This window comes from Gracilibacillus sp. JCM 18966 (assembly GCF_055392695.1).
Genome location: NZ_AP043883.1, coordinates 3,748,648 through 3,806,318 on the forward strand (window position 1 = coordinate 3,748,648; position 57,671 = coordinate 3,806,318).

Here is a 57,671-nt window from a genome sequence, read left to right on the forward strand (position 1 = left end):
GGAAGGACTCAATATACGAGGGGTGTGACAAAATGAAAATCGCCATCTTCACAGACACGTTTCTCCCTGATGTAAATGGTGTAGCGAAAACACTAGGTAGATTAACCCGTTATTTGGATAAGACGAATCATTCTTATATTGTTATTTCACCAAAAAGGAGTCGAAAGGAGCAAGGAACGAAACAAATCTATTTGCAATCAAGCTTTCCTTTCCCACTTTATCCAGACTGTCGTATTTCAGTCCCTAACAAAAATGAAATCAAGGAGCTTTTACATTCCTTTAATCCTGATATTATCCACGTTGCAACGGCTTTTTCAATTGGTTTATGCGGAATTCGCTATGCCAAAAAATTCGATATTCCTTTAGTAGGCTCCTATCATACTGACTTTGATCACTATCTTCAATATTATCATCTTCCTCTATTATCCAAACCATTATGGCGTTATATGGAATGGTTCCACCAATCTATGGCCCGCATTTTTGTTCCATCAACCTATACGTTCGAACAATTAAATAAACGAAATTTCTCCAACATTCAAGTATGGGAGCGTGGTGTCGATTCTTCGATATTTCATCCAAACTATTCGAAGGATCAAATCAGACAAAAATATAATATATCGAAAAAATATATACTCAGCTATGTAGGGCGACTTGCACCAGAAAAAAATATGGAGACTTTATGCTATCTTATTAATCATATGTCAGCAGAAATCAATGACCAAATCCATTGGATGATTGTGGGAGATGGTCCAGCCAAAGCAAGCCTTGAGAGTCAAATCGAAAATAATAATGTAACATTCACTGGTTTTCTACCACAAAAAAGAGTAGCGGAAATAGTTGCTTCTAGCGAATGTTTTGTATTTCCTTCTGAAAGTGAGACCTTCGGAAATGTAGTACTTGAAGCACTTGCATGTGGTACAGCAGTTGTAGGAGCTAATGCAGGTGGTGTGAAAACGATTATTAAGGAAAGCTTTACAGGGATTCTTTGTGACAAGGGTGATTATTCTATGTACCTTACTGCTATCGCAAGCATCTTAGGTAACGATAGCTGGCGAAAACAATTAGAGGAAAATGCCGTTCGCTATGCACACAAGCAAAAATGGGAGGATCGCTTTGAAGAGCTATTGGCAGCATATCAAGCCGTTATTTCTCACAAGCAAACGATCACATTAGAAGCATAAAAGGTAAGCATCATCAGCAAGTGGCTTAAGATTGACGCATGGATAAGAAGCATGTTTAGGTACCTAAACATGCTTCAGCTAAAAAGATACCAACCTCTTTATTTTGTTCCCAAATTTGATCAAAATAGGTAATTGGAACTGGCCTAGGTCCAATATATGGGGCGATTTCAATCGTGAAGCTTGGTCTTTCCATTTGCATCAAAAACCAATCAGTAAACCCCCCACCACTTGGTTCACCGTCTGGTTCAACAAGCTGATAACCTGTCAGCTCTGCCAAATCGTTAGCTAATCCTTTTGCCTGATTTAGAAGTTCGCCAGTAATTTTATATTTCCAAAAAATTTCTTCTCCGGAAGAATGATAACAAGCAGCATTACAAAAGTCTTTCTCAAGGACAAATTGATACAATGCTTTTACTTCTGGTTCACTTAAAGGTTGTGCCCCTTTATACATTGCAGGTGCTGGTTTCTTCATTTGATCATCAATTGATTCCCAATCAACTGGATATTGTCTGTTTAGATCAACTCCACGGATATTTGCCTTCCATGCACGAAAATCGTCTGATTCATTGTTTAATGTGCGGAGAAAAGGAAGATTACTTCCTGTTTGTACAAGAGTAACCCCATCTGGGTTGACCATCGGGATAAACCAAATTGAAACATCCTGTAGCAATTTACGGAAATCTGCTTTTAATTGCACTAACTCACAATAATATTCGATCATATTCATCAAAAGTGCTGTCGTTAGCCATTCCCTTGCATGATGTGCACCATTTAATAGGACATTTTTCGAACCTGTACCAAGTTTTATGGCAAACAACTCTCTCTTTTCCACCGAATAACCGATTATTTCCTTTGCTAAGTAAGGATATTTGATACAAAGACAGTCGATGTCCACCTTCATCTGTTCAAAGGTATATATTTTCCTCGGATCAACAATTGCTCCCATTTAGCATCATCCTTAAGCTATTCTTCTATAGCTTATGTATCAAATATAGTCTGGTGTCTATTTACGAAGAAAAAGCGTTCTTTGCTAACATCTGTAATACCATATCATCCATTGGAGGGTTGTGTAGACCTGCACGAACATCACGATAATACTGTTCGAATGGCATTGTTTTCGATAGCCCTCTTCCACCAACGATGCGCATGGCAAGATCGACTACTTCATTTGCAGCATTGGTTGCAACTACTTTTACTGCTGCTAACTCACCCGCGAGGCTTTTTCTTGACTCTGGATGTTGATCCCATTTTTCTGCCACACTATACATAAAATATCGTGCTTGCATTAATTTTAACTCTATCTCTCCCATTTTCTGTTTCACATGCTCTACTTCAGATATCGGATGCTTTAAACTGTTAGGTTGAAAGTTTTTAGCAAATTCGATGACATCGTTCCTTGCAGCCATTGCAATACCTAAATAGCATGCAGGAATATGTAATAGCCATCCTTTTGGCTTTGGCTTTTTCGGTTTATCATTAATTTCTACTAAATACTTACTTGGCACTTGACAGTTTTCTAAAACCAAATCATCACTACCCGTACCTCTCATACCGAGAGTATCCCATGTTTTCTCGACATGAAGACCATTAGTCTCTTTCGGTATGAGAATCGAGCCAATCGCTTTCTTTTCTTCAATATATGCCGTAACGATAAAATAGTCCAACACCTCTGCCATGCTGGTAAAGGACTTTCTACCATTGATAACATACTGATCACCCTTCTTTACCGCCTTCGTCTCAGGAATTCCCCCTCTCGTTGGACTACCAGTTGCCGGTTCCGTTGCTGCACGATTTACAAGCATTTGTTTTTCGCCCACCTCTTTGGCAAGAAAGTCATACATTGCTTCTTCCCAGATATGCTCCTCACTTAATTCCTTGACAACTCCTAAGTGCCATCCTACAGAAAGCGCAGTAGACGCGTCTCCTTCCGCTAGCTTTTCTTGCAATAGTAAGAATTCATATAAGGATAATGCTTCTCCTCCATATTTTTTCGGAAGAGTTAATGATAGATAGTGTGCTTTTCTTAGATCCTCTATCGTTTCGATAGGCAATGAAGCCGCTTGATCAGCTATTTTCCGTCTTTCACGAATTTTGATAGATAATTCTGTTGCCATCCTATACAATCTTTTTTCATGTTCTGTTTGGACAAAATTCATCTTCGATTACCTCCTCATGTCTTTATTGTGATCATAACGAACCAAATGAAAAAAAGCCAATAAATTGTAAACAAATCCTTCATGTATAGGATTATGATTTTGATCTAGACTAAAAAACAATCGTCCATTTTAAAAATGGAGCTAACAGCATAGAGAGGGAATTATTTTATGTTACGTAGATTATGGAAAAAAACAAATCACTCTCCTTCTATTGAGAGCTTTCAAGACCTTATCACTTTCATGAGAGAAAGCGATGATTTCAAGCAATTACGTTTTGGCAATAATTCGGCTATTACTGTCTATTATTATCAATCCCTAATCAATACAGAAAAAATTAAAACGAATCTCTTACCATATTTCCAGGATCTATCTATCCATAATGTTCAAGAAATTAAAAACATACTACCTTTTGATGAAACAGAAGTGACCTCTGATTTAGGGGCAATCGAAGAAAAAATACTATCAGGATTTATTGCGATCACTTTAAAAGACGATGACCAACAAGTACTACTAATGCCTGCTAAGTTTGAAACTGACCGAAATGTGGATATGCCTGAAATAGAATTTAGTGTTATTGGACCTAAGATTGCATTTATAGAAGATCTGCATACGAATGTGAACTTAATTAGAAAACGAATCAAATTACCACATTTGCAAATGAAACTATTAAAGGTAGGTAAAGTCACAAAAACGTCTGTAGCGATCATGTATATTGATGGCATAGCCAATCAAGAAAATATCGATACCATTATTCAGAGAATTAAAGATATTGAATATGATCAGATCATCGACAGTTCTTTCATTGGACAAATGATTGCAGATAATTCTACCTCACCATTTCCACAATTAATGGATACCGAAAGACCAGATCGAGTTACTAGTGCAATTATTGAGGGGAAAATTGCGATTATTTGTGATGGTTCCCCCCATGTGTTAACAGGACCAACAACATTGGTCGAGTTCTTTGCATCCTATGAGGACTATTTTCTTACATGGCCACTTGCAACAGCGTTTCGTATCATTCGAATTTTTGCGGTGATGTTTTCTGTTTTAGTAACACCATTGTATATTGCTGTCTTAACTTATCATTATCACGTTGTACCGATTGATTTACTTGGTACAATCATTTCCTCTCGAAAGGATATTCCATTTCCACCAATTTTGGAAGTGCTTATTCTTGAATTAACGATTGAACTTTTACGTGAGGCTGGAGCGAGACTTCCTACGAAAATTGGCCAAACCATTGGTATCGTTGGGGGTATTGTTATTGGAACGGCAGCTGTTGAGGCTGGTATTACGAGTAATGTCTTATTGATCTTAGTTGCATTAGCAGCACTGGCTTCTTTTACAACACCTATCTATCGCATCGGTAACACAATTCGCCTACTTCGTTTCCCCTTCATTATTCTTGCACAGATGTGGGGAATTATCGGATTGGCGTTAGCGATTATGTTTCTTGTTACACATCTATTAAGGCTTACTTCCCTAGGAAGGCCATTTACAGAGCCATTCTATCCACCTAGATGGCCTGATCTAAAGGATGCCTTTGTACGATTACCCTTCAGTGTACAGGGGAAGCGACCTATTTTTACTTCTTCAATTGATAAAAATCGGATTCAATTAAAAAGAACTTTGGCAAAGGAAGGGAAAAGAAAGTAGGGAACTTATGAGCAGTCAAAAACGAAAGATAGATATTTCTCAAATGGTTTCCCCATTTCTAGTTCTTTACATTCTGCACGGAACTCAGATGGGAGAAGGGGTATTAACTTTTACGCGAAGAATTGCAAAGGTTGCAGGATATGATGCCTGGATAGGGATTCTACTAACATGGCTTCTTACAACCATCATTATTGTTATTGTATGGAAAATAGTGCCGGATGGCCAGGATTTAATCGATATTCATCACTCAATATTCGGCAAACGATTTGGTAATTTACTCTCCCTTCTTTTTGGTGTTCATTTACTCTCTCTCTCTTTTTATGTAATGAGATCCTATATAGAGGTGATCCAAGTCTGGTATTTTCAAGATCTTTCAATTGGTTGGTTTTCTTTATTTCTATATATACTCATTTTATATCTTGTATTAGGAGGATTTCGAACGGTTGTAGGCTTTATTTTTTTTAGCTTTTGGATTCCACTTGTCTTGTCCTTCTCGATTTTGATTGCTTTTCAACATGGACATATGGAAAATTTATTACCAATTATGAATACTAGCTATTGGAATATCGTAAAATCTGTGGAACCAATGGCTACTGGTTATTTAGGAATCGAGTTGATTCTAATGTTTGCACCATTTATTCATAAATTTCACAAAGGGTTAAAATGGGCAGTAAGTGCTAATGGGTTAACCACCCTTATCTACTTACTTGTAGCACTTTCTAATTTCGTTTATTTTAATCAAGAACAAATTCAATTATTAGCATGGCCATCTCTACACGTATGGAAGATTATTAGCTTTCCTCTCATTGAGCGATTTGAATATGTTGGAATTAGTCTTCATTTTATCGTAATCATCGCGACAAGCTGTATTTACTTCTGGGGAAGCGTACAATGCTATTATCGCATCAGTAAAGTTTCGTTTCGAGGCATCTCCATATTTCTCGCAATAATAGGATTCATCTCTATGTTCTTAGTTAAAGATTATTTAATGATTGAACAACTTTCAAACATACTATCTAAAATTGGTTTTTGTTTGTTGTTCATCTACATCCCTTTTCTCTATATTTTGAAGTTAATCAAATCAGGAGTGACAAAATCCCATGAGACTATTTAAAAAAAGTTCTATAATTTTTTGTTCACTTCTATTATTGACAGCTTGTGTAAAAACAAAGGTTATCGATGATGTGGAAATTATTATGCTATATGGGTTTGATTGGGAGGCATCGACCGAGGAATACATCGGCACAGGAGTATCTCCATTATATGGATATAGTGAACAAGCAGATACGAGAGAAAACGCTGCATACACAAGTCAATCTAGCTCTATACAAGGAATTACCTCACAAATTCAACATAAGGCACCTTTTCAAGTGGAAACAGGTAAGCTAACCTCCGTTCTTTTTGGAGAGGAGGTAGCGCAAATAGGAATTTCGGACATTTTACAGGGGATTAACGAAATGCCTGACATTGGGAGAATGCTTCATCCTCTAATCGTTGAAGGAAGGGCAGAGAACCTCTTATCGGAACAATATCAATTAGAGCAAACACTTCCTCGTTATATCAAAAGCTTGATTGACAGCAATATTAAAAGGAATTTACCAAAAATGACTTTACATGATCTCAATTATCGTTATTACGGTGAGGGAATGGATCCATTTATGCCGATAATAGCAGATAGAGAAACCATTGTAGATATCGTCGGATTAGGATTTTTTAATCATGACAAATTAGTATACAAGACTGGAACCGATTCATTTTTTGCTTTTAAAGCTTTATATGAGGATAGTAATGATGCGACTTATCAATTCGAATGGAAGAAAAAAAATAAATCACTTTCCGTCATTTCGATTCAATCCAACCAAAAGAAGAAATGGGTTTCGAAAAATAAGCTTGAGATTACCGTAAAAATTGAAGGATATATTGCAGAAGCAGAATCGTTGGGACTGGACAAGCCTCAAAACAAAAGAAAACTAGAAAAACAAATAGGAGAGAAATTAGAGGAAGAGTGCTCTGAGTTAATTAAAAAATTTCAAGAGCTTGATATCGACCCATTGATGATCGGAGCCTCTGCCAAAAGTACTTTTAGAGATTGGAACAAAAAAGAATGGGAAGAAACCTACCCAACTATAGACATTCAGCCTAAGATATATTTTCATATCAAACAAACCAATCTTACCAAATAGTATCGATAAACATATTAATACTCGCATTCATCATGATGGAATGCGAGTTTTTTCAAAACTTTTGACATTATTCGTCTATAACCTGTTGCACCTCATCTAATTCCTCATAGCTAAGCACATGGTCTAAATCTAAAAGTAGTAACATACCTCGATCCTCAAGCTTTGCTACACCCTTTAAATACCGGTGATCTACATCACTAACTAATTCAGGTGTCTCTTCTACTAAATCATTGGTTATATCGATCACATCTGTCGCCTCATCGACGATCAATCCTACCTGAATATTTCGTACATTTGCAATTAGAATTCTAGTTTGCTCTGTTGCTTCTAGCTCCTCTATGCCTAATCTTGTCCGAAGATCAATAATAGGTGTAACTTTTCCTCGAAGATTAATAATACCTTTAATAAAATCTGATGTTTGTGGTAGTGCAACTATTTCTTGTAATCGTTCGATGGATAGGATCTGTCCAATATTGGCCCCATATTCTTGATCATTTAATTTAAATATTATCGTTTTGGTCATTACTTCTTCCATTACTACCACCTACTTATTATTGATTGATTAACAGTGCCATCGTCATACTTCCAATATTCACAAATTGGATTTGGACTTCTAACACTCTCTTGAATCCAGTTAATTTGGCATCACCACTTATTACAGTGGGATGCGTAATATCCGTTTCGATACCTTGTTCAGCTAAATGTGTCGAAAGACCCCCTGCAATCATATTGCCTAATTCACCTGAGAAGGAATCGAGCATCTCATCTGATAACGGCATTCCATAAAGAGCTTCACCGATCGCACTAAATACCTCTTTGTTGGCGCGTATTAATAAATCACCTTTAAAACTACCACTATAACCAATTAATACACCATAATTCACGAACAATGGATCTGTAGATAATTTAGGTGCTTCAAATTGAGGATCAACAGGTACTACTTTCTTTATCGACTGAACAGATCCATTATAAAGCTCTTTAATTATTTCATTAATATTCACTTCCGCAGACGTTACCATATACTCACTTCTCCTAACCTTAACACAAAATATAGTTATTTTTCATTATGTTCTATAATACATAATACCTAATATATTTGAATAACACAATAAAATTTTATTGATATATAGTCTAAACTTACTAATAAACTACATTTCATTCATGCTAAGGTTAGGCAGAGTATACATTTCCCCATACAAAAGGGCTATTCCCCGTCAGTCTTGCCGAATTGGAATAGCCCTCTATCATCATTATTGACCTAATTCATTTATAATTTCCTCGATCTTAGCAAGCTCGGATTGAAGACCTCCACCGCTTAGGTACCATAGTGCACCATCTAAATAAATGATGTGCTCATTTTTATAGGCTTCTGTTTGTTGGATGATATCATTCTCCATATCTTTTTCGATATTAGATTCCCCATTTATAGCAGCAGTACGGTCGATTACGAATAAAACCTGTGGATCAAATTCTAATATTGCTTCAAACCCAAAATTAGATCCATGTGAAGAGGATTCAATGTCTTCTGTAACTGGCTTAAACCCATATTCATCATATATGTAACCAAAACGCGAATTGGATGCAAAGCCAGAAAGCTTTCCTTCATTATACATCGTAACTAAACTAGTCTCATAGTTTCCTGCTAATGTGTTTATTTCTTCTAGGGCAGAATCAAATTTTGCAAGATGCTCCTCCGCTTCTGCTTCTTTATCAAACATTTTCGCTGCAATGTCTACTGAGTCTAGAAATGTATTCCAATAATCATTCTGATCTGTACCTACAAATACAACATTTGGTGTGATTTCCTTCAATTGATCATAAAATGCAGATTGACGACCAGATATAAAAATGACATCAGGCTCTAATGCCGCTATATCTTCCAGTAAGGGTTCTTTTAATGTACCAATGTTCGTATATTCGTCTGATGCGTACTCTTCCAGATGAGAAGGTAATGTACTACCTTTTGCTACACCAACAATCCCATCAACACCAAGTGCATCTAATGTATCTAACATGCCATAATCAAATACAACGATTTTCTCTGGCATTTTCTCGAATTCCACTTCTTCAAAGCTATAAGCGGTACCATCTCTGCCTTCAGATTTAGTAACGGTTGGAGTTATTGTCATCGGATAAGCACCTGAACTACCCTCTTCAGCTGTTTCATTAGCATTTTCCTCCGATGCAGTAGCTTCATCTGCTCCCTCTGAGTTAGAGTCCTCGTTAGACCCACATGCTACTAGCATAAGGGTTAAAATTAATAATGCAATTGCTAATTTCCAATATTTCATGTTTTTCTCTCCTTTTAAAATAGATCGATGACAGCAATAATGATAATCATTATCACTGATAATAATTATCATTATATATATATTCCACATGACAGTCAATACCATATTTAATATTTAAACTATATTTATCCCCCAGTAAGATCATCACTGAGGGATAGGAGTGGACTTTAAGCATTGTCTAGGAGGTTTGCGAATTAAAATAAACACAAATTCGACAACCATTTTGCTCTTGTATAGGAATATCCATATCGTAAATATCACGGAGTGCATCTGAATTAATAATCTCATTGGTTGCCCCATTTTTAACTAATTTGCCATTTTTCAAGGCAACAATCCGATCCGAATATACAGATGCAAAATTAATATCATGTAATACGATCACGACTGTTCTACCAAGATCATCGACAAGTTTGCGTAATATTTTCATAATTTGAACAGAATGCTTCATATCAAGGTTATTTAAAGGCTCATCCAGTAAAATATAATCTGTATCCTGTGCAATAACCATCGCTATAAATGCTCGTTGCTTTTGACCACCAGACAATTCATCTAAATACATATCCTGCATATCTGTTAAGTTCATGTATTCCATCGCTTGATCGACAAATTTGTTATCTTCACTATTTAAGCGTCCTTTTGAATAGGGATAACGACCAAATGATACAAGCTCACGAACGGTTAAACGCACATTAATATAGTTTGCCTGCCTTAAGATCGAGACACGTTTTGCAAATTCTGTAGATTTCCATTTTTTTACGTTGTTTTGATCAAGCAGAACTTCTCCTGTATCTGCTTCTAAGAGACGACTAACCATTGAAAGAAGTGTAGATTTACCAGCACCATTCGGACCTATAAATGATGTAATTGTTCCCGGCTCAATCGTTACGGATACATCTTCTACGACAGGCTTTTTACCAAACTGCTTTGTTAATCCTTTAATTTCTATCATCCTGATGCCCTACTTTCTTTTATTAATAAATAAATGAAATATATTCCACCGACGAAGTTAATAATGACACTAATGGTTGTGCGTAATTCAAAGATATGCTCTACCAAGAATTGACCACCAACTAATGCAACAATACTGATTAAACTAGCACCTAAAATTAATACAGAATGTTTATAAGTGACTAAATACTGATAAGATAAATTCGCTACAATTAAACCTAAAAAGGTAATCGGACCAACTAATGCTGTTGATGTCGCTATTAGTATGGAAGACAAGATGAGAATATTCATTACCATTCGATCATAGTTAATCCCTAAATTGATAGCATTTTCACGACCTAATGACATAACATCTAATTTCTTCATAATCCGGTAACCATATATAAACGAAAGCAATAAAATACCAATAGCAATATATAGTAGCTCTGCTTTCACATTTGTAAAGCTTGCAAATAATAGTGTTTGTAAACCTAAATATTCTACAGGATCAATCATTACCTGTAAAAAGGTAACAAAGCTTCCTAATAGTGTTCCAAGAATCATACCAATTAATAGCAGTAAGTAAATTGGATGCTTATCAGCCCTAAATAAAAATCGATACAAAAATAGGGCAAATAAAACCATCGCCAATACTGCTGCTCCAAAATTTAAATATTTATTAATAATCCAAACTGACATCGATCCTGCAAAGAAATAAATGAATGTCTGGACCACCTCATACATGGAATCGAGCCCCATTACAGAAGGGGTTAAAATACGATTGTGAGTAATGGTTTGAAACACTACCGTAGAATACGATATAGCGATCCCTGTAATTATCATGGCTGCAACACGAATCATCCTTCTAGGAAATGCATAATCAAATCCACCCTTGATATCATAAAATCCATATAACAGTACACAGATAATGACTAATAGGATTAGAAAGATCAGTTTAGTACTATTTTTTTGCATAGGCTCTCCCCCTAAATAACATAATTAAGAAGATCGCACTACCTATTACCGCTACCGTTATATTGACTGGAATTTCATATGGGTGAATAATAATTCTACCAACAATATCACAGACTAATAGAAAAACAACTCCTAATAACATGGTATGTGGAATGGTTTTGCGTAAATTATCACCAAAATATAATGAAACAATATTAGGTACGATTAAACCTAGAAAAGGGATCATTCCAACCGTAAGTACGACCGTTGTAGAAATGATAGCAACAAGTATTAGTCCAATATTCAAGACTACTTTATAACTTAAGCCTAAGTTTTTCGCAAATTCTTCCCCCATCCCTGCAACGGTAAATTTATTAGCATAAAGATAGGCTAGGATAACTGCTGGTATACTTACATATAACAATTCATACCGACCAGCAATAATTAAGGTAAAGCTGCCCATAAGCCAAGCAGAAATATTTTGAATAATATCTGCCTCATAGGCGAAGAAGGTTGTAATAGATGACAAAATATTACCAAACATAATTCCGATTAACGGAACAAAGATCGCATCTGTAAATTTAATTCGATCTAAAATTTGCATAAAAAGCAATGTTCCCAATAATGCGAAGATAAAGCTAAAAATAATTTGTTCCGTATAGGTTACATTCGTAATAAACAACATAGATATTAAGATTCCTAGTTTTGCTGCATCTAATGTACCTGCTGTTGTTGGAGAAACAAATTTATTTCGACTTAATGCTTGCATGATTAATCCCGCAATACTCATTCCGGCACCTGCTAATATAATAGCGACCAATCGTGGGATACGACTAATTAAGAAAATTTGTGTCTCTTCTGACTTCCAATCTAGTAAGTCACTTAAGCGAATATCAATCGCACCGATAAATAATGATACAATTGACAGAATAATTGTAGCTATTAATAACATCCAAAGTCTCATATGTAATCCTCTTCTAATCGAAATAAATGAAAATGATTATCATTCCAATTGCGATTATATTATATTAAAGCAAATAAGGAAAGTCAACCTAAAAATGCTATGATACTAATAAATGAAATGAAATTTCTCCTTTTCATCCTAGCTCTGGGAATTTATATTAAAAAAACACCTTCCTTCCATTTTGAATCTTGCGTTTTTAAGCTTTAATATCTATCATTAACAATGAATGTTCATTCTATAAAGTAAGAAGCAAAGGAGAATATAGCTTGATTATTATTATCGATAATTATGATTCTTTTACATATAACTTGGCACAATACTACCTTCAACTAACAGGTAATGTCACGATATTTCGCAATGATCAAATAACGATTGAAGAATTAAAAGCATTAAATCCCACATTAATCGTTCTATCACCTGGTCCTGGTTCACCTACTAATAGCGGAATTTGTCGGTCTATATTGCAGCATTTTTTTCAAACCATCCCAATTTTTGGTGTTTGCTTAGGCATGCAAATTATAGTTGATTTTTTTGGCGGAAATATTATTCAGGCTCGTGAACCAATGCATGGGAAAACCTCTCTCATCACACATGATCAAACAGGTATTTTCTCTTCGTTGCCATCACCACTTAAGGTAACTAGGTATCACTCTTTGAAAGTAGAGAATACTAGTTTTCCCACACAGCAATTATCGATTACCGCAACAACCGTTGATGATACCATTATGGGTGTCCGACATAAGTCTTTACCTATTGAAGGAATACAATTTCACCCTGAGGCGATTTTAACGGAACATGGTTTTCAAATGGTACAACAAAGCTATGATCATGCATTAAGAACGGAGGTGCTTGATTGAGACAACATATTGTGCAATTTGACTTTGAGAATCAACCTACTATGGCCTTTACCAAACCAGTTGAGATTTTGACTACGTATAACTTGCATGAGATTGAAATAATATTTAAAAAAATAGAAAAAGCATTAAATAACGGTTATTATGTAGCAGGATATGTATCCTATGAAGCTGCCCCTGCTTTTGACTCAAGCTATCAAGTTCATGATCCATCCTCGATGCCACTAGTTTGGTTTGGTGTTTATCCCGATCCTGAGTCATCGTTGCATTTCGAAAATAATGAGATGTATCAAATAGCAGCCTGGAAAAATACTATCAGTGAAAAACAGTATCATCAAAATATAGCAAAGATCCAACATGCCATTTCTGAAGGTTTTACCTATCAAGTCAACTATACAACAAGATTAACCTCACATTTTTCAGGAGACAGCTATTCTTATTATCATCAATTACGCAAGAACCAGGGGACTTCCTATAGTGCTTTCTTGGATATAGGCGATCATCAAATTATCTCTGTTTCTCCTGAATTATTTTTTAAAGTGCATCAGAACACGATTACTACGAAGCCAATGAAAGGAACGGTACATAGGGGAAAGACTTTAGCAGAGGATATACAATTAAAAAAAGGGCTTTACGAATCAGAAAAAAATCGTGCAGAGAATGTGATGATTGTTGACCTATTGCGCAATGACTTAGGTCGTATTGCTATCCCTGGTTCTGTTAAGGTGAAGCAACTATTTAATATTGAGCCCTATCCTACCGTGCATCAAATGACCTCTACAATTGAAGCAAAATTAGCTGCGAGCAGCAATGTCTGGCAATGGTTTGAAGCATTATTTCCTTGTGGCTCCATCACTGGGGCACCAAAAGTAGAGACAATGAAATATATTAAAAAATTAGAGAATTCACCTCGTGAAGTTTATTGTGGTGCCATTGGCTGGATTTCTCCAGATCGTGAGGCAACATTTAATGTTCCTATAAGAACCGTTTGGTTGGAAAAGGAAACAGGTGTAGCTTATTACGGCACAGGAAGTGGTGTTACATGGGATTCATCCAGTGCAGATGAGTACAAGGAGCTCATCCAAAAAGCTGCCGTACTTCATGAAAATCGATCTGCTTTTTCACTTTTGGAATCGATGTTACTTAAGGACGGGATTTTTCCATTACAATTTTATCATCTAGAAAGACTGCAGCAATCCGCTGAATATTTTCATTTTCCTTATAAAGAAAAAGAATGTAAAGCCTTATTAACTGAAGTAGCAACAAATTATCCGAATGGATGCTTTAAAGTGCGTTTAATGCTTAATTCTAGTGAGCTGAACTATACAATTGAACCTATACAGACCACCACTTCCCCGATCAAGGTACGTTTAGCTGAAGATTCAATAGATAAGAATAATATATTTTTCTACCATAAAACGACCAATCGATCTATCTATCAGTCATTCGATCAAAAGTTATCAGAGGAACATTTTACTACCCTACTCTGGAACAATTATGGTATGGTTACCGAATTCACTACTGGAAATGTCGTATTCGAGAAAAACGGAAATTATTATACTCCTCCAGTAAGTGATGGTTTATTGCCGGGAACGCTCCGTGCAAAGCTTTTAGAAGAAGAAAAAATAACGGAACGTCAAATTCGAGTAGATGACATTGATTTATTTGAACGAATTTGGTTTATTAATAGTGTGCGAGGATGGCTGGAGGTGTGTTTAGAAGTGTAAATTCCTAATAAGGAGTCACATACAATTAGTTTTGTGAAATATTTCTAAACAAATCATTCGTCTGCTTATTGGACATTTGGTACAATGCAATTAAATGGTATGTTTTTAAGGAGGATTATCAATGAATGCATATGAAGAATACATGAGGGAAATGGCTCGCCCTATGCGCGAAGAATTAACAAATGCTGGTTTTGATGAATTAACAACACCTGAATCAGTGGACCAATTTATGGCTGAAAACAAAGAATCAGCACTTGTTGTAATAAATTCTGTGTGTGGTTGTGCAGCTGGACTGGCTCGTCCTGCGGCAATTGCCTCACTTACAGGTGATAAAAAGCCTTCGAAGCTCGTAACCGTTTTTGCTGGACAGGACCGTGAAGCTACATCCCGAATGAGAGAATACTTTGAAGGAACCGAGCCCTCCTCTCCTTCGATGGCGCTTGTAAAAGACGGGAAACTGCAATACTTCATACCTCGGGAGCAAATAGAAGGCTTCGAAGTGGAAGAGATTATGACCCAATTAACAGATGCTTACTCAAAATATTGTTAAGGAGTTAATAAAGAGCAAGTTTTACCTTTATAAAAGGATAAAACTTGCTCTTCATTTGTATTCTCTTAGTTTAAATTAAAATCTGATTATAATGGGGCTATAAAAAAGATTGATCAGAACAACTTACAATAATAGAAATTTGGACAAAGTTACTGTGATATCTATCAGCTTTTTTCCTTTTCTACCGATACCATTAAAAACATAGGTCTTCGAGTCTCATCTTTCATTTCAGGAATACTCTTTAGCATTTCATTGGAAGGCACTGATTCCTTGACTGCTTTTATCATAAAACCAGTGTCAATTAAGTTATTTATATATGTCGAAATCGTCCGATGGTATTTTGTCACATTCTCATCTAAGAATATTGTTTCACGTATTCCTTCTATTTGATAATTGTCAACTGGCCAATGTAGGCGATTTCCTTTTTCATCATATATCCAATCTTGTACATTCCGAGAGGTGAAAATGGGATGTTCAACAGAGAAAACGAACCTTCCCCCAGGCTTTAGACAATCATATACCTTCTTGCAAGTTAATTTAAATGACTTAATATAGTGAAAAGCCAACGAGCTAATAACCACATCAAATTCTGAATTTGAAAAATTGATGTCTTCAATCGGTATCTTTAAATACGAAATTAAAGGATCATTTGTCATTTCACGGGCTTTTTGAAGCATGTTTTCAGAAATATCTACACCTATTACAGAACTTGCTTGCTGCTCACGTGCATAACGGCAATGCCAACCAAAACCACAGCCTAAGTCAAGTACACTTTTACCCTTTAGTTCTGGTATTAACTCTTTTAATATATGCCATTCACCAGCACCTTTAAGACCATTAACTGATCGTGGCATTTGTTCATATGCAGAAAAGAACTTTGGATCATCATACTTATTTTGTTTCATTATTCATTCATCTCCTATTATTTAGCTCCCCGCTTTAAGAGGCTACTCGTCTTCAGTTAACCATCTCTTACCTCATTATTTAACTAAATTTAAAAAAACACAGTTACCTATACTAAATCCTTCTAAGATCAAGGAAATATATTCAGTTACCCTACGCTATTCAGAATAAATCTGTATGTTTTAAGCTCCTACATTTTACTATATCCAATAACAGCAAGGATAATAATAGTGCTGATTACAAACATGGTCTTGATTAAAAATAAACGGTCTTCCTTAAGTTTAAGGAAGAAACTCCGTATGATTTTAATAATCAGAAGTATGATTATTAGGATCGTAATTGGACCTCCGACGTCTTCACCACCTGAACCACCTTTCCCTCTACCATATACTATCCGAGTAGGGAAAATCAAAATGACGGCAATACAAACAAATGCAGTCATTACAATAAAAAAAGCTATAAGTTTATCATCAACGAGGCCAATATTTACAATCCAATCTGCTACTGTATCAATTAACCACGTTGCACCTATAAAAACAGCATAATGAAATCCTTGAATCAACTCCAAGAAGTCTTGCCCGAAACTTTTTAACATTTGATTGTAATTACTATCCTCCATCCTTATAAATCTTTTATTTATTACTTTTAAAAAGAAGCCTTTGAAATAAGTGAAATAGAGCAAAATAATTTAATAAAAATTAACCTTATTCTATGAATTTACCCGTTTGTAAAAATGTCGCAAAACTAGCCGTGAATGTAATTGTATGAAACATAATTTTCAATTATTGAACTTTACTCACACTTTTTTCAACGTCATACCTTCATCCAGTTTATCAGATAATCATGTTTATAGAGATCGTCTGGATAATAAATAATACCTGTATCCCCATCCTCATACAGAAATTGAAGAAATTCATTTAACGCACCCATATACTCTGCATATAAAAATTCAAAACTAATCGTCTCCTTCGGCATAAGGTTCTTCTCACAGACAGCTGGATCGGTATAATTCATATATGTACGACAAGGAATCGGGCGAATTTCATATGCTAAGCACTGATTGGTCTCCGTATTTAACAATGGGCATGGAAGGAGACTTTGACGATATTTCATCTTAAAATCTTCGACCTCTTCAAAACTTATTTGACTAACTTCTTCTATTTTTTTGCTATATTTCTTATAATAAGCGGAGAGATGCCTCTGGATAACAATCTGTCTTTCATTAGAAAACTGATTGATTGCTGCCAACATTAGCTTAGCTTCCATTTCATTTATTATGATAGGAAAGTAACAGCAAAAGGCACAGCCCATACGACAGGTCGATGATAGCTCAACATGGTCTTCCATTCTCGTTATTTCATCACTCACTACCGCTAATAGCTCTGTAAAACTTGCCATAAGCTTTTCATCAATCGTAGCTTCTTTATCCGCCCATTTTTCCACGACATGATAGAATCTATCTCCATCTATTTCATATTCGTTTGTTAGTTGCTCACACTTTTTTTGGATAGTTTCAAAGGATAAATATTGTTCCATATAGTTAAACTCCCTATTTTTGATGTACCGTTCTATTGTTAACCATTTTTGAATAGAAGTAAATACTTATCCTAGTAAAACAAAAAAGCTAACCAGAACGTGGCTGATTAGCTCAAATTTCATTATTGAATTACTCGACGAACATGTCCTGTAAAGGTGCTCTTCCAGTAGCTATTACTCATGCTTTCAACCGCGACACCTGAAGAACTTTGAGACCCAATAAATTTATTGTTACCAAGATATATTCCTACATGGCCATTTGTTTTATAAGTATTGAAGAACACTAAATCTCCTGGCTTCATCTCACTTGTTGATACCCTCTTACCTACAGAAGAAAGAGCTGAAGTACTTGAAGGGATACTTACACCACCTTGTCTAAATGCCCAACTAACAAATCCAGAGCAATCAAATCTTCCATTCGCGATATCATATGCTGTTCTACCGCCACCGAAGACGTAAACAGAATTTCCGATGTATCGATTACCAGCATTTATAATTGTTTGTAGATTTCCACTAACTGTACTATTATCTGAACTACTAGCATATAATTCAATACCTGCACTTCCAGAAGCATCATTAGAAGAAGATTGAGCTTCTAATTCCTTTTGTCGTTGCTGTGCTTCCTTTAATGCTTGTTGTTTATTTGCTAAAACTTCGTCTTCGATTTTTAATTCTTCTAAGACATCTGCATTAGCATCTTGCTTTTGTTGTAATTCTGATTTTAATTGTTCATTTTGATCTTTTTGAGCAACAATTTGCTTTTGCATTGCTTCATATTCGACTTTCATCTCTTCTAACTCTGTAAGTTTATCATCTAAAGTAGATTTCTCTTGTTCTAATTCTAGTTTATCGTTCTCTTGTTCTTCTAAAAGCTTTTGATCAGCATCTGTAATCTTTGTAACAAGTGCGAATCGATCAATAAAGTCCAAGAAATTGTCTGCACCTAAGATTACTTCAAGATAACTAGTAGAACCACCGTTTTGCTGCATTGATGAAATTCTATCCTTTAAGATCTCATTTCTTTTCTCTATCTTTTCTTCTTTTTCCTCAATGGTTTCATTTAAACCTTCTACTTCCTTCTCCGTGGAAGCGATTTCACTTTTCGTTTCTGTGATTTTTTTCTCATTGTCTTCTATCGCTTCATCTAATCGATTGGTTTGTTCTGTTAAAGAGATTAACTCTTGTTTTATCTTTTGTAATTCTGTTTCTTTTTCATTTATGTCTGATTGTAATGAAGATCGTTGTGCTTGAATGTCTTCTACTGTTTCTGCTTGCACTGTAGTATGTACGAAAAACAAACTTGACATAACCGTAGCGGTTACGGCTGAACGTTTCATAATAACTTTCCAATCTCGCACTATTTTCCCCTGCCTTCGATCTTTTTTTCTCTCGCCCTTGTAGTCTAACATAAAAATATGTCAAAAATATTATTGAAATGTTACAATTATATTTCAATAAGACTAATTCTTTTATCCTACTTACAAAAAATTGGTTCTTTTCACCTTTCTAGTATTCTGTCGGTCTCTTTTTTTCTACAAAATTAAAAACAGAAGCAAACAAATTAGCTCCTGTTTTTTAGTAGTAAAACGTTATTCTTCAATTAAATGCTCATGCTTCATAAAATCTTGTTTTTCTTGTATTTTTTTAAAGGCCCGGTGTGCTGGCATCATAAGAGCTATTGCTAGAATACTTAAGCTGAAAAATATCGCTAACCCTTGGAATTGCCATAGAACGAATAGGATCCCGAACATTCCTAGTATCATCACAAAAGTGGATAATGGATTTAAAATCATAATAAAGAAAGCACTTTTCAAAACCTGTAAGATCTTCATATCATAGTAGACATAGACAGGGAAAACGTACATTACTGTTAAAGTAAATAATATACTAATAAACAGAAACGGAATCGTTAATAATAATGTATGGTCATTTTCTGATATTGTTATGAATAAAAAATCTAAATATAATATATACCCAAATACTAGTAATATATACCCTATGATATTAGCACCCTTTAAAGAATCACGAAAGGCTCTCCAAAACGTTTTAAAAATAGCTACATCCGGATACCCGGTAATCCACTTTCTTACTACTGTAAATGTCGCAGCTGTTGCAGGAAATACTCCGATTACTATGCATCCTAGTATAGAAAAGGCAATCCATAACATGTTTAAATAAGCGACCTTTGTTATCCATTCCAATGCCTTATTAATTGCTTGCATCCTTCTCACCTCTCAAAAAATTACAGTAGAGGTAACTACTAATGACTGTAATTACCTCATTGATATTCTTATCCTTTTAAACCACTCGTACTGATCCCTTCTACTACATATCTTTGGAAAATAAAGAAAATAATAAAAACTGGTATCAAGGAAACTACTGACATGGCAAACATTGCCCCCCAATTGGAGACTGTTTCATTACTCAGGAACATGTTTAAAGCCATCGACACGGTGTATTTTGATGGACTGTTTAAGTAAAGAACTGGTCCTAGTAGATTATCCCATGTCCAATAGAATGTAAAAATTGCCGTAGTTGCCAATGCTGGAACAATTAATGGCAGAATGATTCGATAATAGATACCAAAAGTATTACATCCATCTATTGTTGCTGCTTCATCCAATTCTCTTGGGATTGTTCGAATAAATTGAACAAGCAAGAAAATGAAGAACGGATGACCGAAAAAGGCTGGAACAACTAATGGTTTTAAAGAATTTAGCCATCCTAATTCTGCAAAGATAATGTACTGTGGAATCATTACTACTTCATATGGAAGCATTAATGTCACAATCATAATCGCGAACCAGAAGTTTCTTCCTACAAACTTTAGTCGCGCAAATCCAAAAGCGATTAACGAACAGGATACTAAGTGACCGACTAACACAAATGCGACAAATATCGCTGTATTTTTAATAAAGGTTCCAAACCCGTGGTCACCAAAACCTTCCCATCCTTGTGCATAGTTACCTAAAACGAATGGATCAGGAATGAAGGATTCTGCTGTCACAAATATTTGCTCACTCACTTTAAAGGAACTCATTACTAACCAAAATACTGGGTACAATAACAGAATGGCAAAACCACCAACAAGCACATGATAAATGATCTTTTTTAGATGTTTTGGCTTCATCGTTTATCTGCCCCCTTCTGATTCGTAGTGAACCCAAAATTTTGATGTAAGGAAAATGATCGATGTTAAGATCGCAATAATGATTAGCATTATCCATGCCATGGCGGAAGCATAACCCATACTAAAGAACTCAAAACCTTGTTTGAATAAGTATAAAGAGTATAGTAAGGTACCATCTAAAGGCCCACCAGTTCCTTTCGAAATAATAAACGCTGGAACGAATGTCATAAATGCAGCGATCGTTTGCATAATGGCATTAAATAAAATAACAGGACTTAACATTGGAATCGTAATGTGAAAAAACTTTTGAAAAAAACTTGCTCCATCGACACTTGCTGCCTCGTAATAACTTTGCGGTATCGACTTTAACCCTGCTAAGAAGATGAGCATGGAAGAACCGAATTGCCAAACAGAAAGGAATATTAGCATCCAAAGCGCAGCAGTTGGGTCACCAAACCACCGAACAGGATCAATCCCCATTGACAATAATGCTAAGTTAACAATACCTTCGTCACCGAAAATGTTTCGCCACATAATCGCAACTGCAACACTTCCTCCAATTAATGAAGGTAAGTAATACAATGTGCGATATAAACCAACAGCGCGAGAAGCTGTATTTAATAACATGGCTACGATTAATGCAAATGCAAGACGTAAAGGTACACCTGCAAATACATAGATAAAGGTGATTTTTAAGGAATGCAAGTACCTAGGATCATTTGTAAACATTTCTTTAAAGTTATCAAAACCGATCCATTGTGGAGCGGAAAAAAGATCGTAGGATGTAAAGGAAAAATAAAGGGAAGCGATGATTGGAATGATCGTAAAGGCTAAAAAGCCAATGATGAACGGTCCAATGAATAGATATCCCCATAGATTCTGCTTTATATTTGTTTGCATTTTGTGAGCTCCCTTCACTTATTTTTGAAGGATAGCTGATCCAGACAGGATCAGCTATCCTCACCACAAATTACTTTAGTATACTTTCTGCATTCGTTCTAAAGTGTTCGGCAGCATCCTCTGGTGTAATTTCTCCATAAGAAATTTGTTCCGATAAATTGGTTAGTAACTCAATGATTTCACCTGCTGCTGCTGGATCTGCTGGTCCCATAGGTGTACTGTTTTCTTCCACCCATGAAATATATTCGAATACTTCTGCTTGAGAGGAAGATACTTCTTCAGCTAGAGCTTCTTTAACAGCTGAGGAAACTGGTACTCCACGTTCACCAAGAATTAATTTATTTGCTTCGATGTTGTTAACAAAGAAATCGATAAATTTAGCTGCTTCTGCTTTCGCCTCTGAATTCTCTGCTACAGAGAAGAACATACTAGGCTTTAAGAAAAGACCATCTGAAACATTTGGACCAGGCATTGGTGCAATATTAAAGTCTAATCCCGATGTTTGCTCTAATCCTACAAATTGGTTAGACCATTGGAAGATCCCAACTCCTTCACCTTTTACAACTGGGTCATCCTCTGGACCAGCCAGTTGAGCCATAAAATCTGGTGTTGGTGTAGCGCCTTTTTCCACTTCCTTTTGAATCATGGAGAAGAAGTCAACAAATAATTGATCATCTTCATAGCCTAAACCACTACCATCCTCTGCATATAAGCGCTTACCATTTTGTCTTAAATAGTAATTGAAGAATACATCTGCTTGGAATCCGTTATCGAAATAAACACCTGCATCTGCTGCTTTTTGTGACATTTCCATAAAGTCATCCCAAGTCCAATCTTCAGGAATTTCTTCAATACCAATTTCTTTTAATTTTTCCGGGTTATATTGGAAGCCAACTGCATTTACCCCAAGATTAAAGCCATAAAGACCGTCATTCACTTTTCCTGTATTAATATTATCTTCTGAAATATTATCTACATTAATTTCACTACCTATAAAGTCAGATAAGTTAGCTAACTGTCCATTCTCTGCATATTGAGAAAGATAGGATAAATCCATCGCTATAATGTCTGGTAATTCATTTGCCGCTGCTTGCGGAGCCAGCTTTCTCCAATAGTCATCCCAGCTTGCATATTCTGGCTCAATCGTGACACCTGGATTTTGCTCTTCATATAGTTCGATAACTTCTAATGTATAGTCATTTCTACTTTGTTCACCCCACCATGCGATTCGAAGCTTTACATCACCAGATGCTTCATCAGAGCCTTCATCGGAGGAATCTCCACTTGTATTTTCTTCGGATCCTTCCTCGCCACCACATGCTGCTAGAAATAGAACCATGACTAATCCTAACAGTAATAATAAAGATTTTTTCATTTCTTTCCCCTCCCCTTTTTAAATAACGCTTATCTGAAAGCGATTACAGTTACATCATATCATTTCTTTTTCAAATGGTATGATAGAAAAATCAGAGTTAAATGTATAAAAAGTAGAGGCTTTCCTTCTTAGGAATTCGCTCTACTTTTTCCCGATTAATCATACGATTTTATTATTTCAGATGGTGTGTATCCTTTAATGCGTTTAAATAGTTGACTAAAATATTGTGGATTATTACCAAAGCCCATTCTTTCCGCTAATTCAAACACTTTAACATCTTCCTCTGTTTCAATAATTTCTACTGCCCGATTAATTCTCACATTCGTAACATACGACGAAAACCGTTGACCAACCTCTTTTTTAAATAATTTCCCTAAATAATCTGGATTCATGAACATGCAATGATTTCCGATCCATTGTAAGGATAATTCGGGGTTCTCCAATTCCATTTCAATACACTCCAACATTTGCTTTACGACTTTAGAATAACGTTTAGGATTTTGTTGTTGATCAATCAATGTTTCAAATAGTTGATGGAAAAACTGTTGGAATTGTTGAATATGAGAAAAATCCTCCATCCGAGTAATTGCCTCTATTCTATTCTCTTCCATATTCGAATGATATTTGCTCATCATTAATAAATAAATTTGAATAAAATAACCTTTGGCAGCTTTAGGTTCGATGTTATAATCCTTTAATCCTTCACAAAACGTTTGGATGAATTCGTTTGCTGTAGATATGTCTTTTTTCTTTAACAGAACAATTATTTTATCAATATCAACTATTTTTATTTGCTTTTGATTATATCCTTGATAGTTGATCCAATTCTGACTTGTAATGAAATCACAGGAGGAAGCATAAAAGGATTGTGCAATAGCATGCTCTAGCCGAAATTCAAAGAGAAGTAATTCATCAACTGTAAAACTTCTAGAGATAATGGTCGTAATATGCTGACCTGTTTCCCTTATTAATCGCTGGTGGTATTGTTTGAGTATACCCTCTGTTGTAGAAGTGAAAGGCTCCATGATCACAACACTTTCTCCCACAATTGTCCCAATAAGCTCCTTATCCTCATGATCTAACGAATATTTTTCTAATATCGTTTGTAGTGACAAGTATTCTTTTAGATCTTCTAGAAAGAATACAATAAAACAAATTGGCTGCTTAAATTTTTTCCACATTATCTCCTTTATTTGTAGCTCTAATTCCTCTGATAATTGCGGATAAATAAGATATTTTTTTAAAATATCCTCATATTCATAGTGATGGAGCTTTAGTGCTTCTTCTTGAATGGATTGCATATATTCATTTGCTTCATCCTCTTCCTTCTTTTCCCTCACAACTTCAGTGAGAGCTTCCGAGATTTTCTCTTCATTACATGGTTTTAATAAATAGTGACGGACACCATACCGCATAGCTTGCTGGGCATACTCAAATTCACTGTATCCTGATAGAAAAATCCACTTGATTGCAGGAAATCTTTCCCTTGTTTTTGAAACAAGTCCAATTCCATCTAATCCAGGCATCGTAATATCCGTAATGACAATATCAGGTGAATCCTTCTCGATAAATTCTAATGCTTCAATCCCATTCATCGCTTTTCCAGTTAATTGGACACCATAACTCTCCCAGTCAATGATCATCGAGATTCCATCCAAAATCATTCTTTCATCATCCACTAACAACACTTTGTACATAGGCTGTTTCCCCCTCTTTTGGTACCTTGATCATTACATGAGTACCTTGACCCTTTTCACTTTCAATGGTAAGACCATAATTCTCACCAAATAAAATTTTTAGTCTTTCCTCAATATTTTTCAGTCCGATTCCTGTCCCCTTCGGCTGATAGTCTCCTGTCATGATCCTATTTATATAATTTTCTTCCATCCCTGGCCCATTATCCTTAATCGAGATCAATATATCTTCCCCATGTTCTTCTATTTTTACTGTGATCGTACAAACCCCAATCATTTCTTGTAATCCATAACGAATAGAGTTCTCGACAATTGGTTGTATGATCGATTTTGGAACAAGTATATGACGATATTTTTCCGGAATATCTTGTTGAAAAACTAATCTTTCTTCAAAACGATAGCGTTGAATTGTAATATAGTGCTCAACAATCGTCATTTCTTCTATTAGAGGTATAAGTGTACCCTTCATATTTATAGATGCTCGTAATACATAGCCAAGTGATTCTGCCATTTGTGATATTTTCTTTTCTCCAACCATTTTGGCAGACCAATTAATGGATTCAAGTGTGTTATACAAAAAGTGAGGGTTGACCTGTGCTTGTAATGTTTGATATTCTGATTCCTTTATAAGCAGTTGCTTTTTATAATTTTCACTGATTAAATCATTAATTTGTTTCATCATTAGCTTGAAATTCTCATGCATTTGGCCCGCTTCATCTTTTGAAAAACTTGTCCCAAGTTCAGTATCCTTATAATCTAAATCTCCTGTTTGCACTTTTTTCATTTTTCGATTGAGGCTTTCAATGGGATTAACAATACTACCTGTAAATTTTGAACCTAAAAAGATCATGAGTAAGAATAAAACAAAATAAGTAATGAAGACTGCTGTTCTTGTTTTGGTAATGACAGTAAAAAGATTGCTGTACGGAGTTAATATCATATAAGTCCAATCTAGATGATTAGCTTCTGAATAAGTAAGAAAATATCTCTCTCCATTATATTTTACAAGTTGATACCCTTTTTCACTGAGATCATATTGAGATGGGTAAATATTTTCCACCTGACTCTGATTAGAAAATATTTGCTTTCCCGCTTTATCAAAAATAAGAAAGCTCGTCTCCTCCTGCTCCAAGTTATTCGTAAGTTCATGAACGATTTCTTCAATATCTACCCTAACTCCAACAAATCCAATTGTATCGAACGAAAACTCTAAGTATTCTCTTATCTCTCTTGTTGCAATCAAGGTTGGATCCTGTTCAGATGGTGATACCCAGCTTACCCCGCCCTCTTCTGAAGTTGCATTTTGCTTCATCGTCTTTAATCGGTCACTAGGAAGGTTCATGGAAAAATTCCCACTAACGAATTCTTTGTCCGCCACATCATAGACTTGGATAGATTGAACATATTTGTTCAGTGCACCAATATCGACAAGTCTTTTCCTTAACTCCATGCCAATTGTAAATTGATCATAATTAGAGTCTGAATTACTTAACTCTTTTAAATATGATTGGACGTACGTATCTGTTGCAATTTGATAGGAAAGCCGCTCCATTTTTTTTAATTCTGCCTCCACTGAATTGGATGAGACCTGAAGAGCTTGCGCTGATTGACGGTAAATTTCTTTATTATATTGCTGGAATGCATACTGTAAAATGGATAATCCCCCAATACTGAACGCAACTAACACTAATGATGTCAAAATAACCATTTTATATTTTAATCGTAAGTTAAGATAAGCATCCTTGATTTTACCGATCATTTTAACACCTCACCCCATCTGTTAACGCTTTCAGTCATTGCATTCTCATTATATTTCGAATTAAGGGGTTCGTCAATGTAACCCAAACTGTTTTAGGAGAGGGTATAATAAGAGTATAAGAATAAATTTTATCTGAAGGGAGTAGTATGGATGAAACGACATGAGGCTTTAAATCCTTTATCTCACCACCATCATCACGCTCTATTGATGGCAGTTGAAATGAAAAAGGCAGGAACTAAAGATAATAAGAAAAAATACAAAGAATTAATACGAGAGTTAATCGATTTCTGGGAAGGTGATGAAGAGGATCACTTTCGCGATGAGGAAGAAACTTTATATCCATTATATTTAGTTCACGCAGAGAATGCGAATACAGAATTAGTAAAAGAGGTACTTTATCAGCATGCACAAATCAGGGGCCTTGTTCACTCTTTAAGAGAAAATCAACAAACCTCTTATGATAAAATGCAGCAATTAGGTAATTTACTAGAAAAGCATGTACGCTTAGAGGAAAGAGAACTGTTTCCTTTAATTGAACAAGCTGTCCCAGAAAAATACTTATATCAAGCAAATGGAAAGTTTCACCGAGATTCTTATAGTGGATACTAGAAAAAGATTAGCTAGTGGGATTACCAAGTATCGTCAAGCCTAGTAATCCCACTTTTTGTTACATGCTACTTATCAAATTCTCTAATCTGTCAAGGTTTTGCTCATTTGCTTCTTTTACAAATGGCTTTGCTTCGTTATAGTCTTCTATTGTTTCAAAGACCATGCTCCAGCCAATACGTGTGTAACCCTCATCCGCAATCTTCATGGTGATCTCTAATGTAAAGACATGGTCTGGTTCAAGGTGCCGAATGAGCAGACGTTCATTTGGGGTTATTTTTACAAACTTGCTCTGATTTTCAAAGTCCATGCCATTAGGGCCATGCATAGTATATTTCCAAAGCCCACCTTCTGTAAAATTAAATTCATGAAAAGTATTAGTAAACCCTTTCGGTCCCCACCATTTTTTTAATAAATTTTGATCACGGAAAGCCTTAAATACTTTTTCAGGTCTAGCCAATAACATTCTAGAATGATTGATCTCTAAATGAGAAGTCGAGCCCATTATCCTTCTCCTTTCATTAATTTCACTAGCTTGTCCAACATAATCCCCGTCCCATGCTCACGAATTTCAGGTTTATCATGGCCATCTACATAGGTGCCTTGTTCTGTATAGATTAAATGTGTCCCCGTTTCTGTTGCGTTAAATTCAACCGTAACTGTAGAAACAGAAATACGGTTTTCCCCCTGGTCCATAGTATAGGAATAAATAATTCGTTCATTTGGTACAATTTCTTGATAGGTTGCTTCAAAATGAAAGACTGGTCCTTCTGGTGGTCCACCATGATTCGTTTCTTTTCCACCCACTTGAAAATTAAATTGATCTGCCTTGGCAAACCATTGGGCTTTTAATTCAGGAGTCGACCAAGCTTTAAAAACCTGCTCATTCGGTACTTCCAATGTTCTATCGATAATAAAAGTATCATGTGTTACAAATCGTTCTGTCATTTTTCATCTTCCTCCTTTTTTTGTTGATTAGTCAACATTGCCTGTAGTCGATCAAGTGATTGATCTACTTGTGTTTTTTGCTTCAAGAAATACTCTTCGTGACTTTTTCTCATCATCTGTAAAAGCATGGTGAAATGTTCAATGGTTAACTCCTCATCCTTTTGCATGAGCCTTACTACATGCTGCAACTCCTTCAGTAAAATTTGCTGTGAATGAATGTTTTTCTTCATTCGATCCATTTGAATATACAGTATATCTAATGGATTATAATCATCACTAGCCAAGATTGCCTTAATCTCTTCTAGGGAAATATCAAGTTCCTTTAGAGCTAAAATTTGTTGTAGACGCTTTATATCTGATTCATTGTATAACCTGTAACCCGAGCTCGTGTATTCAGAAGGAATAAACAATCCAATCTGATCATAATAACGCAATGTTCTTATGGTGAGTCCTGTTAATTTGGCTAACTCCCCCACTTTCCAATACTTTTTAGTGATCATGATCACCCTCTTTTAGTTGGGATTTTACCGGTAATTCCATTATAAACCATTACGTCACGTTAGACTCAAGAGAATAGGAAAGAAAAAATGGGATTACCAAATAACTGATAATCCCAATACCTGAATCTTATCCTTGGTTATTCAACAAACGTTCTGTATAGTAGCGAAGTGTATCATACGCATATTTGCTTATGAAATGACGTTTGTACTGTTGATCCACTAACTTCTTAAAAATGCTCATCTGACTGGCAACCCTCTCATGCTTCCTTTTTTGTTCAAATTTCTTAGCTATATTTAATTGGGTTGACAAGAGATGTGCTACACGATCATTTATTATGTCATCATTTTCTTGATACTGAGTAACGAGATTAATGATATCCTGTACTACAGGGTCATAGTGAATGGTTAACCATTCCGTTGGGCTCATGGTAACTTTTCCTGCCCCGGCATATTTTGTAACCGTTGAGACAACTTTCTCTAATGGAACAATTTCATAAGTATAAGGGAGTTTCTCTTCATAACGATATTCAAAAGTAAAAGGCTCACTAGGTGGATCTGTTTTACTCATATTCTCACTGCCGACAATATGAGAAGACCATGCCCAATTCCCGATGGTAGATTTATCATGCCATGTAAAGCCTTTTGTGAATAGATTTTCCCCGTTATTATCCCAACTACTTCCGATATAACTTCCATACTTGTTTGTTACTTTGGAGTTGACGATTAAATTCCTGTTATAAGCATGCTGAAATAACTTTGCCCATTGTTCATCCATATTTTTTGTATCTAAGCCTTGTATTTCTGCACCTATAATTGGTTCACTAAACCCATTAAAAACAGTTGTATCTGCAGCAATAGACGCACCATTCCTAGCATTTAATGCACGTGATAATGTATCACGTGCGTAGGTTGCAATAGCATTAACATTATCTAATACCTTTACGTGGCTAGAATTGTCTAGATACGTATTATACAGATGACCGGAACCTTGACGAATCATGGGAACTCTTTGTCCTACATTTTGATAGTGGCTATAGGCGATAGTTAATCGAATTCTCTGATTACCATCTTTAATTTCATTGCCATTACTACTAACATAGTTGACATAATCTTTATCTCCTGATCCATTTAAATGTACCTTACTATGATAAGCTGCATATGCCATGATCTGCTCTTTCGTAGCACCTTCGTTTCGCATTTGATAGTAAGCACTATCAGATTTAAGGTTGTTGGCAATATATTGCTCTTCCATATATTTAATAGACGGATAAATGACACCATTAGGATCTGGATTTTCGGAAGCCGCTAGACCAATTTCATTCCAGGAAAGAGTTACGTTTATCGATCCGTTCTCAATATCAATTAATCCATCTGAAGCAATAGAAAATGTATTATGGTCAATCCATACATTATTTGCTCCGTTTACTTTTATAAAGGTCCAGCCTACTTCCTTATGTCTTTGAGTATCATCCCACTGCCACATTCCATCGAAGTTTAAATTTCTTATCACAATATCATTACTAGAACGATTCAATTTAAATTCTACATGTTTAATCGTTGGTTCACCGTTTTCAGAAAATATGGTTAACCCATTTACATCACTGATACTAAGCTTGGAAACACCTGATTCTGCAATAACAGGGTTCGTATAGCCATTAGATGGATCTGAATACTTGGTAATAAAGCTATACTTTTTCCTTTCTTCGTCACTAAGATTTAATTCATGCCAACCGAGGTTAAGGTCACTCATTACTTCAATTACTTTCACACTACCAGTACGAGCATCTAATAGTGCTTGTAGAAATTCCCTTTCATTACTAATTTCCCGATGATACGAGGTTCCCTCATAGCTCGTTCGATCCTTAACACCTAATGAGGCAAATCCAGTTACAGATAAAAAACTTTGATCATAGTCTTTCACTTCTCTTGAGGTGTTTGGAATCGTATCTATATTCTCTGCATGGATAACTTTACTGCCATCTAAGTACAAGGTAGAAGTTACGAATACGAACAGCACTAAATAAAGAAATGTCTTCTTCATGTCATGGCTCCTTTCTTTTTTCATTTTACAAGTGATAATTATTGATAACGCTTACAATACAGGGAGTAATAAAGGGAGTTACACATTAGAGTTAATCATGGTGAGGAATTTTATGATGATAGATAAGAGCTGAGTAACAACGTTGTAAAAGAATTATACATCGAATTTTTTTATTTGTAAAGGTGATCTTTTTCTACTAGTTCAAGTACTAATGGTCACAAACATTATAATTTCCTAAAACAGATAATATATTAGAGAACGCAAAATGAGTTGTATCTTTAGAGATTTGCTCTAACTCACTTATTTCTTCACAAACCACTTCAGCTAAATAGTTAGACTCTCCACTTATTCTCCATAAATTTATGATATTACTGTTCTTTTCACAATAATTGGTTAACCTTTCACATTTCGTTGTTTGAAATAAAACGAATCCATGAATCCCTTTATTAAGTTCTTTATTATTTACCTCTATTGTATAACGCTTGATCACATTATCCTCTAATCTTTCTATTCTTGATTTAACAGCAGGAGATGACATGTTTATTTGTTTACCAATATCAGTGTATGTAAGTCTCGAATTTTTTCGTAATAAATCTAAAATTTGGTGATCGATGTGATCCAACATTCTCTTCCCCCACTTTCTTTAAATTTTAAAGTTTTTCATAGTATATAACTTAAATATCCCATTGTAAACAACACTGCATAAAATTAAAATACTTATGAGGTGATAATATGACATGTTCGATCTTTTCCAATTACAACATTGGAAACTTAAATCTTGATAATAGAATTGTCATGGCTCCCATGACAAGGGGATTTGCTGATAATGAAACAGGTGAAGTCAATTATTTGATTGCGGACTATTATGGAAAGAGAGCAAGATATGGTGCAGGACTAATCATCACAGAAGGTATTGCCATTAATGAATTAGCCAAAGGGACATTTGGGATACCTGGAATTTATACTCACTCTCAAACTCTAAGTTGGCAAAAGGTTACTAGAGAAGTTCATCAATATAAAACCAAAATCTTTGCACAGCTTTGGCATGTAGGCAGATTAAGTCACCAGAAGGTTTTAGGAGGGCATGCTCCCGTTTCACCGTCTTCCTTAGCTGCAAATGGCTTCGTTCATAGATTAAGACACCCATATCAAACACCTAAATCATTAAGTAAGCAGGAAATATACAGCATTATAGATGATTATAAAATAGCAGCAAGAAATGCAATGGAAGCTGGTTTTGATGGCATTGAAATACATGCAGCTCATGGATATCTCATTGATCAATTTATAAATGAAAAAACAAATCTTCGCAAAGATGAGTTTGGAGGATCTTTAAAAAACAGACTAAGATTTTTAGATTTAATAATTAAACAAGTAAAGAAGGTTGTACCAAAAAATAGAATCAGTATAAGAATATCTGAGAAAAAAGATGACGATAAGGATTACACATGGGAACAGCCGGAGGAAATAGTACTAGCTATTATTGAAGTTCTCTCTAAACATAAGATAAAAATCGTGCACCCTTCTGTAGAAAATTATGATTATGCGCTCAAAAATGATAAAAGATCCCTTCATGAATTATTTAGACAATACTGGGATCATACCATCATAGCAGTAGGCAATATAGATCCTTATAAGGGAAGTTCTATCGTTGATACCAAACAGGCAGACTTAGTAGCATTTGGTCAATTATTTCTAACCAATCCTGATTTAGTTATTCGACTTAGAGCGAAACAAGAGATTTTTCCGTATAAAACAAAAAATAAATTAACATGTTTATTTTAACAGTGAGAAATTCCTCAAGTTCCAAAAAGGTCCTCATCCGTCTGAGGATCTTTTCAGAGCTGGAACTGGACCCAAATTTCCCTCGTCCTTGCTACGAGGCATTCTTAACAAAATCCATAAATATATTGCCATAAGATATGTATTCCTCTTAGCAAATAGGGAAATACATATTATAATTCATTAAACTAATAACTCTTCTTTAGAAACAATACTCCATCCATTTGCTACAAGTTTTTCTAGATAATCACTAAAACTAATTTCCTCTAGTTCTATTGCAAGTGGGTGTAACGATACATAACATTCATTTGTATCATAGTTTATAGTCACTTTGACAACCTCATATCCATTATGAAATCTTGAGTCAAACCCCGGATCATCCATAATATCTCCCTTAACAGGACGTATGGGTGATTCAAATGTTTTCATTACTAATTTCGTACTATTGTATCCTTCCTTTTGTTCCTTAGAAGATGTTAGAAAAATGAACATTTTGATTTTCATAACATTATCTCCTCGTATATTATATTTAAGCCCATCTGTTGGACTCACTATTTTCCTCATTTGACCTGCAATAAATTTCAAAAAACACTTGGACGTCTTGTGATGTTCCTAGATAATGGTCTTAAGGATCATTTGGGACAATTCTGTCATCTCCTGTGGCTAACCACATTTAAAGACTGTTTCCCAGTGTACGTGCAGACCTTCCTACTCGCAGGCTGTGCACTCTGTCCCTCGAACTTGGATGGTAGTAGCTCCAAGGCGGCTTTCGATACAGAGATAGTACTGATACACGAGGTTGTTGATCGGCGTTCACACTAGGGATATCCCGAGGCGTCCAAGATAGGTTCCAATGATTCTAATTTAGAAAGGAGGGGAATTCCCCATGCGATTATTTGTCGGATTAGATGTTAGTTCTTTTGATATCAAGGTTTGTTTGTTAGATAGTGAAGGTGTAAAGTTATCTTCCTTCACCGTGTCGAATGATTTACCTGGTGCTACTGCTTTACGTGAAGCTATTTTTCGTACCATGGATGGACAATCTGTGGAAGTATTAAAGATTGGCTTAGAATCCACTTCCGTGTACAGTTTTCATCCAGCGATGTTTTTTCATCAGGATGAAGAGCTCCGTAAGCTTGGTGCACAAGTATTTGTGATGAATCCAAAACAGATTGCCAACTTCAAAAAGAGTTATCCAGACATGGACAAGACCGACGAGATTGATGCATTTGTGATTGCCGATTATTTACGATTTGGTCGTTTATCGATGTCGGTGGTCAAAGAGAGTCAATACGTTGCCCTACAACAGTTGACACGCTCTCGCTACCAACTCGTACATCAGATGACCAAAGAAAAGCAACATTTTCTTCAACACTTGAGTTATAAGTGTAATACGTTTCAAGAAAACGTCGAATCTTCCGTGTTTGGACAAGCTATGATGGACTTATTCTTTGAAAAATATAGCCTGGAAGAACTCGCTCAGATGTCGATCGAAGACCTAGCTGATTACCTCCAAACCAAAGGTAAAAATGGTTTTCACGACCCTGAAAAAGTGGCCAAGTCCATTCAAAAAGCAGTACGTTCTTCCTATCGTTTGGATAAGGTAGTGGAAGACTCGATTGATCTCATCTTGGGCACTATTATTGAGCTGATTCGCACCATGAAGGCACAAATCAAGCAAATCGATAAAGCGATCACTAAAATCATGGCTGGCTTACCCAATACCCTGCAATCCACACCCGGAATTGGACCTGTATTCGCTGCTGGTATCATCGCAGAAATCGGTCAGATTGAACGATTTGAAGCAGAGGCCAAAATAGCCAAATATGCAGGACTATACTGGCGAAAACACCAATCAGGCAGGTTTACGGCAGATGATACTTCCTTATCTCGTAACGGGAATCAGTATTTGCGTTATTACCTTGTTGAAGCCGCCAACTCGGTGAGAAGGCATGTACCTGAATACCAAGCTTATTACGAGAAGAAATACCGTGAAGTACCGAAACACCAACATAAAAGAGCACTCGTCTTAACCGCTAGAAAATTAGTGCGTTTGGTGGATGCGCTACTACGCAACCATCAAATCTACACGCCACAAGGGAGCGTGAAACATGAAGCTTAGAAAGTAGCTTCTACAACCCTTGTGTAATTACCATTAATTTACATTTGATTAATGGTCTAGTTTCCTATTGCCTTTTTTAACAAAATTGCACCTTGATATCTAAATCTTTTTTATTTTGTATCTTGACATATTACCGCAGGTCTTGAATCCGTAAGTTTCAAGTTACATTATAGCAGTGAACTACCCTCCACTTCAATCAACACGTAAGGTTGATAAGTGGAGGGCAAAAAAGAAATTTCAAAAAATAATTTCTTTAACTAAAATTATATTACCTATTGACTTATATGATTTAGAAGAGTATCTTATATTTTGAAAAACAAATACAACCTTTTTGCTTAATCATATGAGCGGGGGAACCATTTTTGATAGATATTTTCTATCTTGGGGTGAATCTTAATATAGAATTTCTATATTAAGAGGGGCTACTCTCTATCCCTAATCCGACAGCTAACCTCGTAAGCACTTTAAGAGAGAAGGGTTAATGATACATTGACCATTCTTTTTTTGGAATGGTCTTTTTGTGTTTACTTTCAGAAAGAAGGATGAAAATGAAAAAACATTATGCCGTATTTGGATTAGGTCAGTTTGGTGGAAGCTTAGTAAAGGAACTTTCAGATATGGATCTAGAAGTATTAGCTGTGGATAACGATCCTTTAAAAGTAAAGGAATACAGTAAAATCGCAACTCATGCCGTTCAAGCTAATGCAGTTGATGAAAACATATTAAAAGAATTAGGGGTAAGAAATGTCGATCATGCCTTTGTTTCTTTTGGTGAAAATATTGAGGCAAGCATCTTGACCTCTCTTCTTCTTAAAGAAATTGGCGTACCAATAGTATGGGCAAAAGCACAAAATAGTTATCACCACAAGGTTCTAAGTCGAATAGGTGTTGAGCGTGTAATACATCCAGAAAGAGAAATGGCAAAGAAAATTGCGCACCATGTAACCAACGATAATATTGTAGATTTTATAGAGCTCTCAAAAGATCACAGTATTGTTGAAATATTAGCATCAAATAAGTTTGATAATAAATCCATTCTACAATTAGATATTCGCAATAAATATGGTTGTAACATTATTGGGATTCAACGGAATGAAGAAACGATTATTTCACCAGCTGCCGATCAAATGATTCAAAAAAATGATATTTTAATTATTGTTGGTCAAAATAAAGACATTGAGAGATTTGAGAAAAAGGGTGGACAATAATGAGATTGAAATACATGAATTTGAATCCATCTCAGTTATTAATATCCGTATTTGTAACCTGTATTCTGATCGGCACACTATTACTGAAGCTTCCTATTGCAACAACTGAAACCATTACCTGGATAGATTCGTTATTTACCGCAACTTCAGCTATGACGGTTACTGGTCTAATAGTTGTGGACACACCCTCTGCATTTACTTTATTTGGGGAAATAATTATCGTAATTTTAATCCAGCTTGGGGGACTAGGGATTATGACATTTGCGGTAATGATTTATATTATGCTTGGTAGAAGAATAGGCATAAAAGGAAGATTAGTGATTCAACAGGCATTGAATCAAACCTCTATAGGTGGAGTTGTGAAGCTAGTACGAAATCTATTTATTTTTTCCTTGACCATCGAGACAATAGCGATGATTTTTTTAGCTATTAGATGGGTGCCAGTTTTAGGGTGGGGAAAAGGGATCTATTTCAGCTTGTTTCATGCCATATCTGCATTTAATAATGCTGGGTTTGCTCTATGGTCTGATAGTTTAATGGGGTATGTAGGTGATCCGCTGATTAATATTATTATATCGCTTCTTTTTATAATCGGAGGAATTGGTTTTACCGTTCTCTCTGATTTATGGTATAAAAAGAAATTCAGGAAATTGTCTCTCCATTCAAGATTGATGCTAGTTGGTACTTTTGTCTTGAACATGGTAGCGATGTTTATTGTTTTTATTTTGGAATATAATAATCCCAGTACTTTAGGAGGATTAGCCTCTTTTACGGATAAAGTATGGGCTTCTTACTTTCAGGCTACTTCCCCTAGAACGGCAGGGTTTAATACGTTAGACATTAGTAGTTTAGAAGAACCAACCGTTTTCTTCATGTTATTATTAATGTTTATTGGTGCGGGAAGTGCTTCAACTGGAGGTGGAATTAAGTTAACCACCTTCATTATTATCATTTTATCTGTTTTAACCTTTTTACGAGGAAAAAAAGAAATAACCATTTCAGAAAGGACGATTAATCAAACTTATATATTACGTTCCCTCGCCATTGCCACAATGGGGCTTTTCTTTGTTTTTATTGCTGTATTCATATTAACTATAGTGGAAGATGAACCTGTCATCATGGTTTTGTTTGAAGTGATTTCAGCATTCGGTACCGTTGGGTTATCGATGGGGTTAACTGGGTCACTAACCGTTCTTGGTAAAATAGTGATCACTTGTATCATGTTTATCGGTAAATTAGGCCCACTTACACTAGCTTTTTCACTTGCTAGATCGAAAGAGGAAAGAATTAAATATCCTTATGAGGAAGTATTGACAGGATAAAAATTCTTACCTAATAAGGCACAATTCGGTGCCCCTGTAAATGTAAAGAAATTTTTAAAGAACACATGCTGTATATTTAATTGTTAAATACGAAATCAAATTAGCCTCCATAGTCCCATAAAATTTTACTTCCATAATATATGGGGCTCAGGTTCTTCTTAAATATATTTGTATCAAAAAAACCACCAACTATGTATTGGTGGAGACGGTGGGAGTCGAACCCACGTCCAAGGATATCGCCACTCAGGCTTCTACACGTGTAGTTGGTAAATTTAAATTCGCTAACTATTTTGCCTACCAACAGGCGTCCTAGTAGCTAGTCTGATTGGTCTCTTCTATCTATCCTCAGACGGTGGATGATAGCGTAGCCCACTGATAAGTGAGACCCTTCAATCTACCACATGGGCGATGATAGGAAGGATCCTTTAGACAGTGCTTACGCAGCTGCTAAAGAGTAATTGTTTTCTTTGCCAGTTATTATTGGCGTTAACGTTTAACGAGACGTAACCTCGACGCGCAACCTGAGCTCGATCTACCCCTGTCGAATCCGTAACGTCCCCTTATAAAAAGAAGATACGGATTAGAGTGATCAAACTCTAATATGAAATTGTTAAGTAAGTTCATTATAACACATGAGTAAGAAAATTCAAGCTACGAACTGTTGGTAATTCGTGTTAAACACGATCTTTTATAGCTCTGTCCATATCTCGTTTCGCTTGCTTTTGTTTTAAATCTTCACGTTTATCGTATTTCTTTTTCCCTTTACCGAGTCCAACCAAAACTTTGGCAAAGCCATTTTTAATATAAACCTTTAGTGGTACAAGAGAATAACCAACTTGTTTTGTTTCCCCGATCAGTTTATCAATTTGCTTTCGATGTAATAAAAGCTTACGGGCTCTTGTGGGTTCATGATTATAGCGATTACCTTGCTCGTATGGAGAAATATGCATGTTATTTAAATAAACTTCCCCATTTCTTATGGTAGCAAAACTATCCTTTAAATTTACCTGTCCAGCACGAATGGCTTTTATCTCTGTCCCTTGTAAGACAATACCTGCTTCATACGTATCCTCAATAAAGAAATCATGTCCCGCTTTTCGGTTTTGTGCAATAACTCTTCCTTCATTCTTTGCCATATCTTGTTCCTCCTAATGCTACGTACCCTTTATTGTAACAAAAAAGCTGAAAACATGCTATGTAAAGAAGATAGGAAAGCTCACAGGAAGCCTTCCTATCTCTTTTTCTTTTTGCGACCATTTTTCTTCTTTTTGCCTTTTCCTGTTTTTTGTGCTTTCTTCGCAGTCTTTTTCAAGTCGCCATTATCTTTGCGAGCATGAATAACCTTTTGCTCGGAATGAGGTCGTTTTTTTCTTGGGGCCATTCCAACAATCTCAAAATCAACAGATCTTTCCTCTAGATTCACTTGTGCTACTTTGACTGTTAAGGTATCTCCAACCTGAAAGACATTTCCTGTTCTTTCACCAATCATGGCATAGGCTCGTTCATCAAAATGATAATAATCATCTGTTAGATAACTGACATGGACAAGACCCTCTACTGTATTCGCTAATTCAACAAAAAGTCCAAAATTAGTAACAGAGCTAATGACACCTTCAAACTCTTCCCCAACTTTGTCCTGCATAAATTCTGCTTTTTTCAGATCGTCGACCTCTCGTTCTGCATCTACCGCAGCCCTTTCTTTCATAGATGCTTGTCTTGCGATCTCTGGCATCCTTTCCTTCCAATGAGCTCTTGTCTTTCCATCTAACTGATTCTGAATCAAATAAGTTCGAATCAGACGATGGACAATTAAGTCGGGATATCTTCGAATCGGAGAGGTGAAATGTGTGTAAAATTCTGTTGCTAAACCAAAGTGACCAATGCTTTGTGGATCATATTTCGCTTGCTTCATGGATCGAAGCATCAATTTTGAAATAATGATATCCTCTTCTGTTCCTTTTACTTCATCTAATACCTTTTGTAATGCTTGTGGATGAATTTCATTCGAGGTCCCTTTGACAACATAACCGAATCTCGTGATAAATTCGAAGAAGGTTTGCAATTTTCCTGGGTCTGGATCCTCATGAATACGATGAATGAACGGTACATCCATCCAGTGAAAATGCTCTGCAATCGTCTCATTGGCACAAAGCATAAATTCCTCAATTAATCGCTCACCGACTGATCTTTCACGTATTACAACATCCTCTGCATTGCCTTTTTTATCAACTAATACTTTTGCTTCTTTAAAGTCAAAATCGATCGCACCTCTGCCAAAACGTTTGGAGCGTAATATTTCTGCTAGATCTTCCATATCCTTAAACATCGGAACAAGCGGTTGATAACGTTCGATCACCTCTTCATCGTTATCCACGAGAATTTGATTCACCGCTTTATAAGTCATTCGCTCCGTCGTTTTAATCACCGCTTGGAAAATGTCATGATTGACAACTTCTCCTTTTGTGTTAATTTCCATATCACAGCCTAATACTAATCTGTCCACCTGTGGATTCAAGGAGCAAATTCCATTCGATAAACGATGAGGAATCATCGGTATAACACGGTCAACTAAATAAACACTTGTGCCTCGTTCAAATGCTTCCTTATCAATTGGAGAATTTTCTTTAACATAATGGGTAACATCCGCAATATAAACACCTAGCTTATAATTACCATTTTCAAGCCTAGTAACGGTAACAGCATCATCTAAATCCTTTGCATCTGCGCCATCAATTGTCACAATTGTTTCATTTGTTAGATCTTTTCTATCCTGTAAATCTCCCTCCGAAATTGTCTCCGGAATTCTTTCTGCTTGATCCAGTACCTCTTGGGGAAAGTCGATCGCGATCCCATTTTTATAGATAATCGATAAAATATCCATCCCGGGGTCATTTTTATGCCCTAATATTTGAATGACCTCGCCCTCAGCGCTCATTCGTCCTTCAGGGTATTTCGTTAATTCAACAATTACTTTATGACCACTAATGGCACCTTTTGCTTGTCCTTTCGGTACGAAAATATCATTAGGAATTCGCTTATCATCCGCAATCACAAAGCCGAATGCTCCGTTATCCTCATATGTTCCGATAATTTGCTTCGTTTGCCTTTCAATAATACGAACGACAACACCTTCCGGTCGCTTGCCTGCTTCATCACTGCGTTCTACACGAACAAAAACCGTGTCGCCATTCATGGCAGATTGTAAATCAGTTTGGTTGATATAGACATCATCCATTGATTCTTCTTCTGGGATCAAAAAGGCAAAGCCCTTTGCATGCATTTGAATCGTTCCACGAATTAAGTTCATTTTTTCCGGTAAACCATAACGATTTTTTCTAGTTCGTATGAGTTGTCCACTATTTTCTAATTCATTTAATGTCTTGACAAGGTTTGTGAATTCCTCTGCTTCATTTAATCCTAATAACTCTTCTATTTCCTGAACAGATAAAGGCTTCGTTGCATTATTTTGAAAATAATCTAATAGCTCTTGAGATAAATTCTGTCCCTCCATCTAATCACCTCTTTCTTATTATTATGACGATTTACCACTCAAGTGATGCGAAAAATTGTGCAATATCTTCATGCAGCTGATCTTTGGCATCACTGAAAGTAATTGCATGCCCTGCATTTGCATACCATTTGATCTCTTTATGATCTGCTTCCACATTTTCATAAATATAATTAGCACTGTCTGGGTTTATCATTTCATCCTTTTCAGCTTGTAGGACAAGGGTAGGAGTATAGAGCATATCTACATTTTCTTTTACTCTCTCAATGGATTCTGCAATTTGCTTAAATAATTCCTTCGAATGTTCTAACAGCTCTCCCGTTTCCTTTTGGATCGTCGCTTCATCCTTTCGTTCTAATTGTTTGTAGTCCCTAGCGAATTGTTTAAAACCAATCGTTAATTGTTCTTCATTATCAAAAAACATGGGCGAGCACATGGTTACGACCGCTTCTAATGGATGATTACAAGCAAGTCTTAGTGCTAATACACCACCTAGTGATAGTCCTGCAACGGCGATTTTTTCGTAGCCTTCACCTTTTAAATAATGATAAGCATTTTGGACATCTTCCCACCACTGTTCAGCAGTAGCTTCTATTAATTCTTCTGGGGATTTGCCATGGCCACGATATATAGGAGCATAACAGGTATAGCCTTTACTATTTAAGAAGCGACCAAGCATTCTTACATCAGCGGAATGCCCAGTAAACCCATGTAATAATAATACCGCACGTTCGTCTCCTTTAAACATAAATGGTTCTGGTTGTTTCATTTTCATTTTTTTCACCTCAGGTTTATTATGTTCATTTCCTATTATAACTATAATGATGAAAGTCAACGTTCTTTCCTCTACATCGAAACTCTACTGTGTAGAAATTTTATCCTATTCTAACGTGCAAAAAAACATCCTTTGCTTTGCCGCAAAGGATGCTCTTCTTTTTGCTTACTATATACCCAATGAAGTGGTTTATAACAGATAGGCAAGGGAAAATGTTAGGATAAAAAACAATGTTCCTGTAATGACTGTTCCACGATGAAGAACTAGATCCATCCCTCTCGCCTTTTGTTTTCCAAATAATTGTTCAGCACCACCTGAAATTGCTCCAGACAGTCCTTCACTCTTACCAGATTGTAATAAAACAAAAACAATTAATACGATTGCATCAATGATGAGCAATGTCATAACAGTTGCTATCATCTTGAAAGCACCCCCTAGACGTACAATTACATAAATACAATGTAGCATAAGTAATAATCATACACAAGTTATTTTATTGAAAATTCATCCAAATTACATGATATGATGGAATTAAGCAGTGTATCGATTGGAGATGATTTACATGAAAAGTAAAAAGTATTGGCTAACAATGAGCGATAATCATTCCGTTTATCTTAGAAAATGGGAGGATGTGGAGACACCGACAGCTATTGTTCAAATTGCTCATGGGATGGCTGAACATATTGAACGATACCACGGGCTCGCACAATTTTTAAATAACCATCAGATCATCGTATATGGCAATGATCATCGTGGACACGGGGAAACTGGTAACCGAGCAAATACACAAGGCTTTCTCGGGAAAAGGAACGGTTTTGATCGAACAGCTCAGGACCTTAAGGAAATAACCTCCTTTATTCGAAACGAACAGCCGGACTTGCCCATTTTTTTACTTGGACACAGTATGGGCTCCTTCCTTTCCCGACGATATTTATCCTTTGCCGATAGGGAGCTTTCGGGTGCCATTTTCATTGGAACATCCTATCAGCCTCCTCTACTATTACATATGGGAAAGTTTCTTGCACGTCTGAATATTGCAATACAAGGAAAAAGAACTCCTGCAACATTCTTAAATAAACTCACATTCGCTAATTATAATAAAAAAACGGAAGCAAATACGGCATTTGATTGGCTGTCGAGTGACAAAGAGATAGTTAAAAATTATATAGAAGATCCATATTGTGGATTTCTTCCATCTAATCAATTTTTTTATGATTTATATGAAGGAATCGGGAAAATCCAAGACAATCGTTATGCTGAAGCAATCGACAAAGAACTTCCACTCTTATTTTTAACCGGTGATCAAGACCCAGTAAGTCAATATAGTCAAGGAATGTTAAAAGTAGTCCATTTTTATCGGAAGGTAGGATTAGAGAATATCACCTATCATATTTTTAAAGATAAACGACATGAATTATTAAACGAAAAAAATAAACAGGAAATTTATCAATACATCTTTACTTGGATTAAGGAGCACATTACTTGTATGGAAACAACTAAGTCATTATAATTAATATAATTGTGCTACTTTAAAGAATTTTTACAAAAAGTTTAAACTTTTATCATAGTATTCTTGAAATATTACCTAGAAAAAGAGTAAAATTAAAAGGTAGCAATACATTAATTAATTCCTTAGGAGGTTTTTAACTATGGCAGTAGAAAAAACAGTAACAATCACAGATGAAACAGGAGTTCACGCTCGTCCAGCGACAGTACTTGTGAATAAAGCGGGAAGTTTCTCCTCTGATATGACGTTAGAATATAATGGAAAATCTATTAACTTAAAATCGATCATGGGTGTTATGTCCCTCGGTATTCCACAAGGCGCTGAGATTAAGATTATTGCAGATGGATCTGACGAGCAAGAAGCTGTCGATGCAGTAGTAGATGTGATTAAATCAGAAGGACTAGGAGAGTAATCTTTACATGAGTAACTTAAGTGGTATAGCAGCATCAAATGGAATTGCCATTGCGAAAGCATACAAGCTGGCAGTTCCTGATCTGTCTTTTGAGAAGCAGACAGTCCAAGATACAGACAACGAAATCAATCGTTTAACAGAAGCACTTGAAATATCAAAAACAGAGTTGGAGAAAATTAAAGAGCATGCTCGCGCATCATTAGGAGAAGAGCATGCAGAAATCTTTTCTGCCCACTTGCTTGTGTTAAGTGACCCTGAATTGATTAATCCGATAAAGGATAAAATCAGCACAGATCAAGTTAATGCAGAGTTTGCTTTAGATGAAACAGCGCAAATGTTTATTCAAATGTTCGAAAGCATGGATAATGAATACATGAGAGAAAGAGCTGCTGACATTAAAGACGTTACAAAACGTGTAATGGCTCATTTATTAAATGTATCTTTTCCGAATCCTGCATTAATTAATGAAGAAGTCATTGTGATTGCAGAGGATCTCACACCATCTGATACGGCACAATTAAATAAACAATTTGTTAAAGGCTTTACAACTAATATCGGTGGAAGAACTTCTCACTCAGCAATTATGGCAAGATCTTTGGAAATACCAGCTGTTGTTGGTACAAAGGAAATAACCACACAAGCAGCTGCAGGCGATATTTTAATTATTGATGGGATTGATGGAGAAGTCATCATTAACCCTTCCAATGATGAGATGGAAAAGTATGAAAAGAAACAAGCAGATTTTGAAAAACAAAAAGAAGAATGGGCAAAGCTAAAGGATGAGCCTACGGTTTCTTCTGATGGTACACACGTTGAGCTTGTTGCTAACATTGGTACACCTGAAGATGTGGAGGGTGTGAAGAACAATGGTGGCGAAGGTGTAGGGCTCTATCGTACAGAGTTTTTATATATGGGGAAAACAGAGCTTCCTACAGAGGAAGAGCAGTTTGAGGCCTATAAATCCGTTCTTGAGCAAATGGGAGACAAGCCTGTTGTCGTTCGAACATTAGATATCGGTGGCGATAAAGAATTACCATACTTAGAACTACCGGAAGAAATGAATCCATTCCTAGGCTTTCGTGCGATTCGTCTATGCTTAGAGCGCGATGATATTTTCCGGACACAATTGCGTGCATTGTTACGTGCAAGTACGTACGGGAATTTAAAAATCATGTTCCCAATGATTGCAACATTAGATGAATTCCGTCAAGCAAAAGCCATTTTATTAGAAGAAAAAGATAACCTTATTACGGAAGGTGTAGAGGTATCTGATTCGATTGAAATTGGTATTATGGTAGAAATTCCTTCGACAGCGGTAATTGCTCGTCAATTCGCTAAAGAGGTAGATTTCTTTAGTATTGGAACTAATGACTTGATTCAATACACTTTAGCAGCTGATCGTATGAATGAACGAGTGAGCTATTTATATCAACCATATCACCCAGCAATCTTAAACCTTGTTAACAATGTGATTGAAGCAGCACATGCTGAAGGTAAATGGGCTGGAATGTGTGGAGAAATGGCCGGAGATTCGATTGCAATTCCAATTCTCTTAGGTTTAGGATTAGATGAATTTAGTATGAGTGCAACCTCTATTTTACCTGCTCGTACCCAAATTAAACACCTATCCAAAAAAGAATTAGCTACTTATAAAGAGCAGCTTCTTAGCATGAATACAGCAGATGAAGTAGAAGAATTTATCCGAAGCAAAACGAATCAGTAATAGAAAAAGCGACTTGTCCAATCGACAAGTCGCTTTTTTTAGATTTTTATTTTATTGGATCGATGCATTAACCACAAAAAATACGGTGCACCGATAATCGCAATGATAATCCCTGTTGGTATCTCCTTTGGAACAAGTAAAGTACGACTAAGGACATCAGCAATCATGAGGAATATTCCTCCCAACAAGGCTGTGGTGATAAATAAGTTTTTATGGGCAGGTCCTAGTAAGATCCTTGCCATATGTGGGGCGATCAATCCAACGAATCCAATCGTACCAACTGTTGCTACACTACTAGCGGCAATGATTGTTGCCAGCAGTGCTAATAAAAACCTCGTTTTTACAACATTCAATCCCAATCCTTTTGCTGTGTCATCTCCTAAAGCCAATGTATGAATACGATCACTCACTAGGTAAACAATTGGAATGAAGACAATGAGTGGACCTAATAAATAATATCCTAACTCTGACCAGCCTTTCGCATAAGTCGTTCCTGCTAACCAGGTTAAAGAGGAAGCTACAGCCATTTCTGAGTTAACAACAATAATTTGAATAATCGCTGAACCAAATGCGGAAATACCAATACCTAAAAGAGCTAATAAGGTAGGTTGGAATTCGGACCGATAGGCAAGCATCATGACAATGAGAAAAGCAATAATAGCTCCTATAAAAGCCCCCACTGGCACCCATGTAGCTGTTATTGATCCAAAATAGATAAATAGTAATGCCCCAACCCCTGCACCTGAGGTTATCCCAATGACGGATGGATCTGCTAAAGGATTTCGAAGCACTCCTTGAAAAATATACCCACTGATGGCAAGTAATATCCCGCTTACAAAAGCAACCAGCAATCTGGGCAAACGAAAATCGATCGCCATATTACGAATAAACGGATCGTGATTAGAAAAGATCGATTTTATCGTTTGTACAACTTGAAATCCTTCATTTCCTGTAGATATACCAACTAAAACAGTAATCATACAAAGGAATAAGAGGACTGGAATAACCATTTGCTGAAATCTTTTATTGTTGACTGCTCCAACAAGTACTCCTGTTTCCTTACCACTATAGCTACGATTCTTTCTCCGCATAATAAGCCAAATAAGCCAAGGTGCTCCAATGAATGCAGTAATCGCCCCAACTGGTAGCTCAGAAAAGCTTGGATCGATTATTCTTGCCAATACGTCTGCACCTAACAGCACATTTGCTCCCCATAAAAAGGAAGCAAGCAGAATGGAAAGATGTTTTCGAAAGCCTAATAGCTTGATTAAATGTGGGGCTATGATTCCAACAAAGCCAATAGGGCCAACTACGCTTACCGTGACAGCAGTTAAAAAAACTGCTAGCATCACTGTTATGATCCTTAGTCTGTTCGTCTTTTGACCAAGTCCTGTTGCTACTTCTTCCCCTAGTAGAAAAATATCTAATGACTTTGCTATCGATAATGTGGCAAGTAACCCACATAGAACAAATGGGAGTGCAAATTGGACGCCTTCCCAATTGTTTTGTACAAGTGTACCAGATCCCCATAAAAATAAACCAGCTGTTTCGTTTTCGAAAAAGATTTGAAGTAAGGAGGTAAAGGCAGAAAACATCATCGTAATAACCATTCCTGCTAATACCATTTTAACAGGATTTGAGCTATTAATACCTGCAAGTATATAAACTAAAATAGCAGTTAATACCCCACCTAGAAATGCGACAAATAAGCCATTTAATCCTGCAACAGTCGTAAAAAATACACTAGCAAAAACAACCGCAAAATACGATCCCGCATGGATTCCAAGTGTACCTGATGAAGCTAATGGATTTTTCGTAATGGTTTGTAATAGACTACCAGATACCGCTAACGCACCACCTGCTAAAATTCCTATAATAGCTCGTGGCAATCGCAAAAAACGTACCGTATGATGTGCCAGGTCATCCTTTGGTTGAAAGATGGCTTCTAATATGACGGAGGGAGCAATAGAAACACTGCCCTGATTTATATGTATAAATAACAATAGAAGCAAAAGGACGGTTCCTCCCCCAAAGGTCAGAACCGTTGTCCAAATATAATGTTTTTCCCATCTTGTCATATGATCACTTCGCTTGTACTAGAGCTTCTTTAATCTGATTAGCAAATACTTCTGCTGACAATGGCCCGCCAAATGTCCATGTACTACCAGGAAGCTGGTGGGTCCGATTTTCTTTCACAAATTCTAACTCCTCCCACGCTGGGTTACCTGCTAACTGATTGGTAAATATATTATCATCCTCTTGTACAATATAGAAAAAATGAGCATCCTGAGCAGTTTGTAATGCTTCTACACTTGTTTCATCATACCCATAAAGCTGGAATCCGTCTGATTGATAAGCATTTTCTAAGCCTATCTTTGTCATAATTTCCGTTGCCATCGCATTATCCTTGAACAAACGGATTACGGGTGTATTATCAGAGCTATAGGCTTGTGATAAAACAAATTGCTTATTATCAATATTTGCTTCTTTTATCTCTGTGCTTGCTGTTTCATAAGCTTTGTCTAAATCGGACAATACTTGATCTGCTTCTTCTTCCTTTTGTAAGGCTTTAGCTATTTCTTGAAAGGTCGTTTCCATTTCTTTATATTGGGTTCCTTCTCCTTCTTCTGGATATGGATTAAATGCCAATGTTGGTGCAATATCCTTTAGACTATCTAATATTGCTTCATGACGGAAGCTAGCTGTGATAATCAAGTCTGGCTCCAATGCTCGAATCGCTTCTAAATTAGGTTCCTGTCTTGTACCAACATCTTGAATATCTTCGGAAAGCTTTGGTTCAATATTCACCCAATCCTTATATCCCTCGATATCTGCCATTCCTACTGGCTGAACACCAAGTGCTAATAAATCCTCTGCATAAACCCACTCTAAAACAACAATTCGCTCAGGTACTCCATTAATTGGCTGTTCACCATAATAATCATTGACCGTGATCTCCGACATATCTTCATTCTCTTTCTTATCAGATGAGGAATTTTCCTCCCCACTATTTCCACAAGCAACGAATAGGATACTAATTGTACTCAACATGAATAAAAGCAATATTTTCTTCATAAAGACTGACCCCTTTTATGTATAATATATAATTGATAAAGATTATCATTTACCTGTTTAATACTACTGAACCAGACTAGAAAAGTCAAGTGCAAATCGTCTGTTTCAAATGTTAAAATAAGGTGTCATGTCACCCCAAAACATCATCGTTTACAAAACCTTTTAATAATAAAAAGAACCTTCATTGAAGTGGAAGGTCCTTCTACGTTATTATTTATTTGGGAAATCCATATCATCTTCCCATGCCAGCATACCACCAGCCATGTTTGTCACATTATAGCCTTTTGCTTCTAGGTATTCTGTTGCTTTACCACTGCGGCCTCCAGAGCGACAAACCATGTAGTAATGCTCTTTTTCATCTAATTCATTTAATCGATCTGGTACTTCACTTAATCGAATATGCTTTGCACCTGGAATTATACCAGTTGCTACTTCGTCGTCTTCTCTCACATCAATTATATTTAAATGTTCACCCTCATTTAATTTCTGCGCTAATTCAGATGCTTGAATTTCTTTCATGTTTAAATACCTCCACGATTTTTTCTAGCACTTATTATATAACACCAACTATAAAAAATGCCAGTATCTTAAATCAAAAGATACTGGCATAGATCATAAATTACTTGTTCAAGTTATAAAATGCTGTTTCTCCAGCATATTTTGCTGTACCAACTAACTCATCTTCAATACGAAGTAATTGGTTGTATTTCGCTACACGGTCTGTACGAGACGGTGCACCTGTTTTAATTTGCCCAGCATTTGTCGCAACGGCAATATCTGCAATAGTTGCATCTTCTGTTTCACCAGAGCGGTGAGAGATAACTGCTGTATAACCAGCACGTTTTGCCATTTCAATTGCTTCGAATGTTTCTGTAAGTGTACCGATTTGGTTCACTTTCACAAGGATAGAGTTACCTACACCTTGTTCGATACCCTGAGCTAGTCGTTTTGTGTTTGTTACAAATAAGTCGTCACCAACTAATTGTACACGATCACCGATACGATCTGTTAGAAGCTTGTGTCCTTCCCAGTCGTTTTCATCTAAACCATCTTCGATAGAAACAATTGGGTATTTGTTGATCATTTCTTCATACCAAGCAACCATTTCTTCAGACGTACGAACAACACCTTCTCCTTTAAGGTTGTATTTACCTTCTTCGTAGAATTCAGAAGATGCTACGTCCATTGCTAGCTTAACCTCTTCACCTGGCTTGTAACCAGCAGCTTCAATTGCTTCAATAATGGTAGAAAGAGCTTCTTCGTTAGATTTTAGGTTTGGAGCAAATCCACCCTCGTCTCCAACACCAGTATTATAACCTTTTCCACTTAGAACTTTTTTCAAGTTATGGAAGATTTCCGCACCCATACGTAATGCTTCACGGAATGTTGGAGCACCTACAGGCATAATCATAAATTCTTGAATATCTACGTTATTGTCAGCATGCTCTCCACCATTTAAGATGTTCATCATTGGTGTTGGAAGAGTTGTCGCATTAAATCCACCTAAGTAGGTATATAATGGAACACCTAAGTAATCAGCTGCTGCATGTGCTGCTGCCATCGAAACACCAAGAATAGCATTTGCACCTAATTTACCTTTGTTTTCAGTACCATCTAATTCTAGAAGAAGCTGGTCAATGACGACCTGACGTGTTACGTCAATTCCTACCAATTCAGGTGCAATAACTTCATTTACATTTTCTACTGCTTTTAAAACACCTTTTCCTAGATAGCGATCTTTATCGCCATCACGTAATTCCACTGCTTCGTGCTCACCAGTTGATGCACCACTTGGTACTAGTGCAGAACCGAAAGCTCCTGATTCTGTAAAAATTTCAACTTCAACTGTTGGGTTACCACGAGAATCTAATACTTCACGTGCATAAACATCTGTAATGTATGGCATAATGTAAAACTCTCCTTTTATCATTTTATTGTTTGTAGCTTTATTTTTCTTTCTTAATTAAACTTTCACCAGTCATTTCAGCTGGTTTCTTTACATCAAGAAGATCTAATAGTGTTGGCGACAAATCGGCTAGGATTCCTCCATCACGAAGGCTAGCCCCTTCCTTCGTAACAATGACAGGCACAGGGTTAGTAGTATGTGCTGTCATTGGATCTCCATCTAATGTCACTACTTCATCTGAGTTACCATGGTCTGCTGTGATAATCGCATAACCGCCTTTTTCGGTAATTTTGTCAACCACTTTACCGAGACATTCATCCACCGTTTCAATTGCACTAACAGTAGGCTCTAGCATACCAGAGTGACCTACCATGTCAGGGTTGGCGAAATTTAAAATAATCGCATTTTGTTCCCCTTTATCTAGCTCTTCTAGCAACGCATCTGTTACTTCATATGCACTCATTTCTGGTTTCAGATCATAGGTTGCTACTTTTGGTGAATCGATTAAAATACGCTTTTCACCTGGAAATTCCTTTTCACGTCCACCACTCATAAAGAAGGTGACGTGAGGATATTTTTCCGTTTCCGCAATACGAAGTTGGTTTAAATTATTTTGTGAGAGTACCTCTCCCACTGTATTATCTAAATTAACTGGTTCATAAGCAACATAACCGTCAACTGTTTCACTGAAATTAGTGAGACAGACAAAATGAATATTCTTTGGTGCCTTGTCCCCTCGATCAAAGTCACGAAAATCTTCATTCGCAAATGTACGAGATATTTGAATTGCTCGATCTGGACGGAAATTGTAGAAAATCACTGAATCGTCATCTTGAATTGTTGCTTTAGGATTACCATTTTCATCTGTAATAACAGATGGAATGACAAACTCATCATAGATTTCGTTTTGATAAGAATCTTCGACAACTTCGATTGGATCAGTATAGCTTGGACCCTCACCATACACCATAGCATCATAAGATTTCTTGACACGATCCCAACGCTTATCACGATCCATGGAATAATAACGACCTGAGATTGTGGCAAATTCTCCAACCCCATATTCGTCCATTTTCTCTAATGTTTGTTTAATGTATTTTTTCGCAGATTTCTGGTCAACATCACGACCATCTAAGAAAGCATGTACATATACCTTCTTTAGACCGTAGTCTGCTGCAAGCTTTAACACTGCATATAAGTGACGGATATGGCTATGTACACCACCATCAGACAGTAATCCAAAGATGTGTAATGCTTTGTCATTATTTTTTGCATGTGAGATTGCATCGATTAAGATTTTATTTTCAAAAAATTCTCCATCCTTAATCGATAGATTTACACGAGTTAAGCTTTGATAAACAATACGGCCAGCACCGATATTTAAATGCCCAACCTCAGAGTTACCCATTTGTCCCTCAGGTAAACCTACCGCCTCTCCACTTGCTGTTAGTTGGTTATGTGGATAGTTATTCCAGTAACGATCAAAATTAGGGGTATTTGCTTGTTTTACTGCATTACCCTTTGTTTCATCACGAAGAGCAAAACCATCTAAAATGATGAGTGCTGCTAATTTATTTTGGCTCATTTTGCACCAGCCTCCACTAGCTGTAAGAAAGACTCAGCCTCTAAGCTTGCACCACCTACAAGTGCACCATCGATATCGGATTGAGAAAGCAATTCATCTACATTGGCAGGCTTCACACTACCACCATATTGGATGCGTACAGCATCTGCTGCGGTACTGGAAACTTCTGCTGCAATTACTTTACGAATGTGTGTACACACTTCATTAGCTTGTTCTGATGTAGCCGTCTTCCCAGTTCCGATAGCCCAAATTGGTTCATAGGCAACAATCGTTTGATTCACTTGTTCTTCTGTAAGTCCAGCAAGTGCTGCTTTTACTTGATTTTCAACAATGGACATCGTCTCATTTGCTTCTCGCTGCTCAAGTGTCTCTCCAACGCAGATGATTGGTATTAAACCATGCTTAAATGCTGCGTGTGTTTTTTTGTTTACTGTTTCATCTGTTTCTGCGAACATTTCACGACGTTCAGAGTGACCTAGAACCACATAGCTTACACCAAGGTCCTTTAACATAGCCGGACTGACTTCACCAGTAAATGCACCACTTTCCTCAAAATGCATGTTCTGAGCTGCAATAGCAAGGTCTGTTCCTTTTGCTTTTTCTACTAATGTTGGTAGGTACGGGAATGGTGCACAAACTACTGCCTCCACTTTTTCAGCTGAGGCAATTTTGTTTTTGGTTGATTCGACAAAATCTACCGCTTCGCCTAGTAGCTTGTTCATTTTCCAATTCCCTGCGATTACGTTTTTACGCATCAGTCACCTCTCCTTTCACTTATTTATCCGTTAGTACACTTACACCTGGTAGCTCTTTACCTTCCATAAATTCCAAGGAAGCTCCACCACCTGTTGAAATGTGATCCATTTGGCTAGCATATCCAAATTTTTCAACAGCAGCTGCGGAATCACCGCCACCAATTACAGTATAACCTTCTGTCTTACTTAATGCATCTGCTACCGCTTTTGTTCCATTAGCAAATGTTTCTAACTCGAACACACCCATTGGCCCATTCCAGATCACAAGCTTGGAGTCAGCTACTATTTTAGCATATTTCTCGCGAGTTTTCGGACCAATATCTAATGCTTCTAAATCTGCAGGAATGCTGTCAATATCGACTTCCTTCGTATTTGCATCATTGGAAAAGTCATCTGCAACAATTACGTCCTCAGGCATGACGAAATTTACACCTTTATCTTTGGCTTTTTGCATGTATTCTTTCGCTAAATCAATCTTATCTTCTTCCAATAGTGATTTTCCTACTTCAAAACCTCTAGCCTTTACAAAAGTATAAGCAAGTCCACCACCAATAATTAAATTATCGACTTTGTCTAAAAGATTATCAATCACACCAATCTTATCTTTAACCTTTGCTCCACCAATAATTGCAGTAAATGGTCGGTCAGGATTAGAAAGAGCCTTCCCTAAAACCTCTAGTTCTTTTTCTAATAAGAATCCTGCAGCTGAAGGAATATGCTCCGCCACTCCCGCAGTCGACGCGTGCGCACGGTGAGCTGCTCCGAATGCGTCATTTACAAAAAAGTCTGCAAGATTTGCAAATTCTTTGGCAAGTGCTGGATCATTTTTTGTTTCACCAGGTTCAAAACGAACATTTTCAATTAACAAAATGTCCCCATCATTTAGTTCACTAACCGCTTGGTTTACTTCGTCACCATACACTTGGTCCGTTTTAACAACGGTTTGGTTAGTAAGATCACTAAGACGTTTTGCAACGGCGTCCATGCGTAGTTCTTCTACTACTTCTCCACCTGGACGGCCTAAATGGCTTGCTAGGATTACTTTTGCGCCTTGTTTACTAAGATAGTCGATGGTCGGTAATGCTGCTTTAATACGTGTATCATCTGTAATTGCTCCATCTTTCATTGGAACATTGAAGTCTACACGACAAAATACTTTTTTTCCTTTTACATCAATATCTTTAATCGTTTGTTTGTTCATTAAGAATGAACCTCCTTAGGACTTTATTTTATTCGAGATCACTTTATACGGTCATACTGAAAAACGAGAGAGGATTGATCCCCCTCCCGTTATCTCTCACTATTTTATAGTCCTTGAGCTTTAAGGTATGCTGCTAAATCAACTACACGGCTAGAGTATCCCATTTCATTGTCATACCAAGATACTACTTTTACCATATTCCCTTCCATTACCATTGTAGAAAGTCCATCAATAGTAGAAGAGTTCGTGTTGCCAATATAGTCTACAGATACTAACGGCTCATCAGAGTATCCAAGGATACCTTTTAGTTTACCTTCAGCAGCTTCTTTTAGCGCTGCATTTACTTCTTCAACTGTTACATCTTTGTCAAGCTCTGCAACAAGGTCTACTAATGAACCATCTGGAGTTGGTACACGCATTGCCATACCATTTAATTTACCTTCTAGTTCAGGTAATACTAAAGATACTGCTTTTGCAGCACCAGTAGTTGTAGGAATGATATTTTCAGCTGCTGCACGTGCACGACGGTAATCTTTGTGTGGTAAGTCTAGGATTTGTTGGTCGTTTGTATAAGAGTGAATAGTTGTCATCATACCACGCTTCACTCCAAAAGTATCATTTAATACTTTGGCATATGGAGCTAAACAGTTTGTTGTACAAGAAGCATTAGAAATTACATGGTGTTGAGCTGGATCATATTTGTCCTCGTTTACACCCATAACAATTGTAATATCTTCTTCTTTTGCAGGTGCAGAGATGATAACTTTTTTCGCACCAGCGTCTAAATGTTTAGCTGCTGCATCACGTTGTGTGAAAATACCAGTAGATTCTACTGCGATTTCTACCCCAAGGTCACCCCATGGTAAATTAGCTGGATCACGTTCAGAAAGTACTTTTACTTCTTTTCCACCTACAACAAGCGTATCACCTTTTACAGATACTTCTTCTTCTAGTTTTCCGTGAACTGAGTCATATTTAAGTAGATGTGCAAGCATGTTTGCATCTGTTAAATCGTTAACAGCAACTACTTCCACCTCATCATTTTTTAAAGCTTGACGGAATACGTTACGACCAATACGGCCAAAACCATTAATACCTACTTTTACTGCCATGCTAATTTCCTCCTTTTTAAAGTGAAACTTAAATTTTATATTTAAAGGGGATTAACCCTTTAATAACTCTTTTGCTGCTGCCTCGTCTGTAATCAGCACATTGCTTTTCCCTTGTTTGAAGTATGAATAGATAGCTTTTGCCTTTGATTTACCTCCAGCTACGGCTACTACATAGTCTGCTTTTTCAAGATCTTCTAGCTGTATTCCTACAGTTCTTGCCTTATAGACTACTTGACCATCCTCATCAAAGTAATAACCGAACGCCTCACTGACAGCATTTCCTTTTCCAGCTTTGCCAATACGTGATCGGATGCTTTTCTTCGTTTACCCATCGTTACAGCATCACCAATACTATGAAGAACAACTCTTGCATCATGTATCAGATCAAGGATCTCTTTGATAGTCGGTTCCTCAATGATCGTATGGTAAGACTCTTCTCCTAAGGGATCTGGTACATATAGCAAGCGATATTGACCATTTGCTTTTTTCGCCATTTGCGCACAAATGGTATTAGCTTGAATCTCTACTTGTTCACCGAGACCACCGCGAGCCGGTACAAAGGTACAATTTCTAGCATGTTCGAGTGGCTTCATTTGATTCGCAAGTTCTGTCATTGTCGTGCCACCTGTCACAGCTATCGTTTGACTGGAAGTTAAGATCGTATTTAAGTACTGGACACATGCTTTCCCAAGTTCCTGTTTTACCGTTGTATGCACATCACTATTCCCAGAAACGATAATAACATGCTCCAATTGTAATTTATCCTTAATTTGGTTTTCTAAAACACGGAATTCGGAAATTTCATTCATGAATTGCGCCAATTTGACAATAATCTCGTTTCCTTCTTCCGTCACGCGCATTCCCTTTGAAGTGACGATGATAAATCCATGCTTATTTAGAAATTCAATCTCAGCCCTTACTAGACGTTCCTTGAAATTAATATTTTCAGATAAACTTCTTCTGCCAATCGGTTGCATTTGCTGAATAAATTGTAGAATTTTATATCGTTTTTGCATGACATCTAAAATATCTGGGAATAATTTTTCTTGAATATCTAATAATTCCTTCAAACAGAAACGCTCCTTTTCTCCGGGAAAAATATGTCCCTCCTAGCCAAATTACGTCCCACTCACTACAAAAAATTGGGCTTTTCGTCATGAAAGCCTTCATTTCCCTAATTTGGTTAGTAATTTTGGATGGCTAAATTAACTTCCAAAATAATTGTATCAAAATGTATGGAATGACTCAACTATTTTTGCTGAATTGTTTTCAGAAAATTTTCTATTTTAGGTAGATCAATTATTTCTGTGTCGACAATTTCCCCTTCTATCTCGACAACTGGGATGATTAAATGAAATTTATCTAATAATGTCTCATCTTGATAAATATCAATTACTTCTATCTCAAAACCATACTCTTCTTGTAATATTTCTAATAATATCTTTGCATCTAAACATAGGGAGCAGTCCTTCTTCCCATATAATTTAACAATCAATAATTACCCTCATTTCTCGTATTAGAATTATTATCTGTTAATTTACTATATCCTATTACTAAAATTTTTTAAACAAATGTTCACTAGTATCGCATTAAGATAAATTATGAACAGATGGTGGTCAGATTATTCAGAAAGTGATTTAATAGCAATAAAGAGTGAGATGCAAAAATGAGAGTGTGACTTGCAAGAATATGGAGCTAGTTGCAAAAATGTGAGCGTAACTCGCAAGAATATGGAGCTAGTTGCAAAAATGTGAGCGTCACTTGCAAGAATATGGAGCTAGTTGCAAAAATGTGATCGTAACTCGCAAGAATATGGAGCTTGTTGCAAAAAAGAGAGTGTGACTTGCAAAATAAGCAACTAACTTTACTCAATTGCAGGACAAATGTTATATGAAACTGGGACAATAAGAAAGAAAAGAATACGTATTTTGACTACGTTCAATCATAGTACCGTTCAGATTCTCATCTTCTCTATTCAGTTTTGTCCCAGATTCAGTTGCTTCCTAATATGATATCAATTGATCGATGACCTTTTTAACTCCACTTATTCCATCTGTACTCAGCCCATAAATATAAGCCTTCTGAATAGAAACTGCATCGGCGCCAGATGCCAAATAGTACTGTATATCCTCCTTGGAATAAACATCTGTTTCCACAATCAGATGAAATGCTTCTCCTACTATATCTCTCATTGCCCTCAACTTCAGCCCATTCGGTAAAATCACTCCACTAATACGGTATTTTAGGGCTTGTCGAATGTCTTGTTCTTGTACATCACCTTGGAGATACACAGGTAATGTCGTGAACTGTTGAAGGTAATTAATCTTCTCCCAATTGACTGACGAAGTATTATATTCAGAAAGAATTAACTGTTGAAAAGCTTCTTTATCTTTTCCATAAGCTTTTCGATGAAAAATAGGATCCACGACAAAATTCCCATTACCTTTTTCGCACGAATCCATACCATTAACCGAATTATTTGATAATGGGATAACAATGGCTTGATATCCTGCTAATTCTGCCCGTTGGACGAAGTGCTTTGTTAAATCAATGTCTTGTAATAGATTAGCGGAAAACCATAATGTATGTTCATTGGATACATCACTAATTTCCTCCACACTGTAGGATGAATTGATGCCTACTATAAAAGGGATATTTTTTTCAGCTGCTGCTTTTGCTGTCGCTAGTTCACCATCTTCATGGAAATAAGTTTGTGCTCCCACTGCACCTAATAGTATTGTAGGCAATTTATTGATCGTTTTCTTCGGATTATTGAATTTTATTTCTTCATTACCGTAAGTAGATTCCGTACTTCTATTTAAATATTCCAACACAGTTGG

General features: G+C 36.4%; 53 protein-coding genes, 1 other RNA gene, 1 pseudogene and 1 riboswitch (1 of these 56 running past the window's edge). Of the genes and pseudogenes, 15 read left to right on the top strand and 40 right to left on the bottom strand.

Translation table 11 applies throughout. From position 1 onward, the window contains the following. The first annotated feature begins 32 nt into the window (after positions 1-32). The gene (locus ACZ5N5_RS18355; RefSeq protein ID WP_277678615.1) at positions 33-1,181 is read left to right on the top strand and encodes a glycosyltransferase family 4 protein; all 1,149 of its coding nucleotides are present in this window, start codon (positions 33-35) and stop codon (positions 1,179-1,181) included. Positions 1,182-1,236: 55 nt separating this feature from the next. On the opposite strand, the gene ACZ5N5_RS18360 is transcribed toward ACZ5N5_RS18355, so the two are convergent. Both ACZ5N5_RS18360 and ACZ5N5_RS18365 read right to left on the bottom strand, forming a co-directional pair. Continuing rightward, positions 1,237-2,127 carry a M14 family metallopeptidase gene (locus tag ACZ5N5_RS18360; RefSeq protein WP_277678616.1) on the bottom strand — a complete coding sequence of 297 codons (891 nt, stop codon included), beginning with the start codon at positions 2,125-2,127 and terminating at the stop codon, positions 1,237-1,239. A gap of 61 nt (positions 2,128-2,188) precedes the next feature. Beyond that, a complete protein-coding gene (locus tag ACZ5N5_RS18365) occupies positions 2,189-3,337 on the bottom strand; it encodes an acyl-CoA dehydrogenase family protein (RefSeq protein ID WP_109983489.1) in 1,149 nt (382 codons plus the stop codon). Between the two features lie 168 nt (positions 3,338-3,505). On the opposite strand from ACZ5N5_RS18365, the gene ACZ5N5_RS18370 reads away from it, so the two are divergent. From ACZ5N5_RS18370 to ACZ5N5_RS18380, 3 genes are read left to right on the top strand one after another with little or no spacing between them, the layout of a single operon-like run. Then, positions 3,506-4,996 carry a spore germination protein gene (locus ACZ5N5_RS18370; RefSeq protein WP_464372875.1) on the top strand — a complete coding sequence of 497 codons (1,491 nt, stop codon included), beginning with the start codon at positions 3,506-3,508 and terminating at the stop codon, positions 4,994-4,996. A gap of 7 nt (positions 4,997-5,003) precedes the next feature. Beyond that, positions 5,004-6,110, top strand: a complete 1,107-nt coding sequence (locus ACZ5N5_RS18375) for a GerAB/ArcD/ProY family transporter (RefSeq protein ID WP_464372876.1) — start codon at positions 5,004-5,006, stop codon at positions 6,108-6,110. Then, positions 6,097-7,179 carry a Ger(x)C family spore germination protein gene (locus tag ACZ5N5_RS18380; protein WP_277678620.1) on the top strand — a complete coding sequence of 361 codons (1,083 nt, stop codon included), beginning with the start codon at positions 6,097-6,099 and terminating at the stop codon, positions 7,177-7,179. The genes ACZ5N5_RS18375 and ACZ5N5_RS18380 overlap by 14 nt, the downstream gene beginning before the upstream one ends. A gap of 67 nt (positions 7,180-7,246) precedes the next feature. On the opposite strand, the gene ACZ5N5_RS18385 is transcribed toward ACZ5N5_RS18380, so the two are convergent. The 6 genes from ACZ5N5_RS18385 to ACZ5N5_RS18410 form a co-directional block, all read right to left on the bottom strand. Then, positions 7,247-7,714, bottom strand: coding sequence for a chemotaxis protein CheW (locus ACZ5N5_RS18385; RefSeq protein ID WP_109983493.1), 468 nt, complete (start codon positions 7,712-7,714; stop codon positions 7,247-7,249). Positions 7,715-7,730: 16 nt separating this feature from the next. After that, positions 7,731-8,198: a chemotaxis protein CheX gene (locus tag ACZ5N5_RS18390; protein WP_054787531.1), complete on the bottom strand. Its 468-nt coding sequence runs from the start codon at positions 8,196-8,198 to the stop codon at positions 7,731-7,733. 231 nt (positions 8,199-8,429) lie between these two features. Next, positions 8,430-9,470 carry an ABC transporter substrate-binding protein gene (locus ACZ5N5_RS18395; protein WP_054787532.1) on the bottom strand — a complete coding sequence of 347 codons (1,041 nt, stop codon included), beginning with the start codon at positions 9,468-9,470 and terminating at the stop codon, positions 8,430-8,432. A 178-nt stretch (positions 9,471-9,648) separates the two neighbouring features. After that, entirely contained in the window at positions 9,649-10,419 is a 771-nt protein-coding gene (locus tag ACZ5N5_RS18400) for an iron ABC transporter ATP-binding protein (protein WP_109983495.1), read from the bottom strand. After that, positions 10,416-11,372, bottom strand: coding sequence for an iron chelate uptake ABC transporter family permease subunit (locus ACZ5N5_RS18405; protein WP_054787533.1), 957 nt, complete (start codon positions 11,370-11,372; stop codon positions 10,416-10,418). Before ACZ5N5_RS18405 ends, ACZ5N5_RS18400 begins: the two co-directional genes overlap by 4 nt. Continuing rightward, the gene (locus ACZ5N5_RS18410) at positions 11,359-12,315 is read right to left on the bottom strand and encodes an ABC transporter permease (RefSeq protein ID WP_054787534.1); all 957 of its coding nucleotides are present in this window, start codon (positions 12,313-12,315) and stop codon (positions 11,359-11,361) included. Before ACZ5N5_RS18410 ends, ACZ5N5_RS18405 begins: the two co-directional genes overlap by 14 nt. Before the next feature lie 266 nt (positions 12,316-12,581). Here ACZ5N5_RS18410 and ACZ5N5_RS18415 point away from each other — a divergent pair, with 266 nt between their 5' ends. The 3 genes from ACZ5N5_RS18415 to ACZ5N5_RS18425 all read left to right on the top strand — a co-directional run bounded on the left by ACZ5N5_RS18415 (position 12,582) and on the right by ACZ5N5_RS18425 (position 15,446). Further along, positions 12,582-13,172, top strand: coding sequence for an anthranilate synthase component II (locus tag ACZ5N5_RS18415; RefSeq protein ID WP_054859948.1), 591 nt, complete (start codon positions 12,582-12,584; stop codon positions 13,170-13,172). Beyond that, positions 13,169-14,896: an aminodeoxychorismate synthase component I gene (gene pabB, locus ACZ5N5_RS18420; protein WP_464372877.1), complete on the top strand. Its 1,728-nt coding sequence runs from the start codon at positions 13,169-13,171 to the stop codon at positions 14,894-14,896. Before ACZ5N5_RS18415 ends, pabB begins: the two co-directional genes overlap by 4 nt. A gap of 121 nt (positions 14,897-15,017) precedes the next feature. After that, positions 15,018-15,446 carry a BrxA/BrxB family bacilliredoxin gene (locus ACZ5N5_RS18425; protein ID WP_054787535.1) on the top strand — a complete coding sequence of 143 codons (429 nt, stop codon included), beginning with the start codon at positions 15,018-15,020 and terminating at the stop codon, positions 15,444-15,446. Positions 15,447-15,610: 164 nt separating this feature from the next. Here ACZ5N5_RS18425 and ACZ5N5_RS18430 read toward each other — a convergent pair whose 3' ends face one another. The 10 genes from ACZ5N5_RS18430 to ACZ5N5_RS18475 form a co-directional block, all read right to left on the bottom strand. Continuing rightward, positions 15,611-16,351 (bottom strand): class I SAM-dependent methyltransferase, encoded by a 741-nt coding sequence (locus ACZ5N5_RS18430; RefSeq protein WP_464372878.1) that lies wholly within the window; start codon positions 16,349-16,351, stop codon positions 15,611-15,613. 188 nt (positions 16,352-16,539) lie between these two features. Next, entirely contained in the window at positions 16,540-16,944 is a 405-nt protein-coding gene (locus ACZ5N5_RS18435; RefSeq protein WP_054859945.1) for a hypothetical protein, read from the bottom strand. Positions 16,945-17,162: 218 nt separating this feature from the next. Next, positions 17,163-17,885, bottom strand: coding sequence for a YkgJ family cysteine cluster protein (locus ACZ5N5_RS18440; RefSeq protein ID WP_464367931.1), 723 nt, complete (start codon positions 17,883-17,885; stop codon positions 17,163-17,165). Positions 17,886-18,007: 122 nt separating this feature from the next. Next, a complete protein-coding gene (locus tag ACZ5N5_RS18445) occupies positions 18,008-19,243 on the bottom strand; it encodes a C40 family peptidase (RefSeq protein ID WP_054859943.1) in 1,236 nt (411 codons plus the stop codon). Between the two features lie 231 nt (positions 19,244-19,474). Then, complete coding sequence (locus ACZ5N5_RS18450) at positions 19,475-20,107, bottom strand: YesL family protein (RefSeq protein ID WP_054859942.1); 633 nt, start codon at positions 20,105-20,107, stop codon at positions 19,475-19,477. Positions 20,108-20,175: 68 nt separating this feature from the next. Beyond that, positions 20,176-21,015 (bottom strand): carbohydrate ABC transporter permease, encoded by an 840-nt coding sequence (locus tag ACZ5N5_RS18455; protein ID WP_054787538.1) that lies wholly within the window; start codon positions 21,013-21,015, stop codon positions 20,176-20,178. Positions 21,016-21,018: 3 nt separating this feature from the next. Next, the gene (locus ACZ5N5_RS18460; protein ID WP_109983499.1) at positions 21,019-21,915 is read right to left on the bottom strand and encodes a carbohydrate ABC transporter permease; all 897 of its coding nucleotides are present in this window, start codon (positions 21,913-21,915) and stop codon (positions 21,019-21,021) included. A gap of 70 nt (positions 21,916-21,985) precedes the next feature. Then, entirely contained in the window at positions 21,986-23,290 is a 1,305-nt protein-coding gene (locus tag ACZ5N5_RS18465; RefSeq protein WP_109983500.1) for an ABC transporter substrate-binding protein, read from the bottom strand. 155 nt (positions 23,291-23,445) lie between these two features. Continuing rightward, the gene (locus ACZ5N5_RS18470; protein WP_464372879.1) at positions 23,446-24,987 is read right to left on the bottom strand and encodes a response regulator transcription factor; all 1,542 of its coding nucleotides are present in this window, start codon (positions 24,985-24,987) and stop codon (positions 23,446-23,448) included. Further along, positions 24,962-26,743 (bottom strand): cache domain-containing sensor histidine kinase, encoded by a 1,782-nt coding sequence (locus ACZ5N5_RS18475; RefSeq protein ID WP_464372880.1) that lies wholly within the window; start codon positions 26,741-26,743, stop codon positions 24,962-24,964. The genes ACZ5N5_RS18470 and ACZ5N5_RS18475 overlap by 26 nt, the downstream gene beginning before the upstream one ends. Positions 26,744-26,893: 150 nt before the next feature. Between ACZ5N5_RS18475 and ACZ5N5_RS18480 the strand changes: the two genes are divergently transcribed. Next, positions 26,894-27,352: a hemerythrin domain-containing protein gene (locus ACZ5N5_RS18480; RefSeq protein ID WP_054787545.1), complete on the top strand. Its 459-nt coding sequence runs from the start codon at positions 26,894-26,896 to the stop codon at positions 27,350-27,352. Between the two features lie 58 nt (positions 27,353-27,410). On the opposite strand, the gene ACZ5N5_RS18485 is transcribed toward ACZ5N5_RS18480, so the two are convergent. The 5 genes from ACZ5N5_RS18485 to ACZ5N5_RS18505 all read right to left on the bottom strand — a co-directional run bounded on the left by ACZ5N5_RS18485 (position 27,411) and on the right by ACZ5N5_RS18505 (position 31,463). Next, on the bottom strand, positions 27,411-27,854 hold the full coding sequence (locus ACZ5N5_RS18485) for an SRPBCC domain-containing protein (protein ID WP_109983503.1): 444 nt from the start codon (positions 27,852-27,854) through the stop codon (positions 27,411-27,413). Further along, positions 27,854-28,297, bottom strand: a complete 444-nt coding sequence (locus ACZ5N5_RS18490) for an SRPBCC family protein (RefSeq protein WP_054787547.1) — start codon at positions 28,295-28,297, stop codon at positions 27,854-27,856. Before ACZ5N5_RS18490 ends, ACZ5N5_RS18485 begins: the two co-directional genes overlap by 1 nt. Then, positions 28,294-28,797 carry a MerR family transcriptional regulator gene (locus ACZ5N5_RS18495; protein WP_109983504.1) on the bottom strand — a complete coding sequence of 168 codons (504 nt, stop codon included), beginning with the start codon at positions 28,795-28,797 and terminating at the stop codon, positions 28,294-28,296. Before ACZ5N5_RS18495 ends, ACZ5N5_RS18490 begins: the two co-directional genes overlap by 4 nt. Positions 28,798-28,924: 127 nt before the next feature. Continuing rightward, entirely contained in the window at positions 28,925-30,838 is a 1,914-nt protein-coding gene (locus ACZ5N5_RS18500; RefSeq protein WP_464372881.1) for an FIMAH domain-containing protein, read from the bottom strand. Positions 30,839-31,046: 208 nt separating this feature from the next. Next, on the bottom strand, positions 31,047-31,463 hold the full coding sequence (locus ACZ5N5_RS18505) for an Lrp/AsnC family transcriptional regulator (protein ID WP_054787549.1): 417 nt from the start codon (positions 31,461-31,463) through the stop codon (positions 31,047-31,049). A 107-nt stretch (positions 31,464-31,570) separates the two neighbouring features. On the opposite strand from ACZ5N5_RS18505, the gene ACZ5N5_RS18510 reads away from it, so the two are divergent. Further along, positions 31,571-32,623 (top strand): oxidoreductase, encoded by a 1,053-nt coding sequence (locus tag ACZ5N5_RS18510; RefSeq protein WP_464372882.1) that lies wholly within the window; start codon positions 31,571-31,573, stop codon positions 32,621-32,623. A gap of 180 nt (positions 32,624-32,803) precedes the next feature. Here ACZ5N5_RS18510 and ACZ5N5_RS18515 read toward each other — a convergent pair whose 3' ends face one another. Continuing rightward, positions 32,804-33,205 carry a hypothetical protein gene (locus tag ACZ5N5_RS18515; RefSeq protein WP_464372883.1) on the bottom strand — a complete coding sequence of 134 codons (402 nt, stop codon included), beginning with the start codon at positions 33,203-33,205 and terminating at the stop codon, positions 32,804-32,806. Between the two features lie 301 nt (positions 33,206-33,506). On the opposite strand from ACZ5N5_RS18515, the gene ACZ5N5_RS18520 reads away from it, so the two are divergent. The 3 genes from ACZ5N5_RS18520 (at position 33,507) to ACZ5N5_RS18530 (ending at position 37,272) form a co-directional block, all read left to right on the top strand. Then, the gene (locus tag ACZ5N5_RS18520; protein WP_054789366.1) at positions 33,507-34,742 is read left to right on the top strand and encodes an IS110 family RNA-guided transposase; all 1,236 of its coding nucleotides are present in this window, start codon (positions 33,507-33,509) and stop codon (positions 34,740-34,742) included. Positions 34,743-35,064: 322 nt separating this feature from the next. Then, positions 35,065-35,220: riboswitch (cyclic di-AMP (ydaO/yuaA leader) on the top strand. Between the two features lie 70 nt (positions 35,221-35,290). Next, entirely contained in the window at positions 35,291-35,950 is a 660-nt protein-coding gene (locus ACZ5N5_RS18525; protein ID WP_054787036.1) for a potassium channel family protein, read from the top strand. Beyond that, positions 35,950-37,272, top strand: a complete 1,323-nt coding sequence (locus tag ACZ5N5_RS18530; RefSeq protein WP_464372884.1) for a TrkH family potassium uptake protein — start codon at positions 35,950-35,952, stop codon at positions 37,270-37,272. Before ACZ5N5_RS18525 ends, ACZ5N5_RS18530 begins: the two co-directional genes overlap by 1 nt. Positions 37,273-37,469: 197 nt before the next feature. On the opposite strand, the gene ssrA is transcribed toward ACZ5N5_RS18530, so the two are convergent. The 5 genes from ssrA to secG form a co-directional block, all read right to left on the bottom strand. Next, positions 37,470-37,832: a transfer-messenger RNA gene (ssrA, locus tag ACZ5N5_RS18535) on the bottom strand. 114 nt (positions 37,833-37,946) lie between these two features. Beyond that, on the bottom strand, positions 37,947-38,408 hold the full coding sequence (smpB, locus tag ACZ5N5_RS18540) for an SsrA-binding protein SmpB (protein ID WP_054787037.1): 462 nt from the start codon (positions 38,406-38,408) through the stop codon (positions 37,947-37,949). A 95-nt stretch (positions 38,409-38,503) separates the two neighbouring features. Continuing rightward, entirely contained in the window at positions 38,504-40,783 is a 2,280-nt protein-coding gene (gene rnr / locus ACZ5N5_RS18545) for a ribonuclease R (RefSeq protein ID WP_464372885.1), read from the bottom strand. A gap of 31 nt (positions 40,784-40,814) precedes the next feature. Further along, a complete protein-coding gene (locus ACZ5N5_RS18550) occupies positions 40,815-41,555 on the bottom strand; it encodes an alpha/beta hydrolase (RefSeq protein WP_464372886.1) in 741 nt (246 codons plus the stop codon). 189 nt (positions 41,556-41,744) lie between these two features. After that, the gene (secG, locus tag ACZ5N5_RS18555; protein ID WP_054859929.1) at positions 41,745-41,975 is read right to left on the bottom strand and encodes a preprotein translocase subunit SecG; all 231 of its coding nucleotides are present in this window, start codon (positions 41,973-41,975) and stop codon (positions 41,745-41,747) included. A 142-nt stretch (positions 41,976-42,117) separates the two neighbouring features. On the opposite strand from secG, the gene ACZ5N5_RS18560 reads away from it, so the two are divergent. From ACZ5N5_RS18560 to ptsP, 3 genes are all read left to right on the top strand, one after another. After that, positions 42,118-43,065, top strand: a complete 948-nt coding sequence (locus tag ACZ5N5_RS18560) for an alpha/beta hydrolase (RefSeq protein WP_464372887.1) — start codon at positions 42,118-42,120, stop codon at positions 43,063-43,065. A gap of 139 nt (positions 43,066-43,204) precedes the next feature. Then, the gene (locus ACZ5N5_RS18565; protein ID WP_054787040.1) at positions 43,205-43,474 is read left to right on the top strand and encodes a phosphocarrier protein HPr; all 270 of its coding nucleotides are present in this window, start codon (positions 43,205-43,207) and stop codon (positions 43,472-43,474) included. Between the two features lie 7 nt (positions 43,475-43,481). After that, the gene (ptsP, locus tag ACZ5N5_RS18570) at positions 43,482-45,197 is read left to right on the top strand and encodes a phosphoenolpyruvate--protein phosphotransferase (RefSeq protein WP_054787041.1); all 1,716 of its coding nucleotides are present in this window, start codon (positions 43,482-43,484) and stop codon (positions 45,195-45,197) included. A 38-nt stretch (positions 45,198-45,235) separates the two neighbouring features. On the opposite strand, the gene ACZ5N5_RS18575 is transcribed toward ptsP, so the two are convergent. The 11 genes and pseudogenes from ACZ5N5_RS18575 to ACZ5N5_RS18625 all read right to left on the bottom strand — a co-directional run. Beyond that, complete coding sequence (locus tag ACZ5N5_RS18575) at positions 45,236-47,275, bottom strand: iron ABC transporter permease (protein ID WP_109983517.1); 2,040 nt, start codon at positions 47,273-47,275, stop codon at positions 45,236-45,238. A 4-nt stretch (positions 47,276-47,279) separates the two neighbouring features. Beyond that, on the bottom strand, positions 47,280-48,272 hold the full coding sequence (locus ACZ5N5_RS18580; RefSeq protein ID WP_054859927.1) for an ABC transporter substrate-binding protein: 993 nt from the start codon (positions 48,270-48,272) through the stop codon (positions 47,280-47,282). Positions 48,273-48,482: 210 nt separating this feature from the next. Continuing rightward, positions 48,483-48,791, bottom strand: coding sequence for a rhodanese-like domain-containing protein (locus tag ACZ5N5_RS18585; protein ID WP_054787042.1), 309 nt, complete (start codon positions 48,789-48,791; stop codon positions 48,483-48,485). A gap of 100 nt (positions 48,792-48,891) precedes the next feature. Next, entirely contained in the window at positions 48,892-50,178 is a 1,287-nt protein-coding gene (gene eno / locus ACZ5N5_RS18590) for a phosphopyruvate hydratase (protein ID WP_054859926.1), read from the bottom strand. 40 nt (positions 50,179-50,218) lie between these two features. Continuing rightward, complete coding sequence (gene gpmI / locus ACZ5N5_RS18595) at positions 50,219-51,763, bottom strand: 2,3-bisphosphoglycerate-independent phosphoglycerate mutase (RefSeq protein ID WP_464372888.1); 1,545 nt, start codon at positions 51,761-51,763, stop codon at positions 50,219-50,221. Further along, positions 51,760-52,518 (bottom strand): triose-phosphate isomerase, encoded by a 759-nt coding sequence (tpiA, locus tag ACZ5N5_RS18600; RefSeq protein ID WP_054787043.1) that lies wholly within the window; start codon positions 52,516-52,518, stop codon positions 51,760-51,762. Before tpiA ends, gpmI begins: the two co-directional genes overlap by 4 nt. Positions 52,519-52,537: 19 nt before the next feature. Then, the gene (locus ACZ5N5_RS18605; RefSeq protein ID WP_109983519.1) at positions 52,538-53,719 is read right to left on the bottom strand and encodes a phosphoglycerate kinase; all 1,182 of its coding nucleotides are present in this window, start codon (positions 53,717-53,719) and stop codon (positions 52,538-52,540) included. A 104-nt stretch (positions 53,720-53,823) separates the two neighbouring features. Then, the gene (gap, locus tag ACZ5N5_RS18610; protein ID WP_109983520.1) at positions 53,824-54,831 is read right to left on the bottom strand and encodes a type I glyceraldehyde-3-phosphate dehydrogenase; all 1,008 of its coding nucleotides are present in this window, start codon (positions 54,829-54,831) and stop codon (positions 53,824-53,826) included. Between the two features lie 51 nt (positions 54,832-54,882). Further along, a pseudogene (locus ACZ5N5_RS18615) lies at positions 54,883-55,847 on the bottom strand (sugar-binding transcriptional regulator). Between the two features lie 233 nt (positions 55,848-56,080). Further along, the gene (locus tag ACZ5N5_RS18620) at positions 56,081-56,326 is read right to left on the bottom strand and encodes a glutaredoxin family protein (protein WP_054787044.1); all 246 of its coding nucleotides are present in this window, start codon (positions 56,324-56,326) and stop codon (positions 56,081-56,083) included. Positions 56,327-56,834: 508 nt separating this feature from the next. Further along, on the bottom strand, positions 56,835-57,671 hold the 3' portion of the coding sequence (locus tag ACZ5N5_RS18625) for an alpha-hydroxy-acid oxidizing protein (RefSeq protein ID WP_054859921.1). It continues 63 nt past the right edge of the window; 837 of the gene's 900 nt are visible here — the last part of the coding sequence; its start codon lies off the right edge, out of view — the gene reads right to left on this strand; the stop codon is at positions 56,835-56,837.

Coding starts and splice junctions, on each gene's coding strand:
- rnr (WP_464372885.1), bottom strand. CDS start 40,783: ATGGAGGGACAGAATTTATCTCAAGAGCTATTAGATTATTTTCAAAAT.
- ACZ5N5_RS18440 (WP_464367931.1), bottom strand. CDS start 17,885: ATGGAACAATATTTATCCTTTGAAACTATCCAAAAAAAGTGTGAGCAA.
- secG (WP_054859929.1), bottom strand. CDS start 41,975: ATGATAGCAACTGTTATGACATTGCTCATCATTGATGCAATCGTATTA.
- ACZ5N5_RS18385 (WP_109983493.1), bottom strand. CDS start 7,714: ATGGAAGAAGTAATGACCAAAACGATAATATTTAAATTAAATGATCAA.
- ACZ5N5_RS18485 (WP_109983503.1), bottom strand. CDS start 27,854: ATGGGCTCGACTTCTCATTTAGAGATCAATCATTCTAGAATGTTATTG.
- ACZ5N5_RS18455 (WP_054787538.1), bottom strand. CDS start 21,015: ATGAAGCCAAAACATCTAAAAAAGATCATTTATCATGTGCTTGTTGGT.
- ACZ5N5_RS18550 (WP_464372886.1), bottom strand. CDS start 41,555: ATGAAAATGAAACAACCAGAACCATTTATGTTTAAAGGAGACGAACGT.
- gpmI (WP_464372888.1), bottom strand. CDS start 51,763: ATGAGCCAAAATAAATTAGCAGCACTCATCATTTTAGATGGTTTTGCT.
- ACZ5N5_RS18395 (WP_054787532.1), bottom strand. CDS start 9,470: ATGAAATATTGGAAATTAGCAATTGCATTATTAATTTTAACCCTTATG.
- ACZ5N5_RS18575 (WP_109983517.1), bottom strand. CDS start 47,275: ATGACAAGATGGGAAAAACATTATATTTGGACAACGGTTCTGACCTTT.
- ACZ5N5_RS18380 (WP_277678620.1), top strand. CDS start 6,097: ATGAGACTATTTAAAAAAAGTTCTATAATTTTTTGTTCACTTCTATTA.
- ACZ5N5_RS18585 (WP_054787042.1), bottom strand. CDS start 48,791: ATGAAAGAAATTCAAGCATCTGAATTAGCGCAGAAATTAAATGAGGGT.
- ACZ5N5_RS18480 (WP_054787545.1), top strand. CDS start 26,894: ATGAAACGACATGAGGCTTTAAATCCTTTATCTCACCACCATCATCAC.
- ACZ5N5_RS18390 (WP_054787531.1), bottom strand. CDS start 8,198: ATGGTAACGTCTGCGGAAGTGAATATTAATGAAATAATTAAAGAGCTT.
- ACZ5N5_RS18435 (WP_054859945.1), bottom strand. CDS start 16,944: ATGTTAAAAAGTTTCGGGCAAGACTTCTTGGAGTTGATTCAAGGATTT.
- ptsP (WP_054787041.1), top strand. CDS start 43,482: ATGAGTAACTTAAGTGGTATAGCAGCATCAAATGGAATTGCCATTGCG.
- gap (WP_109983520.1), bottom strand. CDS start 54,831: ATGGCAGTAAAAGTAGGTATTAATGGTTTTGGCCGTATTGGTCGTAAC.
- ACZ5N5_RS18410 (WP_054787534.1), bottom strand. CDS start 12,315: ATGAGACTTTGGATGTTATTAATAGCTACAATTATTCTGTCAATTGTA.
- ACZ5N5_RS18560 (WP_464372887.1), top strand. CDS start 42,118: ATGAAAAGTAAAAAGTATTGGCTAACAATGAGCGATAATCATTCCGTT.
- ACZ5N5_RS18425 (WP_054787535.1), top strand. CDS start 15,018: ATGAATGCATATGAAGAATACATGAGGGAAATGGCTCGCCCTATGCGC.
- ACZ5N5_RS18520 (WP_054789366.1), top strand. CDS start 33,507: ATGCGATTATTTGTCGGATTAGATGTTAGTTCTTTTGATATCAAGGTT.
- eno (WP_054859926.1), bottom strand. CDS start 50,178: ATGCCATACATTACAGATGTTTATGCACGTGAAGTATTAGATTCTCGT.
- ACZ5N5_RS18510 (WP_464372882.1), top strand. CDS start 31,571: ATGACATGTTCGATCTTTTCCAATTACAACATTGGAAACTTAAATCTT.
- ACZ5N5_RS18460 (WP_109983499.1), bottom strand. CDS start 21,915: ATGCAAACAAATATAAAGCAGAATCTATGGGGATATCTATTCATTGGA.
- ACZ5N5_RS18465 (WP_109983500.1), bottom strand. CDS start 23,290: ATGAAAAAATCTTTATTATTACTGTTAGGATTAGTCATGGTTCTATTT.
- ACZ5N5_RS18355 (WP_277678615.1), top strand. CDS start 33: ATGAAAATCGCCATCTTCACAGACACGTTTCTCCCTGATGTAAATGGT.
- ACZ5N5_RS18475 (WP_464372880.1), bottom strand. CDS start 26,743: ATGATCGGTAAAATCAAGGATGCTTATCTTAACTTACGATTAAAATAT.
- ACZ5N5_RS18525 (WP_054787036.1), top strand. CDS start 35,291: ATGAAAAAACATTATGCCGTATTTGGATTAGGTCAGTTTGGTGGAAGC.
- ACZ5N5_RS18605 (WP_109983519.1), bottom strand. CDS start 53,719: ATGAACAAACAAACGATTAAAGATATTGATGTAAAAGGAAAAAAAGTA.
- ACZ5N5_RS18580 (WP_054859927.1), bottom strand. CDS start 48,272: ATGAAGAAAATATTGCTTTTATTCATGTTGAGTACAATTAGTATCCTA.
- ACZ5N5_RS18470 (WP_464372879.1), bottom strand. CDS start 24,987: ATGTACAAAGTGTTGTTAGTGGATGATGAAAGAATGATTTTGGATGGA.
- ACZ5N5_RS18365 (WP_109983489.1), bottom strand. CDS start 3,337: ATGAATTTTGTCCAAACAGAACATGAAAAAAGATTGTATAGGATGGCA.
- ACZ5N5_RS18360 (WP_277678616.1), bottom strand. CDS start 2,127: ATGGGAGCAATTGTTGATCCGAGGAAAATATATACCTTTGAACAGATG.
- ACZ5N5_RS18450 (WP_054859942.1), bottom strand. CDS start 20,107: ATGCAAGCAATTAATAAGGCATTGGAATGGATAACAAAGGTCGCTTAT.
- ACZ5N5_RS18370 (WP_464372875.1), top strand. CDS start 3,506: ATGTTACGTAGATTATGGAAAAAAACAAATCACTCTCCTTCTATTGAG.
- ACZ5N5_RS18400 (WP_109983495.1), bottom strand. CDS start 10,419: ATGATAGAAATTAAAGGATTAACAAAGCAGTTTGGTAAAAAGCCTGTC.
- tpiA (WP_054787043.1), bottom strand. CDS start 52,518: ATGCGTAAAAACGTAATCGCAGGGAATTGGAAAATGAACAAGCTACTA.
- ACZ5N5_RS18530 (WP_464372884.1), top strand. CDS start 35,950: ATGAGATTGAAATACATGAATTTGAATCCATCTCAGTTATTAATATCC.
- ACZ5N5_RS18505 (WP_054787549.1), bottom strand. CDS start 31,463: ATGTTGGATCACATCGATCACCAAATTTTAGATTTATTACGAAAAAAT.
- ACZ5N5_RS18565 (WP_054787040.1), top strand. CDS start 43,205: ATGGCAGTAGAAAAAACAGTAACAATCACAGATGAAACAGGAGTTCAC.
- ACZ5N5_RS18500 (WP_464372881.1), bottom strand. CDS start 30,838: ATGAAGAAGACATTTCTTTATTTAGTGCTGTTCGTATTCGTAACTTCT.
- ACZ5N5_RS18490 (WP_054787547.1), bottom strand. CDS start 28,297: ATGACAGAACGATTTGTAACACATGATACTTTTATTATCGATAGAACA.
- smpB (WP_054787037.1), bottom strand. CDS start 38,408: ATGGCAAAGAATGAAGGAAGAGTTATTGCACAAAACCGAAAAGCGGGA.
- ACZ5N5_RS18430 (WP_464372878.1), bottom strand. CDS start 16,351: ATGAAACAAAATAAGTATGATGATCCAAAGTTCTTTTCTGCATATGAA.
- ACZ5N5_RS18375 (WP_464372876.1), top strand. CDS start 5,004: ATGAGCAGTCAAAAACGAAAGATAGATATTTCTCAAATGGTTTCCCCA.
- ACZ5N5_RS18405 (WP_054787533.1), bottom strand. CDS start 11,372: ATGCAAAAAAATAGTACTAAACTGATCTTTCTAATCCTATTAGTCATT.
- ACZ5N5_RS18495 (WP_109983504.1), bottom strand. CDS start 28,797: ATGATCACTAAAAAGTATTGGAAAGTGGGGGAGTTAGCCAAATTAACA.